The organism is Pseudomonas sp. RIT411, from assembly GCF_003057735.2.
Classification (GTDB): Bacteria; Pseudomonadota; Gammaproteobacteria; order Pseudomonadales; family Pseudomonadaceae; genus Chryseomonas; species Chryseomonas oryzihabitans.
The window spans coordinates 55,372-110,254 of sequence record NZ_QBIZ02000012.1 but is presented as its reverse complement, the minus strand read 5'-3'; the positions used below and the strand labels follow the sequence as shown (position 1 = coordinate 110,254).

At 67.8% G+C, this 54,883-nt stretch carries 53 protein-coding genes (2 of these 53 running past the window's edge); 26 read left to right on the top strand and 27 right to left on the bottom strand.

The genetic code is table 11. The features are described 5' to 3' along the window. Window positions 1-486, bottom strand: partial view of a betaine-aldehyde dehydrogenase gene (betB, locus tag DBY63_RS16900; RefSeq protein ID WP_108581669.1) — the 5' portion only. The gene continues 987 nt to the left of window position 1, outside the view; the window shows 486 of its 1,473 coding nt (coding positions 1-486); it begins with the start codon at window positions 484-486; the stop codon falls past the left edge of the window. A gap of 256 nt (window positions 487-742) precedes the next feature. Beyond that, a complete protein-coding gene (betI, locus tag DBY63_RS16895) occupies window positions 743-1,330 on the bottom strand; it encodes a transcriptional regulator BetI (protein WP_007159951.1) in 588 nt (195 codons plus the stop codon). Window positions 1,331-1,525: 195 nt separating this feature from the next. Here betI and DBY63_RS16890 point away from each other — a divergent pair, with 195 nt between their 5' ends. Together DBY63_RS16890 and DBY63_RS16885 are read left to right on the top strand one after the other, a co-directional pair. Then, the gene (locus tag DBY63_RS16890) at window positions 1,526-1,936 is read left to right on the top strand and encodes a helix-turn-helix domain-containing protein (protein ID WP_044342493.1); all 411 of its coding nucleotides are present in this window, start codon (window positions 1,526-1,528) and stop codon (window positions 1,934-1,936) included. Next, window positions 1,920-2,921 (top strand): LLM class flavin-dependent oxidoreductase, encoded by a 1,002-nt coding sequence (locus DBY63_RS16885; RefSeq protein WP_007159949.1) that lies wholly within the window; start codon window positions 1,920-1,922, stop codon window positions 2,919-2,921. The genes DBY63_RS16890 and DBY63_RS16885 overlap by 17 nt, the downstream gene beginning before the upstream one ends. A gap of 427 nt (window positions 2,922-3,348) precedes the next feature. Here the strand turns inward: DBY63_RS16885 and nfsB are convergent, their stop codons facing one another. The 3 genes from nfsB to DBY63_RS16870 are packed head-to-tail and all read right to left on the bottom strand — an operon-like array spanning window position 3,349 to window position 6,170. Further along, entirely contained in the window at window positions 3,349-3,996 is a 648-nt protein-coding gene (gene nfsB / locus DBY63_RS16880) for an oxygen-insensitive NAD(P)H nitroreductase (protein WP_074584227.1), read from the bottom strand. A gap of 18 nt (window positions 3,997-4,014) precedes the next feature. Beyond that, window positions 4,015-5,163 carry an L-dopachrome tautomerase-related protein gene (locus DBY63_RS16875; RefSeq protein WP_108581668.1) on the bottom strand — a complete coding sequence of 383 codons (1,149 nt, stop codon included), beginning with the start codon at window positions 5,161-5,163 and terminating at the stop codon, window positions 4,015-4,017. Next, on the bottom strand, window positions 5,163-6,170 hold the full coding sequence (locus DBY63_RS16870; RefSeq protein ID WP_042134713.1) for a zinc-binding alcohol dehydrogenase family protein: 1,008 nt from the start codon (window positions 6,168-6,170) through the stop codon (window positions 5,163-5,165). The genes DBY63_RS16875 and DBY63_RS16870 overlap by 1 nt, the downstream gene beginning before the upstream one ends. 105 nt (window positions 6,171-6,275) lie before the next feature. Here DBY63_RS16870 and DBY63_RS16865 point away from each other — a divergent pair, with 105 nt between their 5' ends. After that, complete coding sequence (locus tag DBY63_RS16865; RefSeq protein ID WP_077171141.1) at window positions 6,276-7,184, top strand: LysR family transcriptional regulator; 909 nt, start codon at window positions 6,276-6,278, stop codon at window positions 7,182-7,184. A gap of 56 nt (window positions 7,185-7,240) precedes the next feature. Here the strand turns inward: DBY63_RS16865 and DBY63_RS16860 are convergent, their stop codons facing one another. From DBY63_RS16860 to DBY63_RS16850, 3 genes are all read right to left on the bottom strand, one after another. Beyond that, entirely contained in the window at window positions 7,241-8,266 is a 1,026-nt protein-coding gene (locus tag DBY63_RS16860) for an alpha/beta hydrolase (protein WP_108581667.1), read from the bottom strand. A 68-nt stretch (window positions 8,267-8,334) separates the two neighbouring features. Then, entirely contained in the window at window positions 8,335-8,751 is a 417-nt protein-coding gene (locus DBY63_RS16855) for an organic hydroperoxide resistance protein (RefSeq protein WP_027597355.1), read from the bottom strand. A 145-nt stretch (window positions 8,752-8,896) separates the two neighbouring features. Then, complete coding sequence (locus tag DBY63_RS16850; protein ID WP_027597356.1) at window positions 8,897-9,331, bottom strand: MarR family transcriptional regulator; 435 nt, start codon at window positions 9,329-9,331, stop codon at window positions 8,897-8,899. 88 nt (window positions 9,332-9,419) lie between these two features. Between DBY63_RS16850 and DBY63_RS16845 the strand changes: the two genes are divergently transcribed. The 4 genes from DBY63_RS16845 (at window position 9,420) to DBY63_RS16830 (ending at window position 14,334) form a co-directional block, all read left to right on the top strand. After that, window positions 9,420-10,940 (top strand): sigma-54-dependent transcriptional regulator, encoded by a 1,521-nt coding sequence (locus DBY63_RS16845; RefSeq protein WP_108581666.1) that lies wholly within the window; start codon window positions 9,420-9,422, stop codon window positions 10,938-10,940. 75 nt (window positions 10,941-11,015) lie between these two features. After that, the gene (locus DBY63_RS16840; RefSeq protein ID WP_158541730.1) at window positions 11,016-11,756 is read left to right on the top strand and encodes a transporter substrate-binding domain-containing protein; all 741 of its coding nucleotides are present in this window, start codon (window positions 11,016-11,018) and stop codon (window positions 11,754-11,756) included. A gap of 5 nt (window positions 11,757-11,761) precedes the next feature. Continuing rightward, window positions 11,762-13,621 carry a diguanylate cyclase gene (locus tag DBY63_RS16835; RefSeq protein WP_158541729.1) on the top strand — a complete coding sequence of 620 codons (1,860 nt, stop codon included), beginning with the start codon at window positions 11,762-11,764 and terminating at the stop codon, window positions 13,619-13,621. Beyond that, window positions 13,618-14,334 (top strand): transporter substrate-binding domain-containing protein, encoded by a 717-nt coding sequence (locus tag DBY63_RS16830; protein WP_108581663.1) that lies wholly within the window; start codon window positions 13,618-13,620, stop codon window positions 14,332-14,334. The genes DBY63_RS16835 and DBY63_RS16830 overlap by 4 nt, the downstream gene beginning before the upstream one ends. A gap of 18 nt (window positions 14,335-14,352) precedes the next feature. On the opposite strand, the gene poxB is transcribed toward DBY63_RS16830, so the two are convergent. Next, the gene (gene poxB / locus DBY63_RS16825; protein WP_042134704.1) at window positions 14,353-16,077 is read right to left on the bottom strand and encodes a ubiquinone-dependent pyruvate dehydrogenase; all 1,725 of its coding nucleotides are present in this window, start codon (window positions 16,075-16,077) and stop codon (window positions 14,353-14,355) included. Between the two features lie 294 nt (window positions 16,078-16,371). Between poxB and DBY63_RS16820 the strand changes: the two genes are divergently transcribed. The 5 genes from DBY63_RS16820 to gcvT all read left to right on the top strand — a co-directional run bounded on the left by DBY63_RS16820 (window position 16,372) and on the right by gcvT (window position 21,866). Further along, entirely contained in the window at window positions 16,372-16,602 is a 231-nt protein-coding gene (locus DBY63_RS16820) for an AbrB/MazE/SpoVT family DNA-binding domain-containing protein (protein WP_027597360.1), read from the top strand. Further along, entirely contained in the window at window positions 16,602-17,015 is a 414-nt protein-coding gene (gene vapC / locus DBY63_RS16815; RefSeq protein ID WP_027597361.1) for a tRNA(fMet)-specific endonuclease VapC, read from the top strand. Before DBY63_RS16820 ends, vapC begins: the two co-directional genes overlap by 1 nt. Window positions 17,016-17,312: 297 nt before the next feature. After that, entirely contained in the window at window positions 17,313-17,681 is a 369-nt protein-coding gene (gene gcvH, locus DBY63_RS16810; protein WP_007159937.1) for a glycine cleavage system protein GcvH, read from the top strand. 7 nt (window positions 17,682-17,688) lie between these two features. Beyond that, entirely contained in the window at window positions 17,689-20,544 is a 2,856-nt protein-coding gene (gcvP, locus tag DBY63_RS16805; protein WP_108581662.1) for an aminomethyl-transferring glycine dehydrogenase, read from the top strand. A 212-nt stretch (window positions 20,545-20,756) separates the two neighbouring features. Next, window positions 20,757-21,866, top strand: a complete 1,110-nt coding sequence (gene gcvT, locus DBY63_RS16800) for a glycine cleavage system aminomethyltransferase GcvT (RefSeq protein ID WP_108581661.1) — start codon at window positions 20,757-20,759, stop codon at window positions 21,864-21,866. A gap of 138 nt (window positions 21,867-22,004) precedes the next feature. Here the strand turns inward: gcvT and DBY63_RS16795 are convergent, their stop codons facing one another. After that, entirely contained in the window at window positions 22,005-22,619 is a 615-nt protein-coding gene (locus DBY63_RS16795) for a glutathione S-transferase (protein ID WP_044342513.1), read from the bottom strand. A gap of 155 nt (window positions 22,620-22,774) precedes the next feature. On the opposite strand from DBY63_RS16795, the gene DBY63_RS16790 reads away from it, so the two are divergent. After that, window positions 22,775-23,680, top strand: coding sequence for a LysR substrate-binding domain-containing protein (locus tag DBY63_RS16790; protein ID WP_108581660.1), 906 nt, complete (start codon window positions 22,775-22,777; stop codon window positions 23,678-23,680). Window positions 23,681-23,698: 18 nt separating this feature from the next. Here the strand turns inward: DBY63_RS16790 and DBY63_RS24785 are convergent, their stop codons facing one another. Further along, complete coding sequence (locus DBY63_RS24785) at window positions 23,699-23,890, bottom strand: hypothetical protein (RefSeq protein ID WP_144954499.1); 192 nt, start codon at window positions 23,888-23,890, stop codon at window positions 23,699-23,701. Between the two features lie 243 nt (window positions 23,891-24,133). Between DBY63_RS24785 and DBY63_RS16785 the strand changes: the two genes are divergently transcribed. Continuing rightward, a complete protein-coding gene (locus DBY63_RS16785) occupies window positions 24,134-26,098 on the top strand; it encodes a DNA topoisomerase III (protein WP_108581659.1) in 1,965 nt (654 codons plus the stop codon). Here DBY63_RS16785 and DBY63_RS16780 read toward each other — a convergent pair. The 11 genes from DBY63_RS16780 to DBY63_RS16730 form a co-directional block, all read right to left on the bottom strand. Further along, window positions 26,085-26,417: an endonuclease domain-containing protein gene (locus DBY63_RS16780; RefSeq protein ID WP_074584218.1), complete on the bottom strand. Its 333-nt coding sequence runs from the start codon at window positions 26,415-26,417 to the stop codon at window positions 26,085-26,087. The two genes, DBY63_RS16785 and DBY63_RS16780, sit on opposite strands and share 14 nt — an antisense overlap. Window positions 26,418-27,175: 758 nt before the next feature. Beyond that, window positions 27,176-27,484 (bottom strand): hypothetical protein, encoded by a 309-nt coding sequence (locus tag DBY63_RS16775; RefSeq protein ID WP_027597369.1) that lies wholly within the window; start codon window positions 27,482-27,484, stop codon window positions 27,176-27,178. A gap of 175 nt (window positions 27,485-27,659) precedes the next feature. Continuing rightward, window positions 27,660-28,967 carry an MFS transporter gene (locus DBY63_RS16770; RefSeq protein WP_027597370.1) on the bottom strand — a complete coding sequence of 436 codons (1,308 nt, stop codon included), beginning with the start codon at window positions 28,965-28,967 and terminating at the stop codon, window positions 27,660-27,662. 169 nt (window positions 28,968-29,136) lie between these two features. Continuing rightward, window positions 29,137-30,465: a sigma-54 dependent transcriptional regulator gene (locus DBY63_RS16765; protein WP_108581658.1), complete on the bottom strand. Its 1,329-nt coding sequence runs from the start codon at window positions 30,463-30,465 to the stop codon at window positions 29,137-29,139. Between the two features lie 65 nt (window positions 30,466-30,530). Further along, window positions 30,531-31,904: an ATP-binding protein gene (locus tag DBY63_RS16760; protein WP_044342516.1), complete on the bottom strand. Its 1,374-nt coding sequence runs from the start codon at window positions 31,902-31,904 to the stop codon at window positions 30,531-30,533. Then, entirely contained in the window at window positions 31,901-32,560 is a 660-nt protein-coding gene (locus DBY63_RS16755) for a response regulator transcription factor (protein WP_027597373.1), read from the bottom strand. The genes DBY63_RS16760 and DBY63_RS16755 overlap by 4 nt, the downstream gene beginning before the upstream one ends. 10 nt (window positions 32,561-32,570) lie before the next feature. Then, window positions 32,571-33,218, bottom strand: coding sequence for a hypothetical protein (locus DBY63_RS16750; protein WP_108581657.1), 648 nt, complete (start codon window positions 33,216-33,218; stop codon window positions 32,571-32,573). Beyond that, a complete protein-coding gene (locus DBY63_RS16745) occupies window positions 33,215-34,024 on the bottom strand; it encodes an SDR family oxidoreductase (RefSeq protein WP_108581656.1) in 810 nt (269 codons plus the stop codon). Before DBY63_RS16745 ends, DBY63_RS16750 begins: the two co-directional genes overlap by 4 nt. Further along, the gene (locus DBY63_RS16740) at window positions 34,011-34,694 is read right to left on the bottom strand and encodes an iron-containing redox enzyme family protein (RefSeq protein WP_108581655.1); all 684 of its coding nucleotides are present in this window, start codon (window positions 34,692-34,694) and stop codon (window positions 34,011-34,013) included. Before DBY63_RS16740 ends, DBY63_RS16745 begins: the two co-directional genes overlap by 14 nt. Further along, window positions 34,691-36,169, bottom strand: a complete 1,479-nt coding sequence (locus DBY63_RS16735) for an AMP-binding protein (RefSeq protein ID WP_108581654.1) — start codon at window positions 36,167-36,169, stop codon at window positions 34,691-34,693. Before DBY63_RS16735 ends, DBY63_RS16740 begins: the two co-directional genes overlap by 4 nt. Beyond that, the gene (locus DBY63_RS16730) at window positions 36,159-36,833 is read right to left on the bottom strand and encodes a thermostable hemolysin (RefSeq protein WP_108581653.1); all 675 of its coding nucleotides are present in this window, start codon (window positions 36,831-36,833) and stop codon (window positions 36,159-36,161) included. The genes DBY63_RS16735 and DBY63_RS16730 overlap by 11 nt, the downstream gene beginning before the upstream one ends. Before the next feature lie 134 nt (window positions 36,834-36,967). On the opposite strand from DBY63_RS16730, the gene DBY63_RS16725 reads away from it, so the two are divergent. Then, window positions 36,968-37,189: a hypothetical protein gene (locus DBY63_RS16725; RefSeq protein WP_027597379.1), complete on the top strand. Its 222-nt coding sequence runs from the start codon at window positions 36,968-36,970 to the stop codon at window positions 37,187-37,189. Here DBY63_RS16725 and DBY63_RS16720 read toward each other — a convergent pair. The 3 genes from DBY63_RS16720 to phoB are packed head-to-tail and all read right to left on the bottom strand — an operon-like array spanning window position 37,186 to window position 41,014. Next, entirely contained in the window at window positions 37,186-38,937 is a 1,752-nt protein-coding gene (locus DBY63_RS16720; protein ID WP_108581652.1) for an ATP-binding protein, read from the bottom strand. The genes DBY63_RS16725 and DBY63_RS16720 overlap by 4 nt on opposite strands. A gap of 55 nt (window positions 38,938-38,992) precedes the next feature. Beyond that, the gene (phoR, locus tag DBY63_RS16715; protein WP_108581651.1) at window positions 38,993-40,306 is read right to left on the bottom strand and encodes a phosphate regulon sensor histidine kinase PhoR; all 1,314 of its coding nucleotides are present in this window, start codon (window positions 40,304-40,306) and stop codon (window positions 38,993-38,995) included. An 18-nt stretch (window positions 40,307-40,324) separates the two neighbouring features. Next, complete coding sequence (gene phoB / locus DBY63_RS16710) at window positions 40,325-41,014, bottom strand: phosphate regulon transcriptional regulator PhoB (protein ID WP_007159925.1); 690 nt, start codon at window positions 41,012-41,014, stop codon at window positions 40,325-40,327. Window positions 41,015-41,173: 159 nt separating this feature from the next. Between phoB and DBY63_RS16705 the strand changes: the two genes are divergently transcribed. The 7 genes from DBY63_RS16705 to DBY63_RS16675 all read left to right on the top strand — a co-directional run bounded on the left by DBY63_RS16705 (window position 41,174) and on the right by DBY63_RS16675 (window position 49,078). Beyond that, window positions 41,174-41,968 carry an IclR family transcriptional regulator gene (locus tag DBY63_RS16705; RefSeq protein ID WP_027597382.1) on the top strand — a complete coding sequence of 265 codons (795 nt, stop codon included), beginning with the start codon at window positions 41,174-41,176 and terminating at the stop codon, window positions 41,966-41,968. Further along, on the top strand, window positions 41,965-42,918 hold the full coding sequence (locus DBY63_RS16700) for a 2-dehydro-3-deoxygalactonokinase (RefSeq protein ID WP_108581650.1): 954 nt from the start codon (window positions 41,965-41,967) through the stop codon (window positions 42,916-42,918). The genes DBY63_RS16705 and DBY63_RS16700 overlap by 4 nt, the downstream gene beginning before the upstream one ends. Next, window positions 42,911-43,537, top strand: coding sequence for a 2-dehydro-3-deoxy-6-phosphogalactonate aldolase (locus DBY63_RS16695; RefSeq protein ID WP_027600631.1), 627 nt, complete (start codon window positions 42,911-42,913; stop codon window positions 43,535-43,537). Before DBY63_RS16700 ends, DBY63_RS16695 begins: the two co-directional genes overlap by 8 nt. 99 nt (window positions 43,538-43,636) lie before the next feature. Then, the gene (dgoD, locus tag DBY63_RS16690; protein WP_108581649.1) at window positions 43,637-44,785 is read left to right on the top strand and encodes a galactonate dehydratase; all 1,149 of its coding nucleotides are present in this window, start codon (window positions 43,637-43,639) and stop codon (window positions 44,783-44,785) included. Between the two features lie 313 nt (window positions 44,786-45,098). Next, on the top strand, window positions 45,099-46,424 hold the full coding sequence (locus DBY63_RS16685) for an MFS transporter (RefSeq protein ID WP_077171127.1): 1,326 nt from the start codon (window positions 45,099-45,101) through the stop codon (window positions 46,422-46,424). A 91-nt stretch (window positions 46,425-46,515) separates the two neighbouring features. Beyond that, on the top strand, window positions 46,516-47,568 hold the full coding sequence (locus DBY63_RS16680; RefSeq protein ID WP_108581648.1) for an SMP-30/gluconolactonase/LRE family protein: 1,053 nt from the start codon (window positions 46,516-46,518) through the stop codon (window positions 47,566-47,568). A gap of 109 nt (window positions 47,569-47,677) precedes the next feature. Beyond that, complete coding sequence (locus DBY63_RS16675) at window positions 47,678-49,078, top strand: sugar porter family MFS transporter (RefSeq protein WP_027597387.1); 1,401 nt, start codon at window positions 47,678-47,680, stop codon at window positions 49,076-49,078. 45 nt (window positions 49,079-49,123) lie between these two features. Here the strand turns inward: DBY63_RS16675 and DBY63_RS16670 are convergent, their stop codons facing one another. Further along, window positions 49,124-49,570, bottom strand: coding sequence for a hypothetical protein (locus DBY63_RS16670; RefSeq protein WP_007159917.1), 447 nt, complete (start codon window positions 49,568-49,570; stop codon window positions 49,124-49,126). A gap of 231 nt (window positions 49,571-49,801) precedes the next feature. On the opposite strand from DBY63_RS16670, the gene DBY63_RS16660 reads away from it, so the two are divergent. After that, window positions 49,802-51,010: an aldose 1-epimerase family protein gene (locus DBY63_RS16660; RefSeq protein ID WP_037007502.1), complete on the top strand. Its 1,209-nt coding sequence runs from the start codon at window positions 49,802-49,804 to the stop codon at window positions 51,008-51,010. Window positions 51,011-51,028: 18 nt separating this feature from the next. Here DBY63_RS16660 and DBY63_RS16655 read toward each other — a convergent pair whose 3' ends face one another. Beyond that, entirely contained in the window at window positions 51,029-51,430 is a 402-nt protein-coding gene (locus DBY63_RS16655; protein ID WP_026083995.1) for an acyl-CoA thioesterase, read from the bottom strand. 487 nt (window positions 51,431-51,917) lie between these two features. Here DBY63_RS16655 and DBY63_RS16650 point away from each other — a divergent pair, with 487 nt between their 5' ends. From DBY63_RS16650 to DBY63_RS16640, 3 genes are all read left to right on the top strand, one after another. Further along, the gene (locus tag DBY63_RS16650) at window positions 51,918-53,225 is read left to right on the top strand and encodes an MFS transporter (RefSeq protein WP_177411467.1); all 1,308 of its coding nucleotides are present in this window, start codon (window positions 51,918-51,920) and stop codon (window positions 53,223-53,225) included. 167 nt (window positions 53,226-53,392) lie between these two features. Continuing rightward, on the top strand, window positions 53,393-54,592 hold the full coding sequence (gene fdhA / locus DBY63_RS16645; RefSeq protein ID WP_027597391.1) for a formaldehyde dehydrogenase, glutathione-independent: 1,200 nt from the start codon (window positions 53,393-53,395) through the stop codon (window positions 54,590-54,592). A gap of 145 nt (window positions 54,593-54,737) precedes the next feature. Continuing rightward, window positions 54,738-54,883: the 5' portion of a hypothetical protein gene (locus DBY63_RS16640; RefSeq protein WP_223855398.1), read on the top strand. 217 nt of this gene lie beyond the right edge of the window; only the first 146 of its 363 coding nucleotides appear in the window; it begins with the start codon at window positions 54,738-54,740; its stop codon lies off the right edge, out of view.

The window sequence follows — 54,883 nt, the reverse complement described above, 5'->3', positions numbered from 1 at the left end:
TTTCCACAGGGCGATCTGGATCGGGTAGTTCCAGGCGCCGATGCCGGCGACCACGCCCAGCGGCTCGCGGCGGGTGTAGACGAAGGAGGTCTCGCGCAGCGGGATCTGCTCGCCTTCCAGGGCAGGCACGAGGCCCGCGTAGTACTCGAGCACGTCGGCGCCGGTGACGATGTCGACGGCCTGGGTCTCGGACAGGGCCTTGCCGGTGTCCAGGGTTTCCAGCAGCGCCAGCTCATCGTTGCGCTCGCGGAGGATGTCCACGGCCTTGCGCAGGATGCGCGAGCGCTGCATGGCGGTCATCGCGGCCCAGACCTTCTGGCCGGCGGCGGCGGCGGCCACCGCCTTGTCCACGTCGGCGCGGCTGGCGCTCTGCACCGTGGCAAGCACCTCGCCGGTGGCAGGATTCAGGGTTTCGAAGGTGGCACCACCGGTGGCGGCGACATAACGGCCACCGATGTACAGCTGCTGTTCGGCGAAACGGGCCATGGACGTTCTCCCAATCTGGGCGGGCGCCGTGGCACCCGCAAGGAACACAGGGGGCGCGAAAGAAAGGTCTCTCTGCGCCAGCGATGAATCCAGTCTACTTAATTTTTATTGAACGTTCAATCAATGAAAAATTCACAGGCGTGCCGAAACGGGGCGATGGGCGGCCCAGAGCGGTTCTGTCGAAGCGGGGAGGGAGCGGGAAACGCGGGAGGAGAGCCCCGCGCCGAGTGGACGGGGCGGGGCGGCGAGAGAGGGGTCAGGCCTTGGCCAGTTGCAGGTCCAGGTAGTCGTAGGCGATCTGCAGGGCCTGCTGGGTGTTGAAGGTGTCGCCGGAGAGGGCGCCGCGCAGCCAGAGGCCATCGATGATGGCGGCCAGGCCCTTGGCCGAGGCGCGGGCCTGCTCATGGGGCAGGAGGCGACGGAATTGCCAGCAGAGGTTGGAGTAGAGCCGCAGGTCGTTGATGCGTTGCAGCCGGCGCAGATTGGGCTGGTGCATGCTGGTGGCCCAGAAGGCCAGCCAGGTCTTCATGGCCGGGCCGCTGACCTGGGTGTCGTCGAAGTTGCCCTGGATGATGGCGCGCAGGTTGGCGGCGGGATCATCGCCGGGCAGGGCGGCGCGGCGTTCGCGCACGGCCTGGCGCAGGGCATTCATCAGATGCCGCATGGTGGCTTCGAGCAGGCCGTTCTTGTCCTGGAAGTAGTGGCTGATGATGCCGTTGGAGACGCCGGCTTTGCGGGCGATGAAGGCGATACTGGCATCGCCCATGCCGACTTCGTCGACGGCTTCGAGGGTCGCGGCAATGAGCTGCGAACGGCGGATGGGCTGCATCCCGACCTTGGGCACGAGGCATCTCCTGGACAGAGCGGAAGGAGCCTCGGAGGGTAACTATTTTTTATTGAACGTTCAATCAATAAAAACGGTCACGACCTCCTGGATTGTGCCCTGGCCCAGACGGCAATACCAGTCCTGACGGGTGGTTACTTTTAATAACCGCCCGAAAGGCGTAGGCTGGAAGCCAGTTCTGCTTCGAGGATCGCCATGGACGCCGTGGTCAGTCGTATCTCCAGCCGTCGCCGCCTGCATGCCCACGCCTGTCCGATCAGGGACGTGCTGGACCGGATCGGCGATGCCTGGTCCCTGCTCACGCTCTTCACCCTGGAACCTGGTCCGCTGCGCTTCAACGAATTGCGCCGGCGGGTCGACGGCATTTCCCAGCGCATGCTTAGCGTGACCCTGCGCCAGCTGGAGCGCGATGGCCTGGTGTCCCGCACGGTGACACCGACCAAGCCGCCCCAGGTGGAATACGCCCTCACCGAACTGGGCCAGAGCCTGATGGTGCCGGTGGGCGCCCTGGCCGCCTGGGCCTCCGCGAAGCAGCCTCTCATTCAGCGCCACAGGGCGGCCTACGATCAGGTCGCCGAGGAGTTCTCTGATGACCCGTCTCGCTAAGACCGCCCTGTCGGTCCTCGACCTCGCTCCCATCCGTGACGATGGCGATGCCGCCCAGGCGTTGCACAACGCCCTGGATCTGGCGCGCCACGTCGAGCAACTCGGCTTTTCCCGCTACTGGGTCGCCGAGCACCACAACATGGACGGCATCGCCAGTTCGGCGACCGCCGTGCTGCTGGGCTATCTGGCCGCTGGCACCAGCACCCTGCGCCTGGGTTCGGGCGGTATCATGCTGCCCAACCATGCGCCGCTGGTGGTGGCCGAGCAGTTCGGCACCCTGGCTTCGCTGTATCCGGGTCGCATCGAACTCGGTCTGGGTCGCGCACCGGGCTCGGATCAGCGCACCGCCTATGCCCTGCGCCGTGATCGCCTGGGCAGCTCCGACGACTTCCCGCGGGATGTGGAAGAGCTGCAGCATTACTTCGGGCCGCAGCAGCCGGGGCAGGGCGTGATCGCCATGCCGGGTGCGGGCACCGAGGTGCCGATCTGGCTGCTGGGTTCGAGCCTGTTCAGCGCCCAGCTGGCAGCGGCCAAGGGCCTGCCCTATGCCTTCGCCTCGCACTTCGCGCCGCGCTACGTGCACGAGGCCATCCGCCTCTATCGCGAGAACTTCAAGCCATCCAAGGTGCTCGATCGCCCCTATGTGATGCTCGGGGTACCGCTGGTGGCGGCCGACAGCGACGACGAAGCCAATTACCTGGCCACCACCGTCTACCAGCGCATCCTCGCCCTGTTCCGCGGCGACAGCCTGCGCCTGCAACCGCCGGTGCGCAGCATGGAAGGGGTCTGGTTGCCCCACGAGAAGGAGTCGGTGTCGAGTTTCCTCGGCATGGCGGTGATCGGTGGCCCGGACAAGGTCCGCGAGCGCCTGGAGCTGTTGCTGGAAAAGACCGATGCCGACGAGCTGATCTTCACCTGCGACGTCTACGAGCAGGCGGATCGCCTGCGCGCCTTCTCGATCCTGGCGGATCTGAAGGGCGGTTGATGGGGATAGGTAGCGTTGGGCCTCGTTGGGCTCGGCATGACCCGGATTTATCGCGGCCATGGCGGTCCGCCGATGCGGCCGCTCCTACGAAAGCATGAAAAGTATCGCCCCTGTAGGAGCGGTCGCTACGGCGTATCGGCATGGCTGTGATCAGAACCGTAGCGTGGAAAACGGCGTAGCCTTTTCCACAGGAGACTTCCCGAGCCGGCGCTCAGGTCCATGTCCGTAGGAGCAGCCATGGCCGCGAATAAAAGCCGACCGTCTAGCGACGGTCGGCTTTTTTATGGGTGCTGCTGTTGGGCTTCGCTGCGCTCAACCCAACCTACGCCTGCGTAGCGTGGAAAACCGCGCCAGCGTTTTCCACTGGCGGCTACCGGTTCGTACTGTGGATAAGGCTGCGCCGTTATCCACGCTACGCAGGTCTGCATTACAGGAAGGTGAAGACCTGCTCGCGGGTCAGGCGGGACTTGGGCAGGGCGGCGTTGAAGTCGCTTTCGCCGCGATAGCCCAGGCCGACCACCACCAAGGCGGTGTAGCCCTGCTCGCGCAGGCCCAGTTCCTGGTCCAGGCTGTTGGCGTCGAAGCCTTCCATGGGGGTGGCGTCGATGCCGAGGGCGGCGGCGCCCAGCAGCAGGGTGCCCAGGGCCAGGTAGGTCTGCTTCTCCATCCAGTGCTGCACGTCCTTGCGCTCATACCGATGCAGATCGACGAAGTGACGGCGGGTACCGTCCTGGGTGGCGCGCGCCTCGGGCTTGGCGAAGCGGCCGTCCTGGGCTTCCTGCTCCAGCACCTGGGCCAGGTGGCCTTCGGTCATTTCCAGGCGGGTGCACAGCACGATGACGTGGGACGCCGGCAGCACCTTGGGTTCGTTGTAGGGACTCTGCATGCCCTGGGCGATGCGCGCCTTGGCCTCGGCGCTGGCGGCGACCACGAAGTGCCAGGGCTGGGAGTTGACCGAGGAGGGCGCCTGGCGCAGCAGCTCCAGCAATTCCTCGACCTGTTCGGCCGGGATGCTGCGGGAGCCGTCGAAGGCCTTGGTGGTGTAACGGGTGCGGGCGATCTGGGACAGCTGCATGGATAACTCCTGATCGGATCAGTGGGTAGGGGCCGGCTGGGCGTCGATCTTGACGCGGAACAGGCTGTAGGGCTTCTGGCGCAGGTCCTGGCCACCGTGGAACTGGGCCTGGCGATGGAGCTGGTTGGCGGTGAAATAGAGGTAGCCGTCCGGACCGATGCTGAAGGTGTCGGGCCAGAGCACACGGGGATCGTGGACCAGGGTCTTCCAGCTGCCGTCGGCCTGGCGCTGGCGCACGGCGTTGTGCTCGTAGTCGCCGGCATAGACGCGACCCTGGGCATCGGCTTCGAGGCCGTCGGAGGCACCCTTCTCGCCGAGATCCTGCACCCCGGCGCGCACCTGGGCCTCGCTCGCCTCGGGATCGCGCAGCAGGGCGGTGGGCACGGCATAGAGGTGGCGGCTGGACAGCGGGCTGAAGTAGAGGGTGCCGCCGTCCGGCGACAGGGCGATGCCGTCGCTGGCGATGGCCGGTCGGACCTTGCTGCCATCGGGGCGCTGCATCAGCAGCGGTTCGCCTTCCACCACCGGGGCGAAGCTGGGGTCGACGTTGACCTGGGGCGCGCCGGTCAGGCGACGCTGGGCCTGGCCGGTGGCGAGATCGAGGATGATCAGGCCACCGGGAGGCGCCGAGTCGGTGACATAGGCCACTCCGGCGCGACCGACGCGAAAGTCGAAGCGCACGTCGTTGACGTAGCTGTTGGGTTCGAGCACCGCGGCCGGGAAGACCAGGGTCCTGGCGACCTTGTTGGTCTTGAGGTCGATGGCCACCAGCTTGGCGCCGCCGGCCTTGGGCGCCGCGAAGCCCGGTGCGGCGGTGTCCAGCACCCAGAGGTGCCCGCGACCATCGGCCACCACGCTCTGCACGCTGATGAAGCCCTTGCCCGGCTGGCCGGGGGTCTCGACGTTGAGCGCGGCGTCCGGGTAGGGCACGGCCTTGCCGTCCTTGAGTTCGGCGACGGTGAAGGGCACCGCGTCGCCCCAGCGCGGGTAGTTGACGAAGATCCGCCCGGTCTCGCTGACGGTGACGCCGGTGGGCATGGCGTCCTGGAAGGCGAACACCGGCTCCAGCTGGCCGAGGGTGCGCTCCTGGGGCAGCGGCGCGGCCTGGGCCGTCAGGCTACCCACGGCCAGGGCGACGGCGAGGGTCAGGGCACTCAAGCGAGGCATCAGAACCCCTCCAGCACGAGCTTGCCGCGCGCCTGATGGCTTTCCAGCTGGGCATGGGCGCGGCGCAGGTTGGCGGCATCGATCCGGCCCAGGTGCTCGCCGAGGGTGGTCTTGAGGGTGCCCTGGTCGATCAGTCCGGCGACGCGTTCGAGGATCTCGTGCTGGCGCACCTTGTCCGGGGTCTGGAACAGCGAGCGGGTAAACATCAGTTCCCAGTGCAGCGACAGCGACTTGGCCTTCATCGGCACCACGTCGAGTTGCGCCGGATCGTCGATCACGCCCAGGCGACCCTGGGGCCGCAGGACATCCACCAGCTGGGTGAAGTGCTCATCGGTGTGGGTGAGGCTGGCCACCAGGGTCACGCCATCCAGACCCAGGGCTTCGAGCTGGGGTCGCAGCGGCTGGTGATGGTCGATGACGTGGTGGGCACCCAGCTGGCGCACCCAGTCCTGGGTTTCCTGGCGCGAGGCGGTACCTATCACCGTCAGCTCGGTGAGCTGGCGGGCCAGCTGCACCAGCACGGAGCCGACGCCGCCTGCCGCGCCCATCACCAGCAGCTGCTGGCCGGCGCCGCCACCTTCGGTCGCGCCAAGACGGTCGAACAGCAGTTCCCAGGCGGTGATGGCGGTCAGCGGCAAGGCCGCGGCCTGGGCGTGATCCAGGCTCTTGGGCTTGTGCCCGGCCAGATGCTCGTCCACCAGGTGCAGTTCGCTGTTGCAACCGGGGCGGAACAGCTCGCCGGCGTAGTAGACCTCGTCACCCACGGCGAAGCGGCTGACGGCGCTACCCACGGCGCGGACCACGCCGGAGACGTCCCAGCCCAGTACCTTGGACTCGCGCTGCACCAGGCCCTGGCGCACCTTGGTATCGACCGGATTGACCGACACGGCGCGGACTTCCACCAGGAGGTCATGGGCCTCGGGCGTGGGGTCGGGCAGCACCGCGTCCTGCAGGGCACGGGGATCGCTGGCGGGCAGGGTGGTGTCACCGTGAACGATGGCTTTCATGGGCGGGTTCCTTTGTACGATAAGAAGACGTGAGCCCATGGTCGTCTTCATGCTCGACCGGAAAAAGCGGCAGAATCGGATAGCACCTTCACTGCAGGAGTGAAAATGATCCGCTTCGACGACCTCGGCCTCTTCGTCCGCTCCGCCGCCCTCGGCAGCTTTTCCCGCGCCGCCCGCGAGGCAGACCTCCTGCCGGGGCAGGTGAGCGCCGCCATCGGCCGGCTGGAGCGCGAACTGGGCATCCGCCTGTTCGCCCGCTCGACCCGCAGCCTGCGCCTGACCGCCGAGGGCGAGGCCTATCTGCCCTATGCCCGTGAGGTGCTGGAGACCTTGCGCGAAGGGCGCGAGCGGTTGCAGGGGGAGAGTCCGGAATTGCGTGGGGTGCTGCAGGTGGCGGCGCCTTCGGATCTGGGGCGCAATCTCCTGCTGCCCTGGCTGGCCGAGTTTCGTCAGCGCCATCCCGGCCTGACCCTCAGGCTCTACGTCTCGGACCAGCAGGCCGACGTCTATCGCGATCCGGTGGACATCGCCATCCGCTACGGTCGCAGCCAGGACGACAGCCTGGTGGCCCTGCCGCTGGCCCCGGACAATCGCCGGCTGCTGGCGGCGGCGCCGGCCTATCTGGCCCGCCAGGGCGCGCCGCGCAGCCTGGACGACCTGTCCAGGCACGCCTGCCTGCTCTACCAGCTGCATGGGCGCACCTATGACAAGTGGAGCTTTCCACAGGCCGACGGCAGTCTGCGCCAGGTGGCCGTCAGCGGACCCCTGCAGAGCGACGATGCCGAGGTGGTGCGGCGCTGGGCGGTGGCTGGGGAGGGTATCGTCTACAAGTCCTGGCTGGACATGCGCGACGACCTGCAGCGCGGTCGGCTGGTGCGGCTGCTGCCCGAGCAGCCCGGCGAGCCGTTGCCGCTGCAGCTGTTCTGCCCGCACCGGCGGCAATTCTCGCCGGCGGTGCGGCAGCTGCACGGCTGGCTGGCGGAACGCTTCGCGGCCCTGGGCGAGCAGCCCTGAAACGCAAAGGGGATGGCGCCGCGAACGGAGCCACCCCCGCGGGTACCGCGCCTGCCTTATTGCAGGTGCTGCTTGAGCAACTGGCCGGCCTGAGTCAGCGCAGCCTGGACCTCGGGTACCTTGGCCAGGGCGTTGAGTAGGCCGTAGTCGTGGATCATGCCGTTGTAGCGCACCTGGACGACATCGACGCCGGCGGCGTTGAGCTTGCGGGCATAGGCCTCGCCCTCGTCTCGCAGCACGTCGTTCTCGGCGGTCTGCACCAGCGCCGGCGGTAGACCCTTGAGCTGGGCCTCGCTGGCCCGCAACGGCGAGGCGTAGATGTTGGCGCGCTCGGTGTCGCTGGTGGTGTAGTTGTCCCAGAACCACTTCATCATGTTGCGGGTCAGGAAGCGGCCCTCGGCATAGGTCTGGTAGGAGCCGTTGTCGAAGCTCGCATCGGTCACCGGCCAGAACAGCACCTGGTAGCGCAGCTTGGGCGTGCCCTTGTCCTTGGCCATCAGGCTAACCACCGCGGCCATGTTGCCGCCGACGCTGTTGCCGGCCACCGCCAGGCGACTGCCGTCGACATCGATGTCCTTGCCGTGCTCGGCCACCCACTGGGTCGCGGCATAGGCCTGGTTGATGGCCACCGGGAAGTGGGCTTCCGGACTCGGGGTGTAGTTGACGAACACCGCCGTGGCGCCGGAGGCCACCACCAGGTCACGCACCAGGCGCTGGTGGGTGGGGAAGTCGCCCAGCACCCAGCCGCCGCCGTGGAAGAACATGAAGGCCGGTGTCTGCCCCTTGGCGTTGGCCGGGCGGACGATGGTCAGCTGCAGCGGCTTGCCGTCGACCTGGATGGTCTTTTCACGGGTCTTGACCCCCGAGAGATCGACCTTGGCGCCGGACTGGGCGCCGGCCAGCACCGCGCGGGCGTCCTTGGGGCTCAGGGTTTCCAGGGGTTTGCCACCGCTGCCGTTCAGGGCATCGACGAAGCCCTGGGTGGTGCGCTCCAGATGCGGATCGGGCTGGGGCGCGGCGAAGGCGCTGCCCAGAGCCAGGCTGAGCGCGGAAAGGCCAAGCAGGCGAGAGACGGTACGCATGACAGATGACTCCTCGAACGGGAAGGACCGGGCGCCTCGGCGGAGGCGCCAGGGTAATACCGCGACCTTTAGGCCAGGGTCAGGCGCACGTCCACGTTGCCGCGGGTCGCGTTGGAGTAGGGGCAGACCTGGTGGGCCTTCTCGACCAGGTCTTCGGCCACGGCACGCTCCAGGCCCGGCAGGCTGATGACCAGCTCGACGTCCAGGGCGAAGCCGGTGGGGATCGGGCCGATGCCGACCTGGGCGGTCACGCTGACGTCCGCCGGCACGGCGATCTTTTCCTTGGCGCCGACGAACTTGAGCGCGCCGATGAAGCAGGCCGAATAGCCGGCGGCGAAGAGTTGCTCGGGATTGGTGCCGGCACCGCCGGCGCCGCCCAGCTCCTTGGGCGTGGACAGCTGCACGTCCAGGACCTTGTCGCTGCTGATGGAACGGCCGTCACGGCCACCGGTGCTGGTTGCGGAAGCGGTATAGAGGATGTTCATGGCGTGCTCCTGTTTAGGTATCGCGATAACTGATCGTTCGGACGTTAACCGAAGGAATCGTCCGGGTACGGATTTAAGTTATCGCGATATTCGTTATCGCGCAAATATATTTTCAGGAGCAGCCGACCAGCGGCAGCGAAGGAGGCTAACGCTCCAGCTTGGCTCTCAGGGTCATCAGGTTTTCGCGCAGGGCATTCATCTGGGCATCGCCCAGCGCGCAATAGCTGCTGATGGTGCCGTTGATCTCCCGGGCCCGCTCGCGCAGGGCGCGGCCAGACTCGGTGAGTTCGATGGACAGGTTGCGCTCGTCCTCGGCATTGCGCTGCCGGGTCACGTAGCCCTCGGCTTCCAGGCGCTTGAGCACCGGGGTCAGGGCGCCGGAGTCCTGGTGCAGCCGGCGCGCCAGCTCCTTGAGCGGCAGCCGATCGTTTTCCCACAGCACCAGCATCATCAGGTACTGCGGATAGGTCAGGCCCACCTCTTCGAGCAGCGGCTTGTACACCTTGGTCATGGCCAGCGAGGTGGAGTACAGCGCGAAGCACAGCTGCTGATCGAGAAGGAGGGGGTCTTTGTTGTTCATCGCGTTCCCGCCTGGGTAAATGAGAAATGATTCTACCCCGAGCATTTGGGTAGCATTAGTCCTTTCGCTCTCAGACCCCAGGGTTTCCATGCGTATCCATGTGTCGTTCATCGATCGTGTCGGCATCACCCAGGAAGTCCTGGCGCTGCTCGGTGCCCGCAATCTCAACCTGGACGCCGTGGAGATGGTGCCGCCCAACGTCTACATCGATGCGCCGACCCTGAGCGCGACGGTGCTGGAGGAATTGCGCGCCGCCCTGCTGACCGTGGTGGGGGTGGAGGCGGTGCGGGTGGTGGACATCCTGCCCGGCCAGCGCCGCTCCCTGCAGCTCGACGCCCTGCTCGCCGCCATGGCCGATCCGGTGCTGGCGGTGGACGGCGAGGGCCGCATCCTGCTGGCCAATCCGGCCTTTGCCGCCCTGGCCGGGGAAGGCGCCGGCAACACCCTGGCCGAGCTCTTCAATGACAGCGAATTGTCCGCCGAACTGCTGGACCAGGGCTTTCGCCTGCCCCTGCGCGAGGTGGTACTGCGCGGCCAGGCGCTGCTGCTGGACGCCACCCCCATCGGCGAACCGGTGGGCGGCCTGGCCGGTGGCCTGCTGACCCTCTATGCCCCCAGCCGTATCGGTGGCCGCCTCTCGGCGCTGCGCCACGACACCCCCGAGGGCTTCGATTCGCTGCTCGGCGACTGCGCCGCCATCCGCACCCTCAAGGCCCGCGCCCAGCGCCTGGCCGCCCTGGAGGCGCCCCTGCTGATCCTCGGCGAGACCGGCACCGGCAAGGAACTGGTGGCGCGCGCCTGCCATGCGGCCAGTGCGCGGCGCGAGGCGCCCTTTCTGGCGCTGAACTGCGCGGCTCTGCCGGAAAGCCTCGCCGAGAGCGAATTGTTCGGCTATGCCCCGGGCGCCTTCACCGGCGCCCAGCGCGGCGGCAAGCCGGGCCTGCTGGAACTGGCCGACCAGGGCACGGTGTTTCTCGACGAAGTCGGCGAGATGTCGCCCTATCTGCAGGCCAAGCTGCTGAGATTTCTCTCCGATGGCACCTTCCGCCGCGTTGGCGGAGCCCAGGAAACCCAGGTCAACGTGCGCATCCTCGCCGCCACCCATCGCGATCTGCAGGCCATGGTCGCCGCCGGCACCTTTCGCGAAGACCTCTTCTATCGCCTCAATGTGCTCAGCCTGCAGGTGCCGGCACTGCGCGAGCGGGGCCAGGACATCCTGCTGCTGGCACGGCACTTCCTGCAGCAGGCCTGCGCCCAGATCGGCCGACCGCCGTGCCGCCTGGCGCCGGCCACCTATGGCGTGCTGCTGGGCAACGCCTGGCCGGGCAACGTGCGGCAATTGCAGAACATCCTCTTTCGCGCCGCCGCCATCAGCGAGAGTGGCCAGATCGACGTCGACGACCTCGACCTGGCCGGCACGGCGGTGGCGGGGCAGGTCGAGACCGAGGTCAGCACCCTGGAGGCCGCCGTCCAGGGCTACGAGGCGGCGCTGCTGGAACGACTCTATCCGCAGTACCCGTCCAGCCGCCAGCTGGCCGCGCGGTTGCAGACGTCCCACTCGGCCATTGCCATGCGCCTGCGCCGTTATGGTATCCCCCGGCGAGACTAGCCCCGCCGCTTCAAGTTTCGTCACGGCAGCCCGATAACGTCAGACGACATCACGCTCGGACGGGGGGAGGGCTTCGTGACGAGCAGCTTCTTGCATTGGCTGGTTCTCGGTCTGGTGCTGGTGTGCACGGGCGTCCGTGCCGGCGCACTGCAACTGGTGACCGAGGACTATCCGCCGTTCAGCGTGGTCCAGCCGGATGGCCAGGTGACCGGCTTTTCCGTCGAGTTGGTGCGGCTGCTGTTGGCCCGGGCCGAGCTTGCGGCCGAGCCGCAGGTCATGCCGTGGGCGCGGGCCTTCGCCCAGGCCCAGGGCCGGCCCGATGTCCTCGTCTTTTCCATGGCGCGTCTGCCCGAGCGCGAGGCGCTGTTCGAGTGGGTGGTGCCCCTGACCGAGACCACCCTCTGCCTGTTCAGCTGGCGGGACCGCGTGCGTCCCTTGGCCAGCCTGCAGGCGGCCCGCGGCCTGCAAATCGCTACGGTCAACGGCGATGCGGGAGAGCGCATCCTGCTGGAGCAGGGCTTCACCGTCGGACGGGAGCTGCAATCCGGCACGCATTACAGCCTCAACCTGGAGAAACTCAAAGCCGGTCGGGTCGACCTGTGGATCGCCAACCGCGCCGTGGCCGATCACCTCGCTCGCCAGGCTGGCTACGATCCTCAGGGCGATCTGCGGCAGGCCTACTGCGCCGCCCCCTATCCGCTGTATCTGGCGGCCAGCCTGGGCACCGCTCCCGAGGTGATGGCACGGCTGCGGGCGGCCTTCGTGACGTTGCAACAGGACGGTACGCTGGCCGAACTCCAGCGGCGCTGGCTATGAGGGGCGTGCTGAAACGCCGCTCGCTCGGTAACCGCCTGGCCTTGCTGACGGTGGCGTTCTGTCTGCTGTTTTCCGCGGCCACGGCAGGGCTGCGCACCTGGAATATCTGGGAACAGAATCGCCTGGGAATGGATACCGAGCTGCAATTGCTGGAGCAGGTGTACCAGTCGACCCTGACCAAGGCCATCTGGGAACTGGACAAGCCCGCGGTGCAGGCGCAACTGGACGGGGCGTCGCGCATCGCCTCGGTCGGCCGTATCGAGCTGCGGCTGACCGGCCACGGCCAGGAGTCCGACGTCCAATCCCGTCAGCAGGCCGACTGGGCGCCCTCGAGCCTGGCGCCGAGTCGAAGCTCCACGCTGGTCTACAGTCCCTATCCGGGCGGTCACGAGGTGCTCGGCGAACTCCTCATCCAAGGCAATGAAGCCCTGCTCTGGCGCGAATTGCGCGACAGCGTGGCGAGTACCCTGCTGACCCAACTGGCACTCGCCCTGCTGCTCGCCGGCCTGGTCAGCCTGGCCTTCAATCGGCTGGTGACCTTGCATGTCCGTCGGATCGCCCGCCACCTGTCCCGGCTGACGGCCGCCACCCTCGCCGAGCCCCTTCGACTGCGGCGGCCCACCCGCCAGGACGAGCTGGATCTGCTGGTGAGTGGCATCAATACCCTGCAGGGCAACCTGGCGGGCTACCTGGCCCAACAGCATCGCCACGAAGAAGAGCTCGCCGCGCATCGCGATCTCCTGGCGGAGCGAGTTCGCGAGCGCACGGCAGAGCTCGAGGCCTTGGCGACGGCGCAGCAAACCATCTTGAGGCTGTCCAACCAACTGATCCATGCGCCTTACGCGGACTTCGACCGGCATTGCCAACTCTGTCTACAGGAGGTCGCACAACGCTTGCGCGCGCGTCAGGCCTTCTGGTTCAAGCGTGACACCCGGGATGCGCCCTATCGCCTTTACCAGGGCTGGTTCCGCGACGCCGAGCCGTTGGCCGCCGGTCTGACACTGCCGCCGCCCTGCGCCCAGGTGCTGGAAGCCCTGCTGGAACCCGAGGTCCCCCGTACCTTCGCGACGCGCGAGGCGCTCGTGGCCGCCTTCGGTGACGCGGCGGAGCCGCTGTTGGCACTAGGCAACGAAGCCCTGGCGCTGGTCCATCTGCGGATCGCCGAGGACGAAGACGGTTTGCTGCTCTTCGGCTGCAATCTGGGCGGCGAGTGGCGCACCGATGAACGCGCCCTCATCAACATGACCACCCAACTGCTCTTGCATGCCTCCCATCACCAGTTGCAATTGCGCGACCTGCTGACGTCCCAGGAGGCGTTGCGCAGCGCCAACGCGCGGCTGGAGCAACTGTCGCGCAGCGATCCGCTCACCGGGCTGCCCAATAGGCGCTGTTTCGACGAGGCCGAGGAGGCGGAGTTTCGCCGCGCGCGACGCTCCGGGGAGCCCCTCGCGCTGCTGCTCTGCGATGTCGACTTTTTCAAGCGCTACAACGATACCTATGGGCATGCCCAGGGCGATGTCTGTCTGCAGCAGGTGGCGACCGCCATGCAGCAGGTCGTCACGCGCCCAGGCGACCTGGTGGCGCGGATCGGCGGCGAAGAGTTCGCGGTTCTGCTGCCCGCGACCGATCTGGCGGGCGCGGGGGCGATGGCCGAGCGCTTGCGCCGGGCCGTCGCCGCGCTGGAAATCACCCATGCCGGCTCGGAGGCTGCTGGCCACGTCACCCTGAGCATCGGCTATGCCACCCTGAGTACCGATATGCACGATTTCGCCAGCCTGCTGCGCCAGGCCGACCGGGCGCTCTACCGCGCGAAAAGCCTGGGGCGCCATCGCAGCTGTCATCTGCCTGAGGAGCCGCTGCCATGAAGCGTCATCTGTTGTTGGCCCTGCTGGCCTTGCTGGGGCCGGGCGTGGAGGCCGCCACGGTGCGCGCCGTGACGGAAGAGACGTCCTTGAGCTGGAGCGTGGACGGTCGGGTGGGTGGGCCGGCGACCTCGGTGGTGGAGCGTACCCTGGCCCTGGCGGGTATCACCGACTACCGCCTGGAACTCTATCCCTGGGCTCGCGCCTATGATCTGGCCCTGCACGAGCCAGGGGTGCTGATCTATCTGATCGCCCGCACGCCGGCTCGCGAGACCCAATTCCAGTGGGTCGGGGAGGTCATGCGCCTGCGGTACTACTTCTATCGGCTGGCGAATCGCGACGACGTGCGTATCGAGCGTCTCGACGACGCCCGCGCCTATCGGCTGGGCGTGATGCGCGACGATGTGCGCCACCAGTATTTGCAGTCGCTCGGCTTCCAGCAGCTGGTGGTGTCAGGCCAGCAAAAGGACAACTTCAGCCGCTTGCTCAATGGTCAGGTGGATGCCGTGCTGCTGCCGGAGCAGGATGCCATTCGCTTCTGCCAGGACGCGGCTAGCGCCTGTCCGGGATTGCGCCGCCTCGCCGCCCTGGAGGATCTCGATACCCCGCTGTACATGGCGTTCAGCCCGACCACGCCGGCGCCGCTGGTAGCCCGGCTGCGCACGGCGTTCGCGCAGCTCAAGGCCAGTGGCGAGGTCGCTCGGCTGCTGGAATAGCCGAGCGACCCCCGACCATCAACGCAGCACGTTGGTCTTGGCCAGGTCCAGCACCTCGCTGCCGCGCCCGCTCATCACCGCGCGCAGCATGTAGAGGCTGAAGCCCTTGGCCTGGGCCGCTTCGATCTTCGGCGGCAGCGACAGCTCCTGCTTGGCGATGCGCACGTCCACCAGCGCCGGGCCGGGGTGGGCGAACGCCTCTTCCAGGGTGGCGTCGAGCAGGCTGGCCGATTCCACCTTCCAGCCGCGCACGCCGCAGGCCTCGGCCACCTGGGCGAAGTCGACGGCGGCGAGATCCGTGGTCTCGTCGATCATGCCGGCGGCCTTCATCTCCATGGCGACGAAGCCCAGGGTGGCGTTGTCGTAGACGATGACCTTGACCGGCAGCTTCTCGCTGGCCAGGGTCGCCAGTTCGCCGAGCAGCATGGACAGTCCGCCGTCGCCGGCCAGCGCCACCACCTGGCGGTCGGGATAGGCCGCCTGCAGACCCATGGCCTGGGGCAGGGCATTGGCCATGGAGCCATGGGTAAAGGAGCCGGCCAGCTTGCGCTCGAAATTCATCGCCAGGTAGCGCGCCGCCCACACCGTGGGCGTGCCGACGTCGCAGGTGAAGAGGGCATCCGCTGCGGCCAGTTCGCTGACGCGGGTGGTGAGGTACTGCGGATGCAGCGGCTCGCCATCGGCGGTGGCGGTGGCCAGTTCGTCCAGCTCGGCGCGGGTCTTGCGGTAGTGCTGCTGGGCCTTTTCCAGGAAGCGGCTGTGGCTGTTGGGCTGGAGTCGCGGCAGCAGGGCGTCGAGGGTGGCGCGGACATCGCCCACCAGGCCCTTGAGTAGCGGGGTGCGTACGCCCAGGTGGGCGCCGCGCACGTCGATCTGCACCACGCGGCCGTGATCCGGGAAGAAGTTGCGATAGGGGAAGTTGCTGCCCAGCATCAGCAGTAGGTCGCACTCCTTGAGTGCGTGATAGCCGGACGAAAAGCCGATCAGGCCGGTCATGCCCACGCCATAGGGATTGGAATACTCGATGTGGGCCTTGCCGCGCAGCGCATGGACCACCGGGGCCTGCAGGCGCTCGGCCAGGGCCACCACCTGGGCATGGGCACCGGCGCAACCGGCGCCGCAGAGCAGGGTGATGCGCTTTTCCCCGGCCAGCAATTCGGCCAGGGCATCCAGCTCGGCCTCCGGCGGCACCACCACCGGACGCACCGGCTCGCTCCACTGAGCTTCCTTGATCGGCGCCTCGGCCAGGGCCACGTCGCCGGGAATCACCACCACCGACACCGAACGATTGAGGATGGCCGAACGCATGGCGGTCTCGAGGATGCGCGGCAGTTGCTCGGGATGGGAGACCACCTCGCAGAAGTCGCTGCAGTCGCGGAACAGGCGTTCCGGATGGGTCTCCTGGAAATAGCCCAGGCCGATCTCGCTGGAGGGAATCTGGGCGGCGATGGCCAGCACCGGCGCACCGCTGCGCTGGGCGTCGAACAGGCCATTGATCAGGTGCAGGTTGCCCGGGCCACAGGAGCCGGCGCAGACCGCCAGACGCCCGCTGGTGTCGGCCGCGGCACTGGCGGCGAAGGCCGCAGCTTCTTCGTGCCGCACGCCACGCCAGCGGATGCGCTCACGCTTGCGCAGGCTTTCGGTGAGGCCGTTGAGCGAATCGCCCGGCAGGCCCCAGATGGTGTCGACACCAGCCGCTTCGAGGGTGGCGACGAGCAGATCGGCAACGGTTTTCACAGCCATGACAAAGACTCCAGACAAGGATGGAAGAGGGCAAAGCCGCTTGGCAGAGGTCTTGTTGTGCCTTGTTGGTCCGACGAAGCGGGGCGGAAGTTCGCGGCGGGTGCGCTTGTCCGAATCTTGCTCCGCGCCGATGACATTTCCGCCTCCGGCGTCTTTCCCAAGGCTTCACCAGGTGTCATCCGCGCGAAGAGCGCTATACCAGCTGTGATGCCTGATGCCGAGAGGGTGCCGATTGACAGATCCAGCCTTGCCCCTAATATGGGATATACATCCGATATATCCCGGAGGTCGATCATGGATCAAGGCGCCGTATTCCAAAGCAATCGCAGTCAGGCGGTGAGACTGCCAAAGGCGGTTGCCCTGCCCGCAGACGTGAAGCGCGTCGATGTGGTCGCGGTCGGTCGCACGAGGATCATTACCCCGGCCGGGGAATCCTGGGATTCCTGGTTCGAGGGGGAGGGTGTCACGGCGGATTTCATGGCGGAACGGGACCAGCCCGCCGAGCAGGAGCGCGAGGGCTTCTGATGCTCAAGTTCATGCTCGACACCAACACCTGCATCTTCACCATCAAGAACCGACCGACGTCGGTTCGCGAGGCCTTCACCCGGCACCAGGGGCAGTTGTGCATCAGTACGATCACCCTGATGGAGCTGATCTACGGTGCGGAAAAGTCTTCCAGCCCGGAGCGCAACCTGGCGGTGATCGAGGGCTTCGCCGCGCGGCTGGAGGTGTTGACGTACGGTCCCGAAGCCGCAGCCCATACCGGGCAGTTGCGCGCCGAACTAGCCCGAGCGGGTCAGCAGATCGGTCCTTACGATCAGATGATCGCGGGGCATGCGCGCTCCCTGGGCCTGATCGTGGTCACCAACAACCGTCGCGAGTTCGACCGGGTGCCAGGCCTGCGCGTTGAAGACTGGGTCACCGCGGGAGGAAATTAGCGCGCAAGGCGCTCTATCCGCCTCTGACTGCGGCACAGTGATAAGGAACAGCAGGGCCCTGGCGTACAGCCCAGCTGTCGGACCCAGGAGCCTGGCTAATATCGTAACGATTTCGATACGCCGTTTGTAAATCGATACGAGTGTGGCGGGTTGGGGCGTCAATCGTAACGATTTCGCTACGGCGCAATAGGGGTTCTTTAGCTAAACCCCTGAAAACACTGGCCTTTGTTCCTGGCATCACCCTTGCAATCCCAGACCCATCTATCCATCAGGACAAAGGTCCGCAGGAGTCTGGCAATGGGTCTGCGCTATACCGAAGAACACGAATGGCTGCGTCAGGAAGCCGATGGCAGCATTACCGTCGGCATCACCGACTATGCTCAGGACTCCCTGGGCGACCTGGTCTTCGTGCAATTGCCGGAGCTGCGCAGCTACGCCCAGGGCGATGAGGTGGCGGTGCTGGAGTCGGTCAAGGCCGCCAGCAACATCACCATGCCGCTGGACGGCGAGGTCCTGGCGGTCAACGAGGCGCTGAACGATGCGCCCGAGACCATCAACAGCGATCCGCTGAACGCCGGCTGGTTCTTTCGTTTCCAGCCCGCCAATGCCGAAGCCTTCGCCGCGCTGCTCGACGAAGCCGCCTATCAGCAACTGATCAAGGGGTAAGACCGCCATGTCGCTGCACGACACCCTCAGCACCGCCGACGAATTCGTCCCGCGCCACATCGGTCCGCGCGAGCTCGACGAGATCGCCATGCTGAATCTGCTCGGCTATGAATCCCTAGACGCGATGACCGCCCAGGTGATTCCCGAGAGCATCAAGGGCACCAGCGTGCTGGACCTGCCCGCCGGGCTGTCCGAAGCCGACGCCCTGGCCGAGCTGCGCGCCATCGCCGGCAAGAATCGCCTGCTCAAGAGCCTGATCGGCCAGGGCTACTACAACACCCATACCCCGGCGCCGATCCTGCGCAACCTGCTGGAAAATCCGGCCTGGTACACCGCCTATACCCCCTACCAGCCAGAGATCTCCCAGGGTCGTCTGGAAGCCCTACTCAACTTCCAGACGCTGATCGGCGACCTCACCGGCATGCCGGTGGCCAACGCCTCGCTGCTGGACGAGGGCACCGCCGCCGCCGAGGCCATGACCTTCTGCAAGCGCCTGGCGAAAAACAAGGCCAGCGCCTTCTTTGCCTCCGTGCACTGCCATCCGCAGACCCTGGACGTCCTGCGCACCCGTGCCGAGCCCCTGGGCATCGAGGTGGTCGTGGGCGTGGAAACCGAGATCGAGGACCACGGCCGCTTCTTCGGCGCGCTGTTCCAGTACCCCATGACCACCGGCGAGATCCGTGACTACCGGGAAAGCATCCAGGCCTTCCAGGCCGCCGGTGCCCTGGTGGCCATGGCCGCCGACCTGCTGGCCTTGACCCTGCTCACCCCGCCCGGCGAACTGGGCGCGGACGTGGCCATCGGCACCGCGCAGCGTTTTGGCGTACCGCTCGGTTTCGGCGGCCCGCACGCGGCCTACTTCGCAACCCAGGACAAGTACAAGCGCGACATGCCCGGGCGCGTCGTCGGCGTGTCCATCGACCGCCACGGCAACCCGGCCTATCGCCTGGCGCTGCAGACCCGCGAGCAGCACATCCGCCGCGAGAAGGCCACCAGCAACATCTGCACCGCCCAGGTGCTCCTGGCCAACATCGCCAGCATGTACGCGGTCTACCACGGTCCCGAAGGCCTGACCCGCATCGCCACCCGGGTGCAGCGTCTGACCAGCCTGCTGGCCGCCGGCCTGCAGCGCCTGGGCCACGAGACCCAGCACACCGCCTTCGACACCCTTACCCTGGTGTTCGGGGCGCGCACCGCCGCCCTGCACGAGGCCGCCCGTGCCCGTGGCTACAACCTGCGCGAAGTCAGCGCCGAGGCCCTGGGCGTGTCCCTGGACGAGACCAGCACCCTGGCCGATGTCCAGGCACTGCTGGAGATCCTGGCCGATGGCAAGCCCGCGCCCCAGGTCGCCGAGCTGGGCGATGCCCAGGGCGTGGAAGTGCCCGCGGCGCTGCAGCGCCAATCGGCCTTCCTGACCCATCCGGTGTTCGCCAGCCACAGGTCCGAGACCGAGCTGATGCGTTACCTGCGCAAGCTGGCGGACAAGGACCTGGCGCTGGATCGCACCATGATCCCGCTGGGCTCCTGCACCATGAAGCTCAACGCCGCCAGCGAGATGATCCCGGTCACCTGGGCGGAATTCGGCGGTATCCACCCCTTCGCCCCGGCCGACCAGGCCGAGGGCTATGCTCAGCTCACCACCGAGCTGGAAGCCATGCTCTGCGCCGCCACCGGCTATGACGCCGTCTCCCTGCAGCCCAATGCCGGCTCCCAGGGCGAGTACGCCGGCCTCCTGGCCATCCGTGCCTATCACGCGAGCCGCGGCCAGGGCGAGCGCGACGTCTGCCTGATCCCGGCCTCGGCCCACGGCACCAACCCGGCTACCGCCAGCATGGTCGACATGCGCGTGGTGGTGGTGGCCTGCGACAAGCGCGGCAACGTCGACCTCGACGACCTGCGCGCCAAGGCCGAGCAGCACAGCGAGCGCCTGGCCGCGCTGATGATCACCTACCCGTCCACCCACGGGGTGTTCGAAGAGGCCATCCGCGAGATCTGCCAGGTGGTCCATGACCACGGCGGCCAGGTCTATATCGACGGCGCCAACATGAACGCCATGGTCGGTCTCTGCGCCCCGGGTCAGTTCGGCGGTGACGTCTCCCACCTCAACCTGCACAAGACCTTCTGCATCCCCCATGGCGGCGGCGGTCCGGGCGTCGGCCCCATCGGCGTCAAGGCGCACCTGGCGCCCTTCCTGCCCGGCCATGCCCGGCTGGAACGCAAGGAGGGCGCGGTCTGCGCGGCGCCCTATGGCAGCGCCAGCATCCTGCCGATCTCCTGGATGTACCTGAAGATGATGGGCAGCGCCGGTCTGACCCGCGCCTCGCAGATCGCCATCCTCAGCGCCAACTACATCGCCCGCCGGCTGGAAGAGCACTACCCGGTGCTCTACAGCGGCACCGGCGGCCTGGTGGCCCACGAGTGCATCCTCGACCTGCGCCCGCTCAAGGACAGCAGCGGCGTGACCGTGGACGACGTGGCCAAGCGCCTGATCGACTTCGGCTTCCATGCGCCGACCATGTCCTTCCCGGTGGCCGGCACCCTGATGATCGAGCCCACCGAGAGCGAGTCCAAGCAGGAACTGGACAGATTCTGCGACGCCATGATCGCCATCCGCGAAGAGATCCGCGCCCTGGAAGCCGGCACCCTGGATCCCCAGGACAACCCGCTGAAGAACGCGCCCCACACCGCGCGCGAATTGGCGGGCGAGTGGACCCACCCCTACAGCCGCGAGCAGGCGGTCTTCCCGCTGCCGAGTCTGGTGGACGGCAAGTACTGGCCGCCGGTGGCGCGCATCGACAACGTCTACGGCGATCGCAACCTGGTCTGCTCCTGCCCGCCGATCGAAGCCTACGGCGAGGCCTGACCCTCACCCCCGGCCCCTCTCCCAGGGGGAGAGGGGAGGAGAACGGTGGCCCCGCTGCAGTCCCGCGCGAGCCGCCCGCTCTTCCCCCTCTCCCTCAGGGAGAGGGCCGGGGTGAGGGCTGACCCCATCACCCACGTCGCGACCCCATAGCCCAGCGCTGTCCCGTTCCCCTTGCCTGGGGCGACAGCCGCCACCCGACACGGAGCCCCACCATGTCCCTGCTCAAGACTTCGCTGCACGCCCTGCACCTGGAACTCGGCGCCCGCATGGTGCCCTTCGCCGGCTACGAGATGCCGGTGCAATACCCGCTCGGCGTGCTCAAGGAGCACCAGCACACCCGCGCCCAGGCCGGGTTGTTCGATGTGTCCCACATGGGCCAGGTCTTGCTCGAAGGCGAAGAAGCCGCCGAGGCGCTGGAGACCTTGGTGCCGGTCGACATCATCGACCTGCCCAGCGGCATGCAGCGCTATGCCCTGCTGACCGACGACAACGGCGGCATCCTCGACGACCTGATGGTCGCCAACCTGGGTGACTGCCTCTACCTGGTTGTCAACGCGGCCTGCAAGGAAGCCGACCTCGCCCACCTGGAAAAGCACTTGGGCGATCGCTGTCAGGTGCTGCCGCAATTCGATCGCGCCCTGCTGGCCCTGCAAGGGCCCGCCGCCGCCGCGGTGCTGGCGCGCCTGGCGCCAGAGGTGGCCGAGATGACCTTCATGCATGTCCGCCGCGTCAAGCTGCTGGACCAGCCCTGCATCGTCAGTCGCAGTGGCTATACCGGCGAAGACGGCTACGAGATCTCGGTGCCCAGCTCCGCCGCCGAGGCCCTGGCCCGCCGCCTGCTGGCCGAGCCGGAGGTCGAGGCCATCGGCCTGGGCGCGCGCGACTCCCTGCGCCTGGAAGCCGGTCTCTGCCTCTATGGCCATGACATGGATGCCGGCACCACGCCGGTGATGGCCAACCTGGGCTGGGCGCTGTCCAAGGTGCGTCGTGAAGGCAACGGTCGCGCCGGCGGTTTCCCCGGTGCCGAGCGCATCTTCACCGAGCAGCGTGAAGGCGTGAGCCGCAAGCGCGTCGGCCTGCTGGTGCAGGAACGGGTGCCGGTGCGCGAGGGTGCCGAGCTGGTGGATGCCAACGGCGCCAGCATCGGTCGTGTCACCAGTGGCGGCTTCGGCCCGACCCTGGGGGCGCCGGTGGCCATGGGTTATGTCGACAGCGACTTCGCCGCCCTGGATACCCAGCTGTTCGCCGTGGTGCGCGGCAAGCAGGTGCCGGTCAAGGTCGCCAAGACCCCCTTCGTGCCGCAGCGGTATTACCGCGGATAAAGATCGGGCCGGCTGATCGTAGCTATGGCGGTCCGCCGCTGCGGCCGCTCCGGTGACGAGGATTGACCGTTTTATCGCGGCCATGGGCCGCTCCTACAGTGTCCCGTAGGAGCGGCCCATGGCCGCGATGCTTTTCCGTCACGCCAGCGGATAATCGCGAAACACCGACAGCGCCTCCGCCTCGGCGGTCAGGGCCTCCAGCGTCGGGTAGTTACGCCGCTCGATCAGCCCCGGGAGGGCGAAATGCAGGAAGGTCCAGGCCACCGCCGTGTCGATGGCGTCCTGGCCGATACTGTCTTCACCCAGCGGCGGACGCGGGCCCAGCCAGGCCTTGTCCAAGGCGCCACAGGCCGCACGCAACTGACCTTCCACGCGCTGCTGCCAGGGCGCATGACGCTTCTCTTCCGGTCGCAGATCCCGCTCGTACACCAGCTGCACCGCCTTCTCGGACAGGGCCAGCGCCAGGCCGCTGCGACTGAGGGCGGTGGCCCGGGCCGCGTGGCCGCTCGGCCGCAACTGCCGACTGCCACAGGCGAGATGCTGGGCATAGTCCAGAATCAGCGACGAATCCATCAGCCGCTGACCGTCCAGGCAGATCAATGTGGGTGCCTTGAGCACCGGATTGAAGCTGCGAAAGCGCTCGACCTCACGAAACAGCGAGATCTGGCGCAGCTCGAAGGGCAGAACCAGCAGGCGAAGGGAGATCGCGACCCGCCGCACATAGGGGGAGTCGAGCATGCCGATGAGTTGCATGGGGGCGTCCTGTCAGAAAGAGTGAATCCTGTTTCACGTGGAACGTCATCCTGGTCACGTGTTTCACGCCAGGTGCCGCTCTGGACAAGACATTAAGGATTCGGTGAAGCTGCTTCCAGCGAGAAATTCTGACCGGATCATTAAGGAAAGCTTACATGTCCCGTGTGCCACCGTTGAATGCCCTGCGCTGCTTCGAAGCGGTTGCCCGCCTGGGCAGCGTTACCCGCGCCGCCAATGAATTGCACCTTACCCATGCCGCGGTCAGTCAGCAGGTGAAGGGCCTGGAGCACCAGCTGGGCATGGTGCTGTTCGAGCGCCAGGGGCGCGGGATCGAGGTCACCGGCGACGGTCGCGTCTATGCCGAGCAGGTCCGCCAGCTGCTCGAGGATCTGGGCGAGGCGACCCGGCGACTGCAGGCCCGCCCGCGGCGCAACGAGCTGGTATTCGCCACCTTTCCCTCCTTCGCCACCCACTGGCTGCTGCCCCGGCTGCCGCGTTTTCGCGCCCTGTACCCGGACTATCGCATCCGTATCCAGACCAGCCTGGATTTCCAGGATCTGCGCCAGGGCATGGTGGATATCGGAGTGCGCATGGGCGAGGGCCAGTGGGATGGCCTGACGGCGCTTCGGCTGTTTCAGGACGATGTGCTGCTGGTGGCGGCACCTGGTTACAACAGTGGGCAACTGCCGTGCAGCCTGGACGAGGCTCTCGCGCAGCCGCTATTGCACACGGAGGAAACCTGGCTGCACTGGGGCGAAACGGCTGGTCTAGGCGAAGCAGCACCCAATCGCGGCATCAGCGTGAATGATTCCAACGTGGTACTGGAGGCGCTACGCCTTGGTCAGGCGCTAGCGCTGGAGCGGCGCAGCCTGGTGCAGGCCGCGCTGGACGAGGGGCGTCTGGTCCAGCTCAGTCCGGTAACGGCGCCCTATCCCTATGCCTACTGGCTGGTGTGGCCGGAACGCGCCGAATCGGCGGAAAAGCAGGAGCGCTTCAGCGCCTGGATCCAGGCCGAGGTCGCGACCTATCTGGCCGCGCTGGAGACGCCGACGCCCGCCTAGGGCGTCGGGCGGGAGGTCTTAGCGCAGCAGCAGCTTGCGACGGCCGTCCGGCCAGACTTCCCAGAGTTGATCGTTGATGCGCTGCACCTGGCTGGTGGTCCGGCGCATGGCCGAAATGCTGGCCCGCAGGGCCTGGCCGCTGGCGGTGTCGACGAGATTTCCGGCGCCGGTGCTCTCGGCCGTGGTGCGATCCATAGCTACAGTGTTCATTGACGCCTCCCAGAGCTCGGCTAAAGACGGCGAAAGTGCCGTAGCCCAAGGACTGCCCAGCCACGGCAAGATTCCGCGTCCGCGGCGGCCGCCGTTCAAGCTGTGATCCACGTCCTGAGGACGCTGTGGCCCACTGGGCGAATTTGCGCAAAGGCCGCTTTCTGTACGGATATACAGATTAGGCCTTGCGCCGCTCGCGCAGGCTTTGCATCCTGTGGCGATTCCCCTCGTGCGACGCCCGCCATGCAGCTGTATCTCTGCGAAAAACCCTCCCAGGCCAAGGACATCGCCCGCATCCTCGGTGCCACCCGCCGCGGCGAGGGCTGCCTGCAGGGGCAGGGCGTGACCGTGACCTGGTGCATCGGCCACCTGCTGGAAACGGCGCCACCGGACGCCTATGACGCCCGCTACAAGCGCTGGTCGCTGGACGACCTGCCCATCGTTCCCGAGCAGTGGAAGCTGCAGGTCAAGAAGACCACCGGCAGCCAGTTCAAGGCGGTCAAGCGCCTGCTGGGCGAGGCCAGCGAACTGGTGATCGCCACCGACGCCGATCGCGAAGGCGAGATGATCGCCCGCGAGCTGGTGGAGCATTGCCGCTATCGCGGGCCGATCCGCCGTTTGTGGCTGTCGGCGCTGGATGACGTCTCCATCCGCCGCGCCCTGGCCGCGCTCAAGCCCGGTACCGAGACCTATGGGCTCTATCAGTCCGCCTTGGGCCGCTCGCGCGCCGACTGGCTGATCGGCATGAACATGAGCCGGCTGTTCACCCTGCTGGGGCGTCGCTCCGGCTATCAGGGCGTGCTTTCGGTCGGACGGGTGCAGACGCCGACCCTGCGCCTGGTGGTGGACCGGGATCGTGCCATCGCCGCCTTCGTGCCGGTGCCCTTCTGGACCGTGGAGGCGACCCTGGACGCCTCCGGCAGTCGCTTCCAGGCCCAATGGCAGCCGCCGGAGGACGTCTGCGACGACCAAGGCCGCTGCCTCAAGCCCGAGGTGGCCCAGGCGGCGGCGCGGGCCATCGAGGCGGCTGGGCAGGCGCGGCTGGTCAAGCTCAAGACCGAGCGGATCCGCGAGGCGGCGCCCTTGCCCTTCGATCTGGGCACCTTGCAGGAGGTCTGCTCCAAGCGCTTCAACCTGGGTGCCCAGCAGACCCTGGACGTCGCCCAGGCGCTCTACGAGAAGTACAAGCTGATCACCTATCCGCGCAGCGATTGCGGCTACCTGCCGCTGTCCCAGCACGCCGAGGCGCCGGCGCTGCTGGCCGCCTTGCTGGGCGCCGACAGCAGTCTCGCCCCCCTGCGCGACCATCTGGACGCCAGTCGCCGCTCGCGGGCCTGGAACGATGCCAAGGTCAGCGCCCACCACGGCATCATCCCGACGCAGGTGACCCGCGACCTGGGACGCCTGAGTCCGCAGGAGCGCAACGTCTACGGCCTGATCCGCGCGCGTTACCTGGCGCAATTCCTGCCGCCGCACGAATTCGATCGCACCCAGGCCGATTTCGCGGCGGGCGGCGAACGCCTGCGGGCCACCGGCAAGCGGCTGGTGGAACCGGGCTGGCGGCGCGCCTTGCCCGAATCGCTCACGCCGCCCAAGGGTCGCGAGGCACCGCCGCCCCAGGCGCTGCCCGAGTTGCGCGAGGGTGAGTCCTATCCGGTGGTCGAGGTGCGTTGCAAGGATCAGCTGACCCAGCCGCCCAAGCCCTTCACCGAGGGCGATCTGATCAAGGCGATGAAGAACGTCGCCAAGCTGGTGGAGGATCCCGCCCTCAAGCAGAAGCTCAAGGACACCACCGGCATCGGCACCGAGGCGACCCGCGCCAGCATCATCCAGGGCCTGCTGGACCGCGGCTACCTGGTCAAGCAGGGCAAGGCCCTGGCGGCGACCCCGGCGGCCTTCGGCCTGATCGACGCCGTGCCCCGGGCCATCGCCGATCCGGGTACCACGGCACTCTGGGAGCAGGCACTGGATCGGGTGCAGGAGGGCGAGCTGAGCCTGGCCGAATTCGTCACCAAGCAATCGGCCTGGATGGGCAAGCAGGTGGAGCGCTGTCTCGGCCTGACCCTGACCATCAGCGGACCGCCGCCGGCGGGCAAGGGCGCGCCCTGGAAGAAGAAGCGGCGTACGGGCGGGAGCAAGGCCAAGACGACGGCGAAGACGGGTGGCGCACCGCCGCGCGTGCGCAAGCCGAGGGTCAAGCCGGGCTGAGGGCGGCGAAGAGGCGCTCGAGCACGGCGTCGGGCTGGGTCAGGACCTCATGATTCCAGAAGCGAATGATCTTGAATCCCTGGGCCTGCAGCCAGGCGTCGCGCTCGCGGTCATTGGCGCTGCCCTGATGCTGGCCGCCATCCAGTTCGATCACCAGCCGCGCTTCCAGGCAGACGAAGTCCAGGATGTAGCGGCCATAGGGATGCTGACGGCGAAATTTATGGCCCTGTAGACGGTTGCCGCGCAGGTGATACCAGAGGGCGCGCTCGGCGTCGGTCTGACCCCGGCGCAGGGCACGGGCATGGCTGATGAGGGGCATGGGAATCCTTTCCCTGGGTGTTCTGGTGTCGGGTTCGCCCTCACCCCAACCCTCTCCCGGAGGGAGAGGGGGTGGTACGGAGTGAGGATATGCGTGGGAGTATCGCCTAGGATTTTGAGGTTGGCGAGGCTCTGGAACGGGGTTTTCGAGAGCGTTGAGCTGAGGAAGTTGGCGCGGCTCAGCTACCTGATACTTTGGCGAGAGCATTGCCCTCACCCCAACCCTCTCCCAGAGGGAGAGGGGGCGATACGGAGCGAAGTGGAGCTGTGAAGTAGCCCTCGCAGAAAGACAGCAGGACAGTCAAAATTGCTATCGCAGCAACAACAGCTTCAGGACCCATGTCTGGAGAAAGAGCCCGCTATCACTCCAGACCACCCCCTCTCCCTGGGGGAGAGGGTTGGGGTGAGGGCGCAGGGCCCCGGCCAGCCTTACTTCTTCTCGAACGCCGCAGCAGCAGTGGCATAGGCCGCTTTGTGATATTCAAAGCTGGCTGACTGCACCAACATGATTTCCTAGTCTCGATAAAGGCGATCACCGAGCGCTAGGAGAGGCTGTCAGCCTTGATTTCGGCTCTGTCGATGAAGTTGGAGGGGGTGGAGGTGAAACGGCCTCAACTGGCCTAAGCGAATCGCTATCGCAGTAACACTGAAAACAGCTTCAGGACCCACGTCTGGAGGAAGAGCCCGCCACCACTCCAGACCGCCCCCTCTCCCTGGGGGAGAGGGTTGGGGTGAGGGCGCAGGGCCCCCCCGCGAGGCTTACTTCTTCTCGAACGCCGCCGCGGCGGTGGCGTAGGCCGCTTCGTGATAGTCGAATTCGGCGGACTGCACCAGCAGGGTTTCCTCGTCCTCGGTGAAGGCGATCACCGGGCGATAGGAGAGGCCGTCGGCCTTGATTTCGGCTTCGTCGATGAGCTTGGAGAGATCGAAGGCGAAGTCGCCGCAGATGGCCTTGGCCTGGGCGTCGGTGATGCCGTGCTTCTTCAGGGCATCGCGCAGCAGGCTGCTCCACTGGTATTGAAACTGGAGACCCAGTTTGGCGTAGCTGGGACCGTAGTCGATTTCCATGAGTGTGTAACCGGGGCTTGGGAGGAGGGGGCGAACTCGCCACAGCGGTCAGCGAAATGACCGTTGTGGACGCTGCCGGTGACACTACGATGGCGTGCCCCAAAGCCCAGGCAAAGGGGGGCGGGCCGGACGGCCAAATCTAATGACCGAGAGGCCCGCACCCAGGGACGAGCGGTTATTCGTGCACGATGCGCGAGTGATCGCGGGTGTCCTTCATGAAGACGTAGACCAGCAGCGAGCAGGCGATGCAGCCGGTCACGTACCAGTAGTAGCCGCTCTCCATGCCGATGCTCTTGAACCACAGGGCAAGGTATTCGGCGGTGCCGCCGAAGATGGACACGGTCAGGGCATAGGGCAGGCCGACGCCCAGGGCGCGGATCTCGGTGGGGAACAGCTCGGCCTTCACCACGGCGTTGATCGAGGTGTAGAAGCTGACGATCACCAGCGCCACCATGATCAGGCCGAAGGCGCCCCACCAGGTGGTGACGCTGCCCAGGGCGGAGAGGATCGGGTAGGTGAACAGCGTGCCGAGCACGCCGAAGGCGATCAGTACCGGACGCCGGCCGACGCGGTCGGAGAGGGCGCCGACGACGGGCTGCAGCAGCATGAACAGGAACAGCGTCGCCGCCGAGATGGAGGTGGCGTCGGTCTTGCTCATGCCCACCGAGTTGACCAGGTACTTCTGCATGTAGGTGGTGTAGGTGTAGAAGGCCAGGGTGCCGCCCATGGTCAGGCCGACCACGGTGAAGAATTCCTTGGGATGGCGCATCAGGGTGCGCATCAGGGATTCCTTGGGTTTTTCGGCCTTCTTGAAGGAGCTGGTCTCTTCCATGCCGCGGCGCAGGTAGAGCGCGGTCACGGCGCAGGCGGCGCCGATCAGGAAGGGGATGCGCCAGCCCCAGCTTTCCAGCTGTTCGACGGTCAGGGTCTGCTGCAGCACGATCAGGGTAGCCAGCGCCAGCAGCTGCCCGGAGATCAGGGTGACGTACTGGAAGCTGGAGTAGAAGCCGCGGCTTTCCTTGGTCGCCATCTCGCTCAGGTAGGTGGCGGAGGTGCCGTATTCACCGCCCACCGAGAGGCCCTGCAGCAGCCGCGCCAGCACCAGCATGATGGGGGCGGCGACGCCGATGGTGGTGTAGCTGGGGGTGAGGGCGATGATCAGCGAGCCGGCGCACATCATGATCACCGAGACCATCAGCGCGGACTTGCGGCCGGCCTTGTCGGCATAGAGGCCCATCAGCCAGCCGCCGATGGGGCGCATGAGAAAGCCCACGGCAAAGATGGCGGCGACGTTGAGCAGCTGGGCGGTCTGGTCGCCCTTGGGAAAGAAGGCCTTGGCGAAATACAGGGAGAAGGCGGCGTAGACGTACCAGTCGTACCATTCGACCAGGTTGCCGACGGAACCGCTGAAGATGGACTTGATGCGCTGCGAGGTGGTCTTGGGCGCGGTCTGGCCGGCCGCGAGGGTAGCGGTGCTATCCACAGGGTGTTCCTCTTGTCGTTGTTATTAGGGCGCTCGGGGCGTCGACAAGGGCTATAGCAGGGGGCGTGCCAGGTCGCGAAGCCGCGTCCTGACTGGGTTTTGCCAGGGTGGATCGGCGAAAGATCGCCGAAAGGCGGTGAGCAATGAGCGGATTTCCGCCTATTGCCTCTCAATCCTCGTCGCGGAAGTCGGCCCGCACCAGGCCATGGCGCTGCATCTTCTCGTTGAGGGTGCGCCGTGGCAGTTGCAACTCGTCCATCACCGCCTTGATCTCGCCGCCGTGGCGGGCCAGGGCGGCGCGCAGGCACTGGGCCTCGAAGGCTTCCAGCTGATCGGCCAGGGAATGGCCCGCGGCCGCGGTGGCGGGGGTACCAAGGCCGAGGGCCTCGCGCTCGGCGGCGTTGGCCAGCTCGCGCACGTTGCCGGGCCAGCCGTGACCCAGCAGCTGGGCCAGGCGCGCCGCGCCGGGCGGGGTGACCGGCCGGCCCAGGCGGGCGCCGGCCTCGGCGAGGAAGTGATCGAACAGCAGCGGGATGTCTTCACGCCGGGCGCGCAGCGGCGGCAGGTGCAGCTCGGCGACATTGAGGCGATAGGCCAGGTCTTCGCGAAAGCGTCCGGCGCGGGCTTCTTCCAGGAGATCCGGCTTGGTGGCGGCGACGATGCGCAGGTCCAGGGCGATGCTCTGGTTGGAGCCGAGGCGCTCCAGACGCTGCTCCTGCAGCACCCGCAAGAGCTTGACCTGCTGCGCCAGGGGCATGCTCTCGATCTCGTCGAGAAACAGGGTGCCGCCGTTGGCGTATTCCAGCTTGCCGATGCGCTTGCCCTGGGCGCCGGTGAAGGCGCCGCTCTCGTGGCCGAACAATTCGCTCTCGAACAGCTGCTCGGGGATGGCCGCGCAGTTGAGGGCGACGAAGGCCTTGCCGGCGCGGGGACCGAAGTCGTGCAGGCAGCGGGCGACCAGTTCCTTGCCGCTGCCGGTCTCGCCGCGCAGGAGTACGTTGACCGGCGTCGGCGCCAGGTCGAGGATCTGCTGGCGCAGCCGGACGATGCCCGGCGAGACGCCGAGCAGGCGGCGGGCGAGCGCGCTCTGGTCGTCGACCCGGCGGTGCAGCTGGCGGTTCTCCAGCACCAGCCGGCGCTTTTCCAGGGCGCGGCCGAGATCGCCGAGCAGCGCCTCGGGGCTGAAGGGCTTTTCCAGGAAATCGTAGGCGCCCTGGCGCATGGCGCTGACCGCCAGGGCGACGTCGCCGTGGGCGGTGAGCAGGATCACCGGCAGGTCGGCATCCAGCGCCTGCAGCTGTTCCAGCAGGGCCAGGCCGTCCATGCCGGGCATGCGCACGTCGCTGACCACCACCCCGGCGAAATCCGGGGTCACTGCCGCCAGGCAGTCTTCGGCGCGGGCGAACAGCCGCACCTGATGCCCCGACAGCTCCAGCCACTGGCGCACCGCTTCGCGGATGCTGGCTTCGTCGTCGACCAGATAGACCTGAGCTTGCATGGGAGGCGTCCTCTCGCGGCCGGTGCGCCGCTACCTTGCCCGAAGGCCGGCGACGGGTCGAGTCCCTAGCCGGGTCCCGGCAGCACCGGCAGGCCGAGACGGGCACAGGCGCCGCCCTCCGGGCGGTTGCCCAGTTCGATGCGTCCGCCCAGGTGCTGGGCGACGGTCTGGACGATGGACAGTCCCAGGCCGGCGCCGTTGGCCGCGCCGCTGCTGTAGAAGCGCTCGAACAGCCGTGGCTGGATCTCCTCCGCGATGCCGGGGCCCTGGTCGAGGATCTGGATCTCCGCCCAGTCGGCGGTGACCTCCAGGCGGATGCGGATCTCGCCGCCGGGAGGCGACACGTTGACCGCATTGGTCAGCAGATTCTGCAGGGCGATGCCCAGCATGGCGCTGTCGCCATGGACCTGCACCCGGCTGGCTTCGGCGTCGAGGCTGAGGTCCAGGCCCTTGTCGAGAATCCAGGGGCCCAGTTCTTCCAGGGTGGCGCTGAGGGCGGTGCGCAAATCGAAGCGCTGCTCGGCGCTCCAGCTCGGCCGGGGTTCCAGGCGTGCCAGGATCAGCAGCTGGTTGACCACCCGGGTCAGTCGGTCGGTGCCGCTGACGACGAATTTCAGCGCCTCGTCGCGGGCCGCCGCGGTCTGCGCGGACAGGGCGTTCTGGGCGTGCAGGCGTAGCACCGCCAGCGGCGTGCGCAACTCGTGGGCGGCGTCGGCGATGAAGCGGCGTTCGCGCTGCAGCAGTTGCTCGATCTGCAGCAGCAGCCGATTGAGCGCCGCCTGCATGGGTTCCAGTTCGCGTGGCAGCGGATCCAGCTGCAGCGGTTGCAGGGATTCCGGGTCGCGGTGGCGGATCAGCCCGGCCATGCGCCGCAGTGGTTTCAGGCCCCAGCCAATGGCCAGCCAGGCCAGCAGCGACAGCAGCACCAGGCCGATCAGATGCGGCGTGAGGGTATGGCGCAGGATGCGGCGGACCAGATCGGCGCGCACCTCTTCGCGCTCGCCGACCCAGAGCATCAGGTCGTGCTCCGGGTCGGGCAGCAGGAAGCCATACCAGGCCTCGCCCTCCAGGGTCTGCTCGGTGAAACCCGGGGTCGTCGGCATGCTGAAGATGGGCGCGCTGGGCGAGCGCATCAGGGGGACGCCGCGGGCGTTCCAGGCCTGGAAGGCCATCTTGGCCTCGTATCTGTGGCCATAGGGACTCTCCGTGGCTTCGGCCAGGGCCTGGGTGACGCTGGCATGCAGCGCCAGGCGGCCTTCGCCGCGGGGGGCGGCGCGCAGCATGCCCTGCAGGATGCGCGCGCTCTGCGCCAGCTGGGCATCGTAGATCTCGCCGATCTCGCGCTGGCTGTCGTGGACATTGGTCAGGGCGATCAGCAGGGTGCCGATCAGCAGCAGCGAGAGCACCAGGCCGACGGTGCGGCGGCGGATGGAGGTCATGGACATTCGAGGCGGTAACCGATGCCCCTGACCGTGCGGATCAGGTCGGCGCGCAGCTTCTTGCGCAGGTTGTAGATGTGGACTTCCAGGGTGTTGCTTTCCACCCCCTCGTCCCAGCCGTAGAGCAGCCCCATGAGGCGGTCGCGACTGAAGATCTTGCCCGGATTGGCCAGCAGTTCGTGCAGCAGCTGGTATTCGCGCGGGGTGAGGTTGACCGGCTGGCCATCGAAGGTGACCCGGCGGGTGGCCGGATCCAGGGCGATGCCGCCGCCTTCGAGCTGGATCTGCGAGGGACCGTTGCGTCGGCGCAGCAGGGCGCGCAGGCGGGCCTTGAGTTCCTTGATATCGAAGGGCTTGACCAGGTAGTCGTCGGCGCCGGCGTCGAGGCCGGCGACCCGGTCCTCGGTGTCGTCGCGGGCGGTAAGGATCAGCACCGGGGTGGTCAGGCCATTGGCGCGACTCTGGCGCAGCACCTGGATGCCGTCCAGGCGCGGCAGGCCGAGATCCAGCACCACCAGGTCGAAGCCCTCTTCGCGCAGGGCGTGGACGGCGCTTTCGCCGTCCTTGAGCCAGTCCAGGGTATAGCCCTCTTCCCGCAGACTGGTGCGGATGCCCTCGCCGAGGTCGGGATCGTCTTCGATCAGCAGCACGCGCATGGAGGCCTCGTCACTTCAGCTTCTGGTCGACGTCCTTGAGCAGCGCGGCGATCTCGCCCCGCCGTCCCTGGTCGGCCAGTTCGCGTCCCGGCCGCGGGGCGGCCTGCTGCGCCTTGAGCAGGGCGGCGCGGGCTTCGGCATAGCGCTGCTGGCGATACAGGTGGTCACCCCAGAAGTATAGGGTATCGATACCGCTGGGGTTGAGGGCGAGGGCCCGCTGCAGCAGACGATCGGCTTCGCTGGCGTCACCAAAGGCGATCGGCCAGCCGGGAACCCGATCGTAGAGGGCGGCGAGACTGGTGTAGGCGGAGCCCTGCAGCGCCGTGGGATCGAGCTTGAGCGCCTGTTCCAGGTCGCTGCGGGCCTCCTTGACCTTGCCCAGCGCCCCCAGCCCGCCCTGGGCGCCGGCCCAGCTGCTCAGCACGATGCCCTGCCAGATCAGCGCTGGCGCCGACTGGGGCTCGGCCTGGGTGAAGGCGCGCGCTTCGCCGGCCAGCTGTTCGAAGGCGGCGGGTTTTTCGGCGCTGGGCAGGCGGTACTGGATCTCGGCCCAGCGCTGCTGGATCTGGGCCAGGCGCTGGCCATCGTCGGCCAGGGCGAAGGGGCTGGCGAGCAGGGCGGCGAGCAGCAGGCCGAGGGCCTTGCGCGGGGTCGTCATGGGTGTTTCTCCGGGGCGAAGGCGGGGTCGATGAAGCGGCGGATCACCGGCAGCTGGCGGCGCAGGGCGCGATCCACCAGGCCGGGCAGCAGGCCGTTGAGGCGGACGAAGAGCTTTTCCGGCCAGCCGAGATGGAGCTCCTGGCGGTCCTCGACCAGGGCACGGATCACCGCGCCGGCGACCACGGTGGGGTCGTCCATCTGGCTCTTGAGCGCCTGGTTCACGGCCATGGCCGCCGGGCCGTTCATCGCCGTGCGGGTGGCGCGGGGCGCCACGTAGAGCACCCGGATGCGGGTGTCGGCCAGCTCCCGGCGCAGGGCCTGGGTGAAGCCGCGCAGGGCGAACTTGCTGGCGCAATAGGGCGCATAGCCGGGATAGCCGATGGAGCCCAGGGTGGAGCCGACATGGGCGATCACCGCCCGCGGCTGGCGGCGCAGCAGCGGCAGCAGCAGGCGGGTCAGCTGGATGGCCGCGCCGATGTTGATCGCCAGCAGGTTGTCGATGACGTCGTCGTCAAGGGCGTCGAGCAGGGCGAAGCTGTTGCTGCCGGCGGCGTTGAGCAGCACGTTGACGCCCTGGCCGCGGCTGGCTTCGGCCAGCACCGCCTGGCGATCGGCCCGGCGGGTGAGGTCGGCATCGAGCAGGCGCAACCGGCCACCCAGGCGCTCGGCCAGGGGCTGCAGGGCGCGGGTGTCGCGGGCGACCGCCAGCACCTGGGCGCCGCCGGCGCAGAGTTGTTCCACCAGCGGCAGGCCGATGCCGCCGCTGGCGCCGGTCAGCAGGACGCGGCAGTCAGGCAGCTGCATGGCGCTGCTCCGGGTGCTGGCCGGCGCCGGGCAGGGCGCGGAACATGTCGGCATAGAGGCGATAGACCACCTTGGACACGTGGATCACCGCGGCCTGGTCGGCCGGATCGTCCAGCCGATCCATCAGCTGGCGGTAGGTCGCCATGTGTTCCTGGTCGAGGCTGCCGTGGGAGTCCAGGTAGCTGAAGGCCGTGGCCGGCAGGCCCAGCTGGCCGCGGATGGCGCCGGCGGCCTGGGTGGCCAGGGCGATGCTGGTGCCTTCGAGCACATTGACCATGCCGAACAGGCCGACCGGATTGTCGCGAGCGATGAAGTCGTAGAGATAGGCCACCATCAGCTCGATGGGCAGTTCGGGGCGGCTGGCGCGCACCGCCTCGGCATCGCCCCCGCAGGCGGCGATGCCACTGAGGATCCACTGGTCGTGGCCGTATTCTTCCTCGATGTATTCGCAGACCGCGCCGCGCAGCCATTCCAGCCGCGCCGGCAGGCGGGCGCCGCAGGCCATCATCAGCGGCGCGGTGTGGCGGACGTGGTGATAGGCCTGGCCGAGAAAGGCGACATAGCTCTCCAGGGCGACGTTGCCGCCCAGGGCGGCGCGGATGATGGGCACCTCGAACAGCGCCTGGCGTTCCACGGCGGTTTCGGCTTGCAGGGTGGCGAAGAAACTCATGCTGGTACCTCCAGAAGGTGCGAGAGCAGGGCCGCGTGATGCGCCTGGATGGCGTCGCGGCGAAGGCGTCCGGTCGCGGTGAGCAGGCCGTTGGCGGGGGTGAAGGGTTCGGCGAGGCGGCGCCAGGCGCCGATGCGGGCATAGTCGGGCAGGCGCTGGTTGAGGCGGGCGATCTGGTCGGCGAGCAGGCTGTCGGGCAGGTCCGGCTGCCGTGGCCAGAGCAGCGCCACCAGGTGCCGGGCACCTTCGCCCTGCACATAGGCCTGGGCGATGGGGCCGCCCTGGGTGAGTTCGGCCTCGATCCAGCCCGGATCGACATTGCGTCCCGAGGCCAGGCTGAACTGGTGTTTCTTGCGGCCACGCAGGTAGAGATAGCCATCGGCGTCGAATTCGCCGAGATCACCGGTGGCCACCTCGTCGGTGGCGCTCGCGGGTTCGCCCAGATAGCCGGCGAAATCGACGCCGCCGACCAGGATCTCGCCATCGGCGGCCAGGCGCAGGCGCACATGGGGCAGGGGCTGGCCGACGCTGCCCGGGCGGTTGGCCTCAGGGCGATTGAGGGTCACCACCGAGGCGCACTCCGACAGGCCATAGCCCTGGAACAGCGGCAGGCCCAAGGCGCTGGCGCGGGTCAGCAGCGCCTCGCTCAGCGGCGCCCCGCCCACGGCGGCGAAGCGCAGCCCGTCCAGGCGCAGCAGCCCGCGTTCGCCCAGCTCCACGAGTCCCTGCAACAGCTGGGGCATGAGGATCAGACTGTGTGGCTGGCGCTCCTGCAGGCAGGCGGCCAGCTGGGCCCAGTCGATGCCGGCGGAGCCGCGGACACCCTGGTCCTCGGCCTTGAGCACCACCACCTCGGCACCGGCCAGCAGCGCGGCATAGACCCCGAGATTTTCCAGCAGGATGCCCAGCGACAGGAGCACCTGATGGCGTCGGGGCGCCCGGGCGCCGCTGGCGGCTTCCAGGCTGGCGGCCACCCGCAGCAGTTGTCCGGCCTTGAGGCAGACGCCCTTGGGGGTGCCGGTGGTGCCGGAGGTGTAGGTGAGCTTGGCGGTGCCCGCCGGCAACGGAGCGCGGGCCGAGGCCGGCCGCTGCCACCCGCTGGCGCCCGCGGTGAAGCCTGCCGCAGCCCATTCCTGGGTGCGCTCGGGGCGCCCCAGCAGGAGATCGGCGCCGCAGTCGCGCAGGACATGGGCGCGCTGCGCGGGACTGAAGAAGTCCGGCAGGATCACGCAGGGCAGTCCGGCGCGCAGGGCGGCCAGGTCCCAGGCCAGCAGTTCGGGACCGTTGGGCAGGTCCAGCGCCAGGCGCCGGATCTCGTGCTCGCGCAGCCAGGCGGCGCGGGCGGTGACTTCCTGCAGCAGCCGGGCATAGCTCCAGGTCTCGTGACTGCCGGTCAGCGCCGGCCGGTCGCCGTGCCAGGCGTGGCGCTCCAGGGTGGTGAAGAAGTCGACGACAGGGCAGGTTTCAAGCGACATGGCAGTCTTCCTCGCCAAGGGTGGTGAGGCCCAGGCGGGCGAAGATGCCGGCCTGCAGCAACTGTTGATAGCCCTGCTGGATGTCGCCGGCGCAGACCTGGGGAGCGTTGGCGTAGTAGGAGCCCCAGCTCTCGCGCTCGGCGCCCAGGCAGGCCGGATCGGCGGAGCCCAGCACCTGGGGCGCCAGGCCGAGGCGATGAAAGCTATTGATCAGGCGGGTGGCGCCGGTAAAGGTCACCCAGCGCCGGCCGCTGCGGGCCAGCAGCCAGGTGGTGACGACGATCAGCAGGCGCGCCTGGCCCGGACCCAGCGCCGCCAGATTGCCCACCTCCACCACCTCCGCGCGATCGATCGGCCGGCCGAGCGCCGCCGCCACCAGGGTCTCCACCGGCCGAGGCAGATAGCGTTCGAGAAACAGCGACTGGTCCAGCGCGGAGCGGATCCCCACCGCCGCCTGCAGCACGCCTTCGGCATCGCGCAGGGCGAGCAACAGCGGCAGGAAGTGGCTGATTCGGGCGCCGTGCTCCAGGGCGAAACGCGCGCCGATAAAGGCTTCGGTCGCCTGCCGGCCGGGCGCCTCGCGCGGCTCCAGGCGGGCCAGCAGCGAGCCGCTGCGGTCGGCCAGGATAAAGCTGTACGGGGACTGCCAAGTCACGTCGAGCATCGCGACCTCTCCGGGGGGAATACGAGGCGCAGTCTTGGCGGTCAAGCTGAAGGCAATCTGAAGCGCCGCTTCATCGCAGCTTCAGGTTGCCCGGCTAGGGTCGCGCTCTGTATCCCCCCCGGCGGAGCCCTGCCATGTCCGAAGAAGAGCCCCTTGCTGCCGCTCCCGAGGAAGCCGCCGACAGCCACTGGCCGCTGGTGCGGATCCTGGCGGGCATCCTCGCCAGCGCCCTGATCGGCGGCGTCGGCCTGCCGCTGCTGGATGCCACCCGCGGGCCCTGGGATGCGGCGACCCTGCTGGTGACCGGGGTGCTCGGCTGGGGCTTCGCCCTGCTGGTGACGCTCTGCGTGCGCTAGGCCGCTGACTCCGGCGCCGCCGGCAGCCGCAGGGCAAAGACCGCACCCTCGGCGCCGTTGCGCGCGTCCAGGCTGCCGCCCTGGGCCTGGACGATGGCCGAGGACACCGCCAGGCCGAGTCCCAGGCCTTCGCCCACCGGCTTGGTGGTGAAGAAGGGATCGAACACCTGGTCCAGGTGCTTGGCGGCGATGCCGCCACCGTTGTCGGCCACCTCCAGCAACCAGGCATCCCCCTCCCGCGCTAGGCTGACCCGGACCTGCGGCCGGGGTCGCTCCGCCACGGCGTCGAGGGCGTTGCGCAGCAGATTGACCAGTACCTGCTCCAGGCGGATGGGATCGCCCAGCAGCCAGGCCGGGCGCGGCAACTCCAGCATCAGCTCCACGGCCAGCTCGGCGCGGCGGGCCTCCAGCAACTCCAGCGCCTGATCCACCACCCGCGCCAGATCGACCCGCTCGCGCAGGCCGGCGGGGGTCTTGCGCGCATAGGTCTTGAGGTGGGCGGTGAGGCCGCTCATGCGGGTCAGCAGGCCGTCGAGGCGCTCCAGGGCGGCGCGGGCCTCGTCCAGCCGCCCGTGATCCAGCAGCAGGCGCAGACTCGCCAGGTGCATGCGCTGGGCGGTGAGCGGCTGGTTGAGTTCGTGCACCAGGGCCGCCGACATCTGCCCCAGGGCGGCCAGCTTGGCGGCCTGCACCAGGCCGTCCTGGGCGGTGCGCAATTCGGCGGTGCGGGCCTCCACCAGCTGCTCCAGTTCCAGGCGGCTGCGCTGGCGCAGGCGTTGCAGCCGGCGCCGTTGCGCCCAGAGGAGACCGGCGCAGACCAGCAGCAGCCAGACGCAGACGGCGGCCAGTGCCGCACCCGGACCACCGCCCTGCAGGTCCCGGGTGGGCCGGAGCAGGTGCAGGGTCCAGCCTTCGCTGGGCAGCGGCAGGCTGTCCCAGAGGTAGTCGGCGCTGCCTTCGGGGGCCTGGATGTGGGCCACCTGGCGCTGCTCGCCGAGCACCCGCTCCTGGCGATAGGGCAGGGGTTGCAGGGTGCGCCGGTCGTACTGGCGGGTGGTGGCCAGTTCCGCGCGATCGGCCGGGGTCAGCTCGCGCAGCAGGCGATAGCGCCAGGCCGGGCGATTGGCGGCAAAGACCACGCCGCGGGCATCGCTGACCAGCAGTACCTCGGGGTGCTCGCCCCAGCGCGCCTCGATGGCGGGGAATTCCAGCTTGACCACCACCGCGCCGAGAAAGCGCCCCTGGGCGTCCAGCACGGCGTGGGAGAGGAAATAGCCGGGGATGCCGGTGGTGACCCCCACGGCATAGAAGCGGCCGCTGCCGCCGGCGAGGGTCTCGCGGAAATAGGGCCGGAAGCCATAGTTGTGGCCGACATAGCTGGTGGGCAGTCGCCAGTTGCTGGCGCCGATGGCCAGCCCCGTGCGATCCAGCAGTTCCAGGGTCGAGGACTGGGCGGCCGTGTTCAGGCGCTCCAGCTTGAGGTTGAGACGCTCGGTGGCGGCGGCATCGGGCGGGGTGCTCAGGGCGGCGATCAGCTCCGGGTCCTGGGCCAGCACCGCCGGCAGGGCGCGAAAGCGGTCGATCAGCGTCTGCAGGCCGCTGGCGTGGAGGCGCAACTGCTCCTGGCCGAGCAGGCTGGCCTCGGCCAGGCTCGCCTGTTCGGCGCGGTGCCAGGCCTGGCTGCCCAGCAACAGACAGCCGATCAGGGCGAGCAGCAGGACCGGCAGCAGGCGCAGGGCTGGGGGCATGGCAGGAGACCGTGGCAGGGATGGCCGGACGATAGCACGGCGGGGAGGGGACGGCTCAGGCCGAGGCGGCGGTGCGCTGGGCGATCTGTTCGGGCTGGAAATCGCAGGTGAAGCAGCTGCCCTCGCCAGGCACGCTGTGGATGTCCAGGCCGCCGCGATGACGGATCAGCACGTGCTTGACGATGGCCAGGCCCAGGCCGGTGCCGCCGGTGCTGGAGGCGCGGCTGGCGTCGAGGCGATAGAAGCGTTCGGTCAGGCGCGGCAGGTGGCGGGCGTCGATACCGGGACCATTGTCCTGCACTGCGACATGGGCGCCTGCGGCGTCCTGCCAGGCACGCACCCGCACCTCGCCGCCTTCGGGGCTGTACTTGACCGCGTTGAACACCAGGTTGGAAAAGCAGCTGCGCAATTCGGTCTCGCTGCCCAGCAGGGCCAGACCCGGCTCGCATTCCAGGCTCAGGCGATGGCCCACGGCGCCGGACAGGGCGCGACCGTCCTGCAGGATGGAGGCGAGCAGCGGCTCCAGGGCCACCGGGCGGTTGTCGGCGGGATAGTCGGTGGCTTCCAGGCGGGCCAGCAGCAGCAGATCGTCGATGGTGTGCTGCATGCGTCCGGCCTGCTGCTGCATCTGCCCCAGCGCCCGCCGCCAGCGTGGAGTGGCGTGGTCGGCGTTGTCCAGCAGGGTCTCCAGGTAGCCGGTGATCACCGTCAGCGGGGTACGCAATTCGTGGGAGACGTTGGCGACGAAATCCTTGCGCATCTGTTCCAGCTGATGGACGCGGGTCACGTCGCGCACCAGCAGCAGCCGGTCGCCTTCGCCGAAGCGGGTGACCAGGATGTGCAGGTACTGGTCGTCGTTGAGTGGGGAGGCCAGTTCCAGCGGCTCGCCATAGTCGCCGCCGAGAAAATAGTCGGAAAAGCGCGGATGGCGCACCAGGTTGGTGATGGGCTGACCGAGGTCCTGGGGCTGGCGCAGGCCCAGCAGGGTTTCCGCGGCGCGGTTCCACCATTCCAGGTTGCCATGGCGATCCACCAGAATGATGGCGTCGCGCAGGGCCTCGGTGGAAGCCTGGGCGCGACCGATCACGGCGAGCAGCTCCTCGCGCTGGCGCTGTTCGTGGCGCTGGCGCCGATAGAGCCGGTCGAACACCTCGCCCCACAGACCCTCGGCTTCCGGCGGCGCGCCTGGGGCCTCGCTCAGCAGCCAGGCCTGCAGGCGCAACAGGTGCCTCAGGGTGACCGCCAGATAGACCGCCAGTCCCAGGGCCACCGCCAGGCCGACATGGCCGAAGGGCCAGCCGGCCAGGGCGCAGCCGGCGACCACGGTCGCTAGCTGGGTGGCCAGACGGGAGCGCCAGTTGATGTTCACGGCGGCGGTGATCCCGCGTCAGAGTTTGGTGGAAAAGCGATACCCGGTGCCGCGCACCGTCTGTACCAGGTTCTCGTAGGTCTCGCCGAGGGCCTTGCGCAGGCGGCGGATGTGCACGTCCACGGTACGTTCCTCGACATAGACGTTGCCACCCCAGACCTGATCCAGCAGCTGGCCGCGGGTATAGGCACGCTCCTGGTGGGTCATGAAGAACTGCAGCAGACGGTATTCGGTGGGGCCCATCTCGGCGGGCGCGCCGTCGATGGTCACCCGGTGGCTGATCGGATCGAGGATCAGGCCGTTGACCTCCAGCGGACCGTCGTTCTCCAGGTGCCCGGTGCGGCGCAGCACGGCCTTCAGGCGCGCCACCAGCTCGCGGGGCGAGAAGGGCTTGGTGATGTAGTCGTCCGCACCGGTCTCCAGGCCTTGGACCTTGTTGTCCTCGTCACCCTTGGCCGTGAGCATGATGATGGGGATGGCATCGGTCAGCTCGTCGCGCTTGAGGCGGCGGGCCAGTTCCAGGCCGGAGGTGCCGGGCAGCATCCAGTCGAGCAGGATGAGATCGGGCTTGCGATCGACGATCAGGGCGTGGGCGTCCTTGCTGTTGTCCGCCTCCAGGCATTCATAGCCCGCCATTTCCAGGGCCACGGCGATCATCTCGCGAATGGGCGCCTCATCGTCGACGATCAGGATGGATTTACCCGTCATGGAGCGCTCTGCCTCTCGAGTCCTTGCAATGTGCCGTGCATTAGATAGCGCCAATATTGCAGCTATGTGACAAGGCTGTCATATCTAACTTGTATCCCAACATATGGGATGATGTATCACATATTGAGATTTGCCGAAGAGGCTTCTAGAGTGAAGGCCATGAACGACAACAATTCCAACAAGGGCGAAGCGCCCAGCGGGGCCCAGGCCCTGTTCCGCGGCCTGGCCGTGCTAGAAGCCGTGGCCGCTGGGGCTGACAGCCTGGCCCAGGTCGGCGCCGCCATCGGCTGCACCCGCAGCACCACCCATCGGCTGGTTGCTGCCCTGACCCAGGCGGGCTATCTGCGCAGCGATGGCGGGCGGCTGATCCTCGGCAGCCATCTCATCGCCCTCGGCTACCAGGCCCGCGAGCAGCTGCCGCTGACCGGTGTGGCCCGGCCCCACCTGCAACGTCTGGCGCAGCACTGTGGCGACACCGTGCACCTCGGCGTGCGCGAGGGCGGCGATGTCCTCTATCTCGACAAGCTGCCCGGCAGCCGTGGCCTGGAGATGAGATCCCGGGTCGGGCTGCGCATGCCGCTGGCGCTGACCGGGGTCGGCAAGGCGCTGATGCTGGATCTCGCCGAGGGCGAGTGGGAAGCCCTCTATGGCGAAGGCGTGGCCCGGCGCACCGGCCAGCCCGGGCTGCGCGAGGATTTCCTGCCCTGGGCGGACTACCGTGCGCGGCTGCGGCGCCACGCCGCCGAGGGCTATGCCCTGGATCTGGAAGAAAACGAACTGGGCATCCGTTGCGTGGCCGCGCCCATCCGCGGCGCCGACGGCGCCATCGTCGCGGCCCTCAGCGTGGCCAGCGCCATCCCCTACATGCCCGAGGCGCGGCTGCACGAGTTGCAGCCCGAGGTCACTGCCTGCGCCCGGGCCATTTCCCGCGAACTTGGCTGGAGCCCCGCATGACCGCCACCCCGCACCTCATCGGCCTCGACTGGGGCACCTCGTCCCTGCGGGCCCAGCTGTTCGACGCCCAGGGCGCCGTGCTGGAAACCCGCAGCCGGCCCTGGGGCATCATGCATGTGCCCGACGGCGACTTCGCCGCGGCCTATCGCGCTCTGGTGGGCGACTGGCGCGAGGCCCAGCCGGACCTGCCCGCCATCGCCTGCGGTATGGTCGGCAGTCGCGGCGGCTGGCGTGAGGTGCCCTATGCCGACTGCCCGGCCGACGTCCACAGCCTGGCCGCCGGCCTGCTGCGCCTGGACACGGGCTGCGGCGACCTCCACCTGGTTCCCGGAGTGATGCAGCGCGGCGCCTTGCCCAACGTCCTGCGTGGCGAGGAAACCCAGGTGTTCGGCGCCCTCGAACTGGAGCCGGACCTGGCCGCTGAAGCCCTGCTGGTGCTGCCCGGCACCCACAGCAAGTGGGTGAGGGTGCGCGACGGTCGTCTCACCGACTTCGCCACCTACATGACCGGCGAGTTGTTCGCCGTGTTGCGTGAACACTCCATCCTGGGTCGCCCAGCCGCCGAGGCCGGTCCCGAGGCCAGTGCCGAGGCCTTCCGCCTGGGTCTCACCACCGCCCGCGACGCCGGCGCCGAGGGCCTGTTCGGTCGCCTCTTCACCGCCCGTAGCCGGGTCCTGGCCGGCGAACTGGGCGCGGCGCACAGCCTCGACTACCTCTCCGGCCTGCTGATCGGCGAAGAGTTGCGCAGCCAGGTCGCCGCCCTCGCGGGCGCCACCTGTCCACCCCTGGTGCTGATCGGCGACGCGGCGCTCTGCCAGCGCTATCGCGACGCCCTGGCGCTGTTCGACATCCACCAGGTCCGCCTGCTGGAGCAGGCCACCCGGGCCGGGCTCTGGCGCCTGGCCCAGGCCGCCGGCCTGCTCCCCACCTCTGGAGGCTCCCATGCTTGATACCTACCTCAAGGACCTGCCGCTGATCGCCATCCTGCGCGGCGTCACCCCGGACGAGATCGTCGCGGTCGGGCGCGCCCTGCATGACGCCGGCTTTCGCGTCATCGAGATCCCGCTCAATTCGCCGCAGCCCTACGAGAGCATCCGCCGGCTCACCGCCGAGCTGGGCGAGAGCTGCCTGATCGGCGCCGGCACCGTGCTCACCGAAGCCCAGGTGGCCGAGGTGGACGCCGCCGGCGGCCGGTTGATCGTCTCGCCCAACGCCAACCTGGCGGTGATCCGCGCCAGCAAGGCCGCCGGCCTGGTCAGCGCCCCGGGCGTGGCCACGCCCTCGGAGGGCTTCGCCGCCCTCGACGCCGGTGCCGACAGCCTCAAGCTGTTTCCCGCCGAGCAACTCGGCCCGGCGGTGGTCAAGGCCTGGCGCGCGGTCTTTCCCAAGGAGCTGGCGCTGCTGCCGGTGGGCGGCATCACCCCGGACAACATGGGCCCCTACGTGGCCGCCGGTGCCAACGGCTTCGGCCTCGGCTCGGCGCTGTACAAGCCGGGCCTGAGCGCGGCGCAGGTGAGCGCCAATGCCCAGGCGTTTGCGGCTGGGTGGGCGGCGGTAAAGAACGCTTAAAGCTCGCGGTCATGGACCGCTCCTACAGATACCCGGTGCCTCCGTGTAGGAGCGGCCCATGGCCGCGATTTCAAACAATTAAAATCGAGACTCCACACCATGAAGATCACCAAACTCACCACCTATGTCGTCCCGCCGCGCTGGTGCTTTCTCAAGATCGAGACCGACGAGGGCATCCACGGCTGGGGCGAACCCGTGCTGGAAGGCCGCGCCCACAGCGTGGCGGCGGCGGTCGAGGAGCTGGCCGACTACCTGATCGGCAAGGACCCGCGCAACATCGAAGACCACTGGACGGTGCTCTACCGCGGCGGCTTCTATCGCGGCGGTGGCATCCACATGAGCGCCCTGGCCGGCATCGACCAGGCGCTGTGGGACATCAAGGGCAAGGCCCTGGGCGTGCCGGTACACGAGCTGCTCGGCGGCCAGGTGCGCGACAGCATCCGCGTCTATTCCTGGATCGGCGGCGATCGCCCGGCGGAGACCGCGGCCCAGGCGCTGGAGCGCCAGGCCAAGGGCTTCACCGCCATCAAGATGAACGCCAGCGAAGAGATGCAGTTCGTCGACACCTACGACAAGGTCGACCAGGTGATCGCCAACGTCGCCGCCATCCGCGACGCCTGCGGTCCGCACTTCGGCATCGGCGTGGACTTCCATGGCCGGGTGCACAAGCCCATGGCCAAGGTGCTGGTGAAGGAACTGGAGCAGTTCCGCCTGATGTTCATCGAGGAGCCGGTGCTCAGCGAGCACCACGAGGCGCTCAAGGAGATCGCCCTGATGAGCAACACGCCCATCGCCCTGGGCGAGCGGCTGTACTCGCGCTGGGACTTCAAGCGCATCCTCCAGGAAGGCTACGTCGACATCCTGCAGCCCGATCCCTCCCATGCCGGCGGCATCACCGAGACGCGCAAGATCGCCAACATGGCCGAGGCCTACGACGTCGCCATTGCCCTGCATTGCCCGCTCGGTCCCATCGCCCTGGCGGTCAACCTGCAGCTGGACGCCAACTGCTACAACGCCTTCATCCAGGAGCAGAGCCTGGGCATCCACTACAACCAGGGCAACGACCTGCTCGACTACATCAAGAATCCCGAGGTGTTCGACTACGGCGATGGCCACGTGAAGATTCCCCAGGGGCCGGGGTTGGGCGTCGAGGTCAACGAGGAATTCGTCGAGGAGCGCGCGGCCATCGGCCACCGCTGGCGCAACCCGGTATGGCGGCACAAGGACGGCAGTTTCGCCGAGTGGTGAGAGACGCCCTCACCCCAACCCTCTCCCGAGGGGAGAGGGGGCAAGAGCAGGAGCGCGGAGTTTCGCTCTCGTTCGGACCGTCCCCTCTCCCTCTGGGAGAGGGCCAGGGTGAGGGAAAGCCGGACCACCGCCGCTGACCCCTCACCCCACCCTCTCCCAAGGAGAGAGGGAGCAAGAACAGGAGCGCGGGGCTCGACCTCCGCACCGACCATCCCCTCTCCCTCTGGGAGAGGGCTAGGGTGAGGGCCGCCCCAGCAGCCTGACCCCAGACATCGACAACGCTCGCCACAACGTCAATTACAGGACCCGAGCCATGCCCACTCCCACCCACGCCTCCCCGGCGGCGGCCGCGGCCGCGCCGACCCTGGCCAAGCCCAGTCGGGCCCGCTTCTTCATCATGACGCTGCTGTTCGTCACCGTGGTGATCAACTACCTCGACCGCAGCAACCTCTCCATCGCCGCGCCGCACCTGGCCCAGGACCTGGGCATCGAGCCGGTGCACATGGGGCTGATCCTCTCGGCCTTCGGCTGGACCTATGCCGCCATGCAGATCCCCGGTGGCTGGCTGGTGGACAAGGTCGCCCCACGCATCCTCTATCCGGTGGCCATCGCGCTCTGGTCGCTGGCCACCATCGGCCTGGGCTTCGTCGGCAGCTTCATCGGCCTGATCATCCTGCGCCTTGCCGTGGGGGCCCTTGAGGCGCCGGCCTATCCGATCAACAACCGGGTGGTCACCACCTGGTTTCCCGAGCGCGAGCGGGCCACCGCCATCGGCTTCTACACCTCCGGCCAGTTCGTCGGCCTGGCCTTTCTCACCCCGGTGCTGATCTACCTGCAGCAGACCTTCGGCTGGCACATGGTCTTTGTCGTCACCGGTGGCGTCGGCATCCTCTGGGCGGCCATCTGGTACCTGGTCTATCGCGAACCCAAGGACTTCCGCGGCGCCAATGCCGCCGAGGTCGCGCTGATCCAGGAGGGCGGTGGCCTGGTCGATCTGGAACAGAAGAACCGCAGCCGCGCCGCCTTCCAGTGGCGTGATCTCTGGAGCGTGCTCAACAAGCGCAAGCTCTGGGGCATCTACATCGGCCAGTTCTGCCTCAATTCCACCCTCTGGTTCTTCCTGACCTGGTTCCCCACCTACCTGGTGAAATACCGTGGCATGGACTTCATCAAGGCCGGCTTCCTCGCCTCGTTGCCGTTCCTGGCCGCCTTTCTCGGGGTGATCTGCTCGGGGCTGCTGTCGGACTGGCTGATCCGCCGCGGCGCTTCCGTAGGCCTGGCGCGCAAGCTGCCGATCATCGGCGGCCTCCTGATCTCCACCAGCATCGTCGGCGCCAACTTCGTCGACTCGCCCGCGCTGATCATCGCCTGCCTGGCACTGGCCTTCTTTGGCAACGGCCTGGCCTCCATCACCTGGTCGATGGTCTCGGCCATGGCGCCGGAGCGGCTGATCGGTCTCACCGGCGGGATGTTCAACTTCATCGGCAACCTCTCCGCCATCTGCGTGCCCATCGTCATCGGCTTCCTGGTCAAGGACGGCAGCTTCGCTCCGGCCATCGCCTTCATCGGCGTGACCGCACTGATCGGCGCCCTCTGCTACGGCCTGGTGGTGGGCAAGGTGGAACGTCTGCCCGAATAAGGGCGACTAAAGGAGCGCCTTCCGCTCTGGTTGCGGAGGCGCTCTGCCACCGGCCGTGCCGGACCCATAACGACAACAAAGGAGTCTCCCCATGCCACTCGCCCGTCGCACCTTTCTTGGCGTGTCCCTGGCCGCCTCGGCCGGTCTGGTCGCCAGCCGCGCCCTGGCCGACGACAAGTTCGGTCTCACCCGCAACTGGGAGGGCAAGCCGCCCATCGTCATGCCCGATCCGGCCTGGGAGATCCACGACCCGGCCTTCAAGGGCCGCCTGGGCAACGCCTTCGTCGAACGGCTGTGGTCCGGCGGACTCTGGACCGAAGGCCCGGTGTGGATGGCCGACTGGCGCTGCCTGCTGTTCAGCGACATCCCCAATGCCCGGGTGATGCGCTGGAGCGCCGACGACGGCCATGTCAGCGTCTATGACGACCAGTCCCACAACGCCAACGGCCACACCCGCGATCGCGAGGGTCGACTGATCAGCTGCGAGCACGACAGCCGCCGCGTCACTCGCCGCGAGTTGAACGGCAGCGTCACGGTGCTGCTCGACCGCTTCGACGGCAAGCCGCTGAACGCCCCCAACGACGTGGTGGTCGGGGCCGATGGCGCCATCTGGTTCACCGATCCGGGCTACGGCATCCTCGGCGCCTACGAGGGCCACAAGGCCGACTTCGAGCTGCCCACCAACGTCTATCGCATCGATCCCCAGGGCAAGGCCACGGTGGCGGTGGGTGACTTCGGCCGCCCCAATGGCCTGGCCTTCGCGCCCGACGGCAAGCGCCTCTACATCAGCGACACCGCCGGCGGCGGCAATCCCGGCAAGCCCAATCACCTCAGGGCGTTCACCCTGAAGGACGACGGCACCCTCGGCGGTGGCGAGGTGCTGATCGACGCCAAGGAGCAGGGCGTGATCGACGGCTTCCGCGTCGACAGCGACGGCAACCTCTGGTGCAGCTGGGCCGGCTCGGCCGAGCAGAACAGCGTGCGGGTCTTCACGCCAGGCGGCCAGCCACTGGCCACCCTGCACCTGCCGGAAACCGTCTCCAACGTCGAATTCGGCGGCCTCAAGGGCAATCGCCTGTTCATCACCGGCGGTGGTTCGCTCTATGCCACCTATGTGAACGCCCAGCCCGCGCGGCTCTGGTAGGGGCTTCTCATCAGCCGAACCAAGGGTCGTTGGACAGGTCTGTAACAAACGGATACGGAACGACCCGCGACAACAAGATCGCCCACAAGGCGAGCGAGGAGCCTCAGTCATGAGCAACACCACTACCCACGCCGACGGTCACGTCACCGAAAAGGCGCAGCCCAAGGCGATCTTCGCCTGCCTGATGGCCGCCCTGGCCGGCCTCATGTTCGGCCTCGACATCGGCGTCATTTCCGGCGCCACCAAATTCATCCAGCAGGAATTCCAGATCTCCGATCAGGTGATCGAGTGGATCGTCTCCAGCATGATGGCCGGCGCCGCCCTGGGTGCGCTGGGCGCCGGTTCGCTGTCGGCCAAGCTGGGTCGCAAGAAGTCCCTGATGCTGGGCGCCATCCTGTTCGTCATCGGCTCGATCCTCTGTGGCCTGGCCACCTCGCCGACCATGCTGATCTTCGCCCGCTTCCTGCTCGGCCTCGCCATCGGCATCGCTTCCTTCACCGCGCCGCTGTACCTGGCCGAGGTCGCGCCGGAAAACATCCGTGGCTCGATGATCTCGCTGTACCAGCTGATGATCACCGCGGGCATCCTGATCGCCTTCCTGTCCAACACCGCCTTCAGCTACTACGAGGCCTGGCGCTGGATGCTCGGCATCATCGCCATCCCCGGGGTGCTGTTCCTGATCGGCGTCTTCGCCCTGCCGGACAGTCCGCGCTGGCTGATCATGGCCGGGCGCAAGCAGGAGGCCATCAAGGTCCTGCACAAGCTGCGCGGTGACGAAAAGGTCATCCAGCAGGAAGTCGCCGAGATCGAAGAGCAGCTCAAGGTGCCGCAGAAGGGCTGGTCGCTGTTCAAGGAGAACGCCAACTTCCGCCGCTCGGTGGGCCTGGGCGTGCTCTTGCAGGTGGTGCAGCAATTCACCGGCATGAACGTGGTGATGTACTACGCGCCGCGCATCTTCGAAGGCATGGGCTACGACACCGCCGCCCAGATGTGGTTTACCGCCGCGGTCGGTCTGACCAATGTGCTGGCCACCTTCATCGCCATCTTCCTGGTCGACAAGTGGGGCCGCAAACCCATCCTCTATACCGGCTTCGTGGTCATGGCCGTGGGTCTGGGCGTGGTCGGCACCATGCTCGGCATGGGCAACCTGAGCCACGGCCAGCAGACCTTTACCGTGGTCATGCTGCTGATCTTCATCGTCGGCTTCGCCATGTCGGCCGGTCCGCTGATCTGGACCCTGTGCTCGGAAGTCCAGCCGCTCAAGGGCCGCGACTTCGGTATCGGCTGCTCCACCTTCACCAACTGGATCGCCAACATGATCGTCGGCGCCACCTTCCTGACCATGCTGGGCACCCTGGGGCAGGGCACCACCTTCTGGATCTATGCCGGTCTGAACGTGGTGTTCATCTTCCTGGTGTTCCTGCTGGTACCGGAGACCAAGGGCGTCACCCTGGAGCGCATCGAACGCAACCTGATGCAGGGCAAGCGCCTGCGCGACCTCGGTCAGTAGGCTCGAGCGCACAGGAAAACGCCCGGCGATGCCGGGCGTTTTTCATTACCGATCCCAGTGCTTGTGTCGGTGCTTGGCGTGCTTCCAGCCCTTGCCGGGGTGGTCGCGATAGCCCCGATAGCCGCGGTCGTCGCGACCGCTGTCGCCGAGGTTGTTGCCCAGGGCACCGCCGGCACCGCCCCCCAGGGCCGCGCCGACCAGACCGCCGGTGCTACCACCGACTCTATTGCCGATCACGTTGCCGCCCGCCGCGCCCAGGCCACCGCCGATGGCGGCCTCGGTTCTATTGCGCCGGTCAGCGCCCAGTACACCACCTGCTGCACCGCCGACGCCGGCACCGATGGCCGCACCGGTGCTGCCGCCGACCTGCTGGCCGACCAGGGTACCGAGTACGCCACCCACGGCGCCGCCGAGTCCGGCTTCGGTATTGCCCGCATACGCCGGGGCAACGCCCGCCAGGGCAAGCAACAAGAACAGGGCTGAAGGTTTCATGGAGTCCACTCCGTGGTAGAGACGAGCCGATCCTCGGCAAAAATCGCTGCCCTGGCAAGTACCGAACGGTCGTTTGAATGGTAAAGGTTGTCTTTACCCATTCCTTTGATTTCCTTGAACAAACCTATACGGGAATCGCCGGTCTCGGCCGTTTTCCGGGTCTGGAACGAGGCCTGCAGCCGGGCGAAGGCTGGTCTAGACTCAAGGCGATCGCGCCGCCAAGGGGACTCCATGATTCATGCTCGTCTGCTGTCCGGCTGTCTCCTGTTCCTTGTCAGCGCCAGCGCCTCGGCCTGGGAATACACCCTCATCGCCCCCGACAAGCCGGTGCAGAACTGGAGCATCAGCAGCGATCGCCTGGGCCTGCGCGATGGCCTGGCCTTTGCCGTCGGCGTGCACCGCCTGAGTGGCGGGCGCCAGGAAGGCTCGGTGCTGATCGAGATCGACACCGGCGCCCTGCAGCTCACCGTGGTGGCGACCCGCGGCATGAACGTCCTGCGCGCCCAGGCCGGCACCCTGCGACTGGGCTGGGATTCGCCGGTGCGCGAGGTGGTCAATCCGGCCTTCGTCAACCTGGAGAGCCGCAATGGCCTGGGCTGGTTGGAAGGCTTCAACGAACTGGTGGCGCGCGCCGGCTTCGAGTGGGTCGGCCACCCCGGAATGGACCGGGGGCAACTGCTGACCCTGCACGGTCGGGCCAGCTACCTGCCGGCCAGCCAGGTGGTGCTGACCATCGACGAACAGCCGCCGCACCGCATCAGCCTCAAGGGCGTGCTGCACGAGGAGGCCTTCAAGCAGGCCAACTTTCGCATCGACACCGAACTGGTCACCCACGCCGGGGCCACCGGCTTCACCCTGCACGATCGCCTGACCAACCAGGGGGCGCACGCCGCCGAGTACCAGGTGCTCTATCACAGCAATTTCGGGCCGCCGCTGCTCGGTGAAGGCGCCCGGTTCGCCGCGCCGGTGCGGGAGGTGTCACCCTTCGATGCGCGGGCGCGCCAGGAGCTGGCGGAGTGGCAGACCTATCGCGCGCCCACGCCGGGCTATGGCGAGACGGTCTACAACCTCTATCCCTGGGGCGACGATCAGGGGCGCAGCCTCGCGGTACTGCACGATCGCAGTGCCCACCAGGGCGTGGCGCTGGCCTTCAATGTGCGGGAATTGCCGGTCTTCACCCTGTGGAAGAACACCGATGCCAAGGCCCAGGGCTATGTCACCGGCCTGGAGCCGGGCACCAGCTTTTCCTACAACCGCAGCCAGCAGCGGGCCCTGGGGCTGGTGCCGCGCATCGAGGCCGGCGGCACGCGCGACTTCACTCTCGACTATCGGCTGCTGGCCACCGCCGCCGAGGTCCGGCAGGCGCTGGAGCAGGTCGAAGGCATCCGCCACGGACGGCCGACCCAGGTGCGCGAGGCGCCGCTGGCCCGGGAGCCCTAGCGGCAAGGCCGGCGGGTGCTAGCGCCGCGCGGGCAGGGGGCGGGTGCGGCCGCTGCCATCGATGGCCACGAAGACGAATACCGCCTCGGTCACCTTGCTCCACTCGCTGGACAGCGGATCGTCGCTCCAGACCTCGATGAGGATCTGGATGGAGCTGCGGCCCACCTCCAGGGTGTTGGTATAGAAGGAGAGCTGTGCGCCCACGGGCACCGGCGTCATGAAGGCCATGCGGTCGATGGCCACGGTGGCCACGCGCCCGGCGGCCAGGCGACTGGCCATGGCGCTGCCGGCCAGGTCCATCTGGGCCACCAGCCAGCCGCCGTAGATGTCGCCGAAGCCATTGGTCTCGCGGGGCAGCGCAGTGATCTGCATGGCCAGGTCGCCCTGGGGGATGGGATCTTCTTGTTCGAGCTCTTCGATCATGACAGGGCCCTCGGGAGCCCGGATAGGTAGGTAACGTTCAGCATCTGCACGCAAGAATGCTGCCAATCTCTCGGCGGAGATCGTTAGGGGGCTACAGTATAACGCCTGGGGCAGGGCGGCTCGACCGCTTTTGCACCAGGATGGAACAGCCATAGCTCGGCAGATGAGCCCTGAATGGGCACTGAATGAGTAGCGGAAATTCCTTGCAGATTTGCTATCGTGGAGACCGTGCACGGCCAGGCAATCCAGAGGGCCCTGCACGTCCGATGATCAGGTAATGATCGGTAGACCTGCTGCCGCCGTGCTCCACAAGAGCGCAGGCGGCGCGGTGCAGGTCCGGCGCCCATCCGGCGACCCGCCCGATCCCTGCCAGCCGCTCCAGGCGGACGGTCACTCGGGGCCGCGTCTTGTCCGCTACACCCGGAGGGATGCCAGAGGCCGAATTTCCTTTGCGCTCCTCTCTTGTCCGGGATCCTCGATGAAACTGCAATCCGCCTCTGCGCCGCTCACGTCGCGCCCTCTGGGCCGCAACGACTACAAGACCCTCTCGCTGTCCGCCCTGGGCGGCGCGCTGGAGTTCTACGACTTCGTCATCTTCGTCTTCTTCGCCGCGGTGGTGGGGAAGCTGTTCTTTCCCGCCGACATGCCCGACTGGCTGCGACAGATGCAGACCTTCGGCATCTTCGCCGCGGGCTATCTGGCACGTCCGCTGGGCGGCATCATCATGGCCCACTTCGGCGACCTGCTCGGGCGCAAGAAGATGTTCACCCTGAGCATCTTCATGATGGCCCTGCCGACCCTGGGCATGGGCCTGATGCCCACCTACGCGCAGATCGGCGTGGCCGCGCCGATCCTGCTGCTGGTGCTGCGCATCATCCAGGGCGCGGCCATCGGCGGCGAGGTGCCCGGCGCCTGGGTGTTCGTCTCCGAACACGTCCCCGGCAAGCACGTCGGCTATGCCTGCGGCACCCTGACCGCCGGTCTCACCTTCGGCATCCTGCTCGGCTCGCTGATGGCGACCCTGATCAACACCGTCTTCACCCCGGTGGAAGTGGCCGACTACGCCTGGCGCTTTCCCTTCCTGATCGGCGGCGTCTTCGGCCTGTTCTCGGTCTACCTGCGCCGCTGGCTGCACGAGACGCCGGTGTTTGCCGAACTGGCGATCCACAAGTCGCTGGCCGAGGAAGTGCCGCTCAAGGCCGTGCTGCGCGACCACCGCAGCAGCGTGATCCTGTCCATGCTGCTGACCTGGATGCTCACCGCCGGCATCGTGGTGGTCATCCTCATGACCCCGACCCTGCTGCAGACCCAGTACGGCTTCTCCGCCGCCCTGGCGCTCAAGGCCAACAGCCTGGCCATCGTCTTCCTGACCCTGGGCTGCATCGTCTCCGGCGCCCTGTCCGATCGCTTCGGCAGCGGCCCGGTGTTCATCGGCGGCGGTCTCATCCTGGCAGTGGCCAGCTGGGCGCTCTATGCCGGTCTCAAGGTCCATCCGGAATGGCTGTTCCCGCTCTATGCCCTGGCCGGCGCGGCGGTCGGCGTCATCGGCGGCGTGCCGCGGGTGATGGTGCTGGCCTTCCCGCCCAAGGTGCGCTTCTCGGGACTGTCCTTCTCCTACAACGTGGCCTACGCCATCTTCGGCGGCCTGACCCCCATGGTCGTGACCCTGATGCTCAAGCAGCATCCGCTGGGCCCGGCCTGGTACGTCATGGGCCTGGCCCTGCTGGGCGTGGGCATCGGCTGCTACCTGCTCAGCCGCGAGCGCCGCGCCGCCGCCCTGGAACCCGCCTGATCCCGGCCGGTCATGCCGCCCGCCGTGGCGGCGTGACCGGGTTGGCCAGGCCGACCCGCAGGGGCGACCTCGGCATCGCCAAAAACGCCATCCCCACAGACGCCGCGCTTCGCGAGGACTAGGCTCGAACCGCTAGAGCCAGTCCAACAATAACAGCGAGGTGCAACATGTCCGGTAATCGTGGCGTCGTCTATCTGGGCGCGGGCAAGGTCGAGGTGCAGACCATTCCCTACCCGAAGATGGAAACCCCGCAGGGCAAGCGTATCGACCACGGCGTCATCCTGCGCGTGGTCTCCACCAACATCTGTGGTTCCGACCAGCACATGGTGCGCGGCCGGACCACTGCCCCCGAAGGCCTGGTGCTCGGCCACGAGATCACCGGCGAGGTCATCGAAGCGGGTCGTGACGTCGAGACCCTCAAGGTCGGCGATCTGGTCTCGGTGCCCTTCAACGTCGCCTGCGGTCGCTGCCGCACCTGCAAGGAGCAGGACACCGGCGTCTGCCTGACCGTCAATCCCTCGCGCGCCGGCGGTGCCTACGGCTACGTCGACATGGGCGGCTGGGTCGGTGGCCAGGCCGAATACGTGCTGGTCCCCTATGCCGACTTCAACCTGCTCAAGCTGCCGAATCGCGACGCGGCCATGGAAAAGATCCGTGACCTGACCTGCCTGTCCGACATCCTGCCCACCGGCTACCACGGCGCCGTCACCGCCGGCGTCGGTCCGGGCACCAGCGTCTATGTCGCCGGGGCCGGCCCGGTCGGTCTGGCCGCGGCCGCCTCGGCCCGCCTGCTGGGCGCCGCCGTGGTCATCGTCGGCGACGTCAACCCGGTACGCCTGGCTCACGCCAAGGCCCAGGGCTTCGAGATCGCCGACCTGTCCCAGGATACCCCGCTGCACGAACAGATCGCCGCGCTGCTGGGCACGCCGGAAGTGGATTGCGCCGTCGACGCCGTTGGCTTCGAAGCCCGCGGCCATGGTCACGAAGGCGCCAAGAGCGAGGCCCCGGCCACGGTGCTGAACTCGCTGATGGGCATCGTGCGGGTAGCCGGCAAGATCGGCATTCCCGGTCTCTATGTCACCGACGATCCGGGTGCGGTCGATGCCGCCGCCAAGCAGGGTGCCCTGAGCATCCGCTTCGGTCTGGGCTGGGCCAAGTCCCACAGCTTCCACACCGGCCAGACCCCGGTGATGAAGTACAACCGCCAGCTGATGCAGGCGATCATGTGGGATCGCATCAAGATCGCCGACATCGTCGGCGTGCAGGTGATCACCCTGGACGAGGCCCCCCGCGGCTACAGCGAATTCGATTCGGGCGTCCCGAAGAAATTCGTCATCGATCCGCACAAGCTGTTCAGCGCGGCCTAGCTATTGCACTAAGGATTTTGTCCGAGACTGCTGGCCATTTGGCATTTCTCGGGCAAGCCGTGCAGTCGTTTGTCGTACCAGAGGGTCTACCTCCGCAGCGTCCACCCCGGGCGCTGTTTTTTTTGGTGCCACAGACGAGGCCAACATGACCCCGAATGTCCTTTCGACCCTTCGCCGTATCCTTCCTTCACTGCTGGTGGCGGCCCTGTTGCTGCTGGGTAGCAACCCAGCCCGCGCCGAGGGCGGAGTGTCCTTTCGCTTCGCCGAAGAAGGACAGGGCTGGATGCTGCG

Excerpts from the sequence above, each read along its gene's own strand:
- DBY63_RS16890 (WP_044342493.1), top strand. The coding sequence starts at position 1,526 with ATGGACGCCGTGGTCAGTCGTATCTCCAGCCGTCGCCGCCTGCATGCC.
- DBY63_RS16885 (WP_007159949.1), top strand. The coding sequence starts at position 1,920 with ATGACCCGTCTCGCTAAGACCGCCCTGTCGGTCCTCGACCTCGCTCCC.
- nfsB (WP_074584227.1), bottom strand. The coding sequence starts at position 3,996 with ATGCAGCTGTCCCAGATCGCCCGCACCCGTTACACCACCAAGGCCTTC.
- DBY63_RS16875 (WP_108581668.1), bottom strand. The coding sequence starts at position 5,163 with ATGCCTCGCTTGAGTGCCCTGACCCTCGCCGTCGCCCTGGCCGTGGGT.
- DBY63_RS16870 (WP_042134713.1), bottom strand. The coding sequence starts at position 6,170 with ATGAAAGCCATCGTTCACGGTGACACCACCCTGCCCGCCAGCGATCCC.
- DBY63_RS16865 (WP_077171141.1), top strand. The coding sequence starts at position 6,276 with ATGATCCGCTTCGACGACCTCGGCCTCTTCGTCCGCTCCGCCGCCCTC.
- DBY63_RS16860 (WP_108581667.1), bottom strand. The coding sequence starts at position 8,266 with ATGCGTACCGTCTCTCGCCTGCTTGGCCTTTCCGCGCTCAGCCTGGCT.
- DBY63_RS16855 (WP_027597355.1), bottom strand. The coding sequence starts at position 8,751 with ATGAACATCCTCTATACCGCTTCCGCAACCAGCACCGGTGGCCGTGAC.
- DBY63_RS16850 (WP_027597356.1), bottom strand. The coding sequence starts at position 9,331 with ATGAACAACAAAGACCCCCTCCTTCTCGATCAGCAGCTGTGCTTCGCG.
- DBY63_RS16845 (WP_108581666.1), top strand. The coding sequence starts at position 9,420 with ATGCGTATCCATGTGTCGTTCATCGATCGTGTCGGCATCACCCAGGAA.
- DBY63_RS16830 (WP_108581663.1), top strand. The coding sequence starts at position 13,618 with ATGAAGCGTCATCTGTTGTTGGCCCTGCTGGCCTTGCTGGGGCCGGGC.
- poxB (WP_042134704.1), bottom strand. The coding sequence starts at position 16,077 with ATGGCTGTGAAAACCGTTGCCGATCTGCTCGTCGCCACCCTCGAAGCG.
- DBY63_RS16820 (WP_027597360.1), top strand. The coding sequence starts at position 16,372 with ATGGATCAAGGCGCCGTATTCCAAAGCAATCGCAGTCAGGCGGTGAGA.
- vapC (WP_027597361.1), top strand. The coding sequence starts at position 16,602 with ATGCTCAAGTTCATGCTCGACACCAACACCTGCATCTTCACCATCAAG.
- gcvH (WP_007159937.1), top strand. The coding sequence starts at position 17,313 with ATGGGTCTGCGCTATACCGAAGAACACGAATGGCTGCGTCAGGAAGCC.
- gcvP (WP_108581662.1), top strand. The coding sequence starts at position 17,689 with ATGTCGCTGCACGACACCCTCAGCACCGCCGACGAATTCGTCCCGCGC.
- gcvT (WP_108581661.1), top strand. The coding sequence starts at position 20,757 with ATGTCCCTGCTCAAGACTTCGCTGCACGCCCTGCACCTGGAACTCGGC.
- DBY63_RS16795 (WP_044342513.1), bottom strand. The coding sequence starts at position 22,619 with ATGCAACTCATCGGCATGCTCGACTCCCCCTATGTGCGGCGGGTCGCG.
- DBY63_RS16790 (WP_108581660.1), top strand. The coding sequence starts at position 22,775 with ATGTCCCGTGTGCCACCGTTGAATGCCCTGCGCTGCTTCGAAGCGGTT.
- DBY63_RS24785 (WP_144954499.1), bottom strand. The coding sequence starts at position 23,890 with ATGAACACTGTAGCTATGGATCGCACCACGGCCGAGAGCACCGGCGCC.
- DBY63_RS16785 (WP_108581659.1), top strand. The coding sequence starts at position 24,134 with ATGCAGCTGTATCTCTGCGAAAAACCCTCCCAGGCCAAGGACATCGCC.
- DBY63_RS16780 (WP_074584218.1), bottom strand. The coding sequence starts at position 26,417 with ATGCCCCTCATCAGCCATGCCCGTGCCCTGCGCCGGGGTCAGACCGAC.
- DBY63_RS16775 (WP_027597369.1), bottom strand. The coding sequence starts at position 27,484 with ATGGAAATCGACTACGGTCCCAGCTACGCCAAACTGGGTCTCCAGTTT.
- DBY63_RS16765 (WP_108581658.1), bottom strand. The coding sequence starts at position 30,465 with ATGCAAGCTCAGGTCTATCTGGTCGACGACGAAGCCAGCATCCGCGAA.
- DBY63_RS16760 (WP_044342516.1), bottom strand. The coding sequence starts at position 31,904 with ATGACCTCCATCCGCCGCCGCACCGTCGGCCTGGTGCTCTCGCTGCTG.
- DBY63_RS16755 (WP_027597373.1), bottom strand. The coding sequence starts at position 32,560 with ATGCGCGTGCTGCTGATCGAAGACGATCCCGACCTCGGCGAGGGCATC.
- DBY63_RS16750 (WP_108581657.1), bottom strand. The coding sequence starts at position 33,218 with ATGACGACCCCGCGCAAGGCCCTCGGCCTGCTGCTCGCCGCCCTGCTC.
- DBY63_RS16745 (WP_108581656.1), bottom strand. The coding sequence starts at position 34,024 with ATGCAGCTGCCTGACTGCCGCGTCCTGCTGACCGGCGCCAGCGGCGGC.
- DBY63_RS16740 (WP_108581655.1), bottom strand. The coding sequence starts at position 34,694 with ATGAGTTTCTTCGCCACCCTGCAAGCCGAAACCGCCGTGGAACGCCAG.
- DBY63_RS16735 (WP_108581654.1), bottom strand. The coding sequence starts at position 36,169 with ATGTCGCTTGAAACCTGCCCTGTCGTCGACTTCTTCACCACCCTGGAG.
- DBY63_RS16730 (WP_108581653.1), bottom strand. The coding sequence starts at position 36,833 with ATGCTCGACGTGACTTGGCAGTCCCCGTACAGCTTTATCCTGGCCGAC.
- DBY63_RS16725 (WP_027597379.1), top strand. The coding sequence starts at position 36,968 with ATGTCCGAAGAAGAGCCCCTTGCTGCCGCTCCCGAGGAAGCCGCCGAC.
- DBY63_RS16720 (WP_108581652.1), bottom strand. The coding sequence starts at position 38,937 with ATGCCCCCAGCCCTGCGCCTGCTGCCGGTCCTGCTGCTCGCCCTGATC.
- phoB (WP_007159925.1), bottom strand. The coding sequence starts at position 41,014 with ATGACGGGTAAATCCATCCTGATCGTCGACGATGAGGCGCCCATTCGC.
- DBY63_RS16705 (WP_027597382.1), top strand. The coding sequence starts at position 41,174 with ATGAACGACAACAATTCCAACAAGGGCGAAGCGCCCAGCGGGGCCCAG.
- DBY63_RS16700 (WP_108581650.1), top strand. The coding sequence starts at position 41,965 with ATGACCGCCACCCCGCACCTCATCGGCCTCGACTGGGGCACCTCGTCC.
- DBY63_RS16695 (WP_027600631.1), top strand. The coding sequence starts at position 42,911 with ATGCTTGATACCTACCTCAAGGACCTGCCGCTGATCGCCATCCTGCGC.
- dgoD (WP_108581649.1), top strand. The coding sequence starts at position 43,637 with ATGAAGATCACCAAACTCACCACCTATGTCGTCCCGCCGCGCTGGTGC.
- DBY63_RS16685 (WP_077171127.1), top strand. The coding sequence starts at position 45,099 with ATGCCCACTCCCACCCACGCCTCCCCGGCGGCGGCCGCGGCCGCGCCG.
- DBY63_RS16680 (WP_108581648.1), top strand. The coding sequence starts at position 46,516 with ATGCCACTCGCCCGTCGCACCTTTCTTGGCGTGTCCCTGGCCGCCTCG.
- DBY63_RS16675 (WP_027597387.1), top strand. The coding sequence starts at position 47,678 with ATGAGCAACACCACTACCCACGCCGACGGTCACGTCACCGAAAAGGCG.
- DBY63_RS16670 (WP_007159917.1), bottom strand. The coding sequence starts at position 49,570 with ATGAAACCTTCAGCCCTGTTCTTGTTGCTTGCCCTGGCGGGCGTTGCC.
- DBY63_RS16660 (WP_037007502.1), top strand. The coding sequence starts at position 49,802 with ATGATTCATGCTCGTCTGCTGTCCGGCTGTCTCCTGTTCCTTGTCAGC.
- fdhA (WP_027597391.1), top strand. The coding sequence starts at position 53,393 with ATGTCCGGTAATCGTGGCGTCGTCTATCTGGGCGCGGGCAAGGTCGAG.